Genomic DNA, 56879 nt, shown 5'->3' with positions numbered 1-56879 from the left:
GACCAGCCGACCGACGCCTCCGACGCGGGCGTCGACCTGCCCGCTCCCCCGCCCGACGCCGGCCCGCCGCCCGCGACCCCGCCCACCTCGGGCGCCGGGTCCGACGGCGCCGTGACCACCGTGGCGGCCGGTGCGCCGTACCGACCGCGCCTGCTCACCGTGACGGGCACCGGCGAGGGTGAGGCCGGCAAGCGCTCGCGCGCCATCACCTCCACCGGGCGCCGGATCGGCTCGACCCCGGGCCGCGGCGGCGGCATCGACCTCGTCGGCACCGTGCGTGCGGCCGCTCCGCACCAGCACGGCCGCGGCCGCCGCGAGGGCGCGCTGCGGCTGCGCGGCGACGACCTGCGCAGCGCGATCCGCGAGGGCCGCGAGTCGAATCTCGTGCTGTTCTGCGTCGACGCGTCGGGCTCGATGGCGGCGCGCAAGCGGATGGCCCAGGTCAAGACGGCGATCCTCTCGCTGCTGCTCGACGCCTACCAGCGACGCGACAAGGTCGGGCTCGTGACGTTCCGGGGCCAGGAGGCCACGGTCGCGCTGCCGCCGACGGGCTCGATCGACGTCGCCGCCCGCCGGCTCGAGGAGCTGCCCGCCGGCGGCCGGACCCCGCTGGCCGAGGGCCTGCTCACCGCGGCGGACGTGCTGCGTCGCGAGCGCCTGCGCGACCCCCGCCGCCGCCCGCTGCTCGTCGTCGTGACCGACGGCCGTGCCACCGCCGGCGCCGACCCCGTCGTCCGGTCGCAGCGGGTCGCCGCCTGGCTGGCCGACGAGGGTGTCGAGACCGTGGTCGTCGACTGCGAGAGCGGTCCGTTCCGGCTCGGGCTCGCCGCGCGCCTGGCGACGTCGCTGCGCGCGACGTACCTCTCCGTCGACGAGGTCAACGCCGACGTGCTCACGGCGGCCGTGCGCAGCGCCGTGCCCGTGCAGCCGACCGCCCACCCGCCCAGCCGGACGACCGTCCCGAACGAAGGAGTGGCCTGAGATGCCGAAGGGACAGCCGGTCAGCATCCCCGACGACGGCCTGACCACCGCCCAGCGCCGCAACCTGCCGCTGCTGATGGTCAACACGGGCGACGGCAAGGGGAAGTCGACGGCCGCGTTCGGGCTCGCGATCCGTGCCTGGAACCAGGGCTGGAACGTCGGCGTCTTCCAGTTCGTGAAGTCCGCCAAGTGGCGCATCGGCGAGCAGACGGTGCTGGAGCGCCTCGGCGAGCTGCACGACCAGACGGGCGAGGGCGGCCCGGTCGAGTGGCACAAGATGGGCTCGGGCTGGTCGTGGTCGCGCAAGGCCGGCGAGGCCGAGGACCACGCCCGCGACGCCGCCGAGGGCTGGGCCGAGATCAAGCGTCGGCTGGCCGAGGAGACGCACGACCTCTACGTGCTCGACGAGTTCACCTACCCGATGGAGTGGGGCTGGGTCGACGTCGAGGACGTCGTCGAGACCCTGGCGAACCGTCCCGGGCGGCAGTACGTCGTCGTCACCGGCCGCCGTGCCAACCCCCGGCTCGTCGAGGTCGCCGACCTCGTCACCGAGATGACGAAGGTCAAGCACCAGATGGACCGGGGCCAGAAGGGTCAGCGAGGTATCGAGTGGTGACCGCGCTCCCCCGCTTCGTCGTCGCCGCCCCCGCCTCGGGGCACGGCAAGACGACGGTCGCCACGGGGCTGATGGCGGCACTCGTACGGCGCGGGCTCGCCGTCTCGGGCCACAAGGTCGGCCCGGACTACATCGACCCCGGTTACCACGCGCTGGCCACCGGCCGCCTGGGCCGCAACCTCGACCCGCACCTCGTCGGTGTCGACCGGATCGTGCCGCTCCTGCTCCACGGCGCCCGCACCCCGGAGCCCGCCGACGTCGCCGTGATCGAGGGCGTCATGGGCCTCTTCGACGGCCAGATCGGCGGCGACGGCTTCGCCTCGACCGCGCACGTCGCGGGTCTCACGGGCAGCCCGGTGGTGCTGGTCGTCGACATCTCGTCGGCGTCGCGCTCCGTCGGCGCCCTCGTGCGCGGCATCGCGTCGTACGACCCGTCGGTGCAGGTCGCGGGGGTCATCCTCAACAAGGCGGGCTCGGTGCGGCACGCCGACGAGGTACGCCGCGCGGTCACCGACGACCGCGACGGCCGGGCCGTGCCCGTGCTGGGCGTGCTGGGCCGCGACGACGGCATCGTCGCCCCGTCGCGCCACCTCGGGCTGGTGCCCGCCGCCGAGCGCGACGACGCCGCGGCCGCCCTGGAGCGCCTCGCCGACCAGGTGGCGGAGCGGGTCGACCTCGACGCCGTGCTGGCGATCGCCCACGGGGCCGCGCCGCTCGACGCCGAGCCCTGGGAGCCGGCCGCGCACGTCGCCGCCCCGCCCCCGGACGCGCCCCGCCCCCGGATCGCGGTCGCAGGCGGACGCGCGTTCACGTTCACGTACGCCGAGACCACCGAGCTGCTCACCGCCGCCGGCTGCGAGGTCGTCGTCGTCGACCCGACGCACGACCGTCGGCTGCCCGACGACCTGTCAGGGATCTACCTCGGGGGCGGGTTCCCCGAGATGCACGCGGCCGCCCTCAGCAGCAACGCCGCCCTGCGCGACGACCTGCGGGCCGCGGTCGCCGCCGGCGTGCCGACCGTCGCCGAGTGCGCCGGGCTGCTCTACCTCTGCGACGCCATCGACCACGCCCCGATGGTGGGCGCGCTGCCCGCGACGGCCGCGATGACGGGCCGCCTCACGCTGGCCTACCGCAGCGCGACCAGCACCGCGTCGACCCTGCTGGGCCGACCGGGCGAGACCGTCACCGGGCACGAGTTCCACCGCACCCACGTCACGCCGCCCGCCGGCGAGACGCCCGCGTGGGAGCTCGGAGCCATCGGCGGCCACGCCGCCGCGGACGCCGGATTCGCGGGCCCGCACCTGCACGCCTCCTACCTCCACGTGCACTGGGCGGGCCACCCGCAGCTCGCCGACCGGTTCGTGGCCGCGGCCCGGGCCACGGCGCCGTACGCGACCCCGGCCGACCGCCCGACGGAGGCCGCCGGTCTCGCCGTGCCGCCCGCCGATGACGCCGCGGACCGCCCCCGCGAGCCGCTGCGCCACCACGGTGACACCGAGACCCAGGCCCCCGACGGCAGCCCGCTCGCCGACTTCGCGGTCAACACGTACGACGGCCCGCGGCCGCCGTGGCTCACCGCCGCGCTGCTGGGCTCGCTGGACGACGTGGGCGCCTACCCCGACGCCGGTCGGGTGCGCGCGGCCGAGGCCGCCGTGGCCCGCCGGCACGCCCGGGCGCCCGAGGAGGTGCTGGCCGTCGCCGGCGTCGCCGAGGCGTTCACCCTGCTCGCCCGCGCGCAGGAGTGGCGCCACCCGGTCGTCGTGCACCCCCAGTTCACCGAGCCCGACGTGGCGCTCACTGTCGCCGGCCGCCCGCCGCGGCACGTGCTGCTGCGCGCCGAGGACGGGTTCGCGCTCGACCCCGCCGCGGTGCCCGCCGACGCCGACCTCGTGGTGGTCGGCAACCCGACCAACCCGACGGGCCGCCTGCACACGGCCGCCTCGCTGCGCGCGCTCACCCGTCCCGGCCGGGTCGTGGTGGTCGACGAGGCGTTCATGGACTCGGTGCCCGACGCCCGCCACGCGCTCGCCGACGTGCCCGTGCCCGGGCTGGTCGTGCTGCGGAGCCTGACGAAGCTGTGGTCGATCCCGGGGGTGCGGGCGGGCTACGTGCTCGGCGACCCGGCGTTCCTGGAGCGGATGCGGCGCCTGCAGACTCCCTGGTCCGTCTCGAGCGCGGCGCTCGCGGCCCTGCACGCCTGTGCGGGCGAGGACGCCGTCGCCGAGGCCGCCGCCCGGGTCCGGGCGCTGGCGACCTGGCGCGGCGTGCTGGTGCGCGGGCTCGACGAGCTCGGGGTGCCCCACCTCGGCGGCGTCGCGCCCTTCGCGCTGGCCCGCACCGGGCCGGGCGTCCGGGACGCGCTGCGGGCGCGGGGCTTCGCCGTCCGGCGTGCCGACACGTTCCCGGGCCTCGACGCCTCGTGGGTGCGCATCGCGGTGCGGCCCCCGGCGCGCACCCGCGGCCTGCTCACGGCGCTCGCCGTGGCGCTGCCGGAGGCCCGTGACCGCCGTCACGAGACGACCGGAGACAGCACGCCCTCCATGCCCTAGAGTGCGCGAGCGGGCCCGAGGAAGCCGGTGGGAATCCGGCGCAGTGGCGCTACTGTGACACCCCTCCTCGCGGCGGTCGACGACCGTCGTGACCAGGGGTGGAGTCAGACCCGACGGTCCGCACTTCATCCCCACGACCAGGGACGCACCCATCCCTGAGGAGGACACATGTCGCTCTCTGCACCCCTGCCCGCATCCGCCGCCGTCGAGGTCGAGGCCCCCGCGGTCCCGCTCGGCCAGCTGGCCCCCTGGGCGCTCTTCTTCGGCCTCGTCGCCGTGCTCGCGCTGTTCTTCGTCAGCGCCGACCAGGGCGCCGTGTCGATCCCCGCCGGCACGGCGATCCACGAGTGGGTCCACGACGGACGCCACCTCCTCGGCTTCCCCTGCCACTGAGAGCGGGCTGACATGACCACGATCCACGGGACCAGTGCGCCCGTTTCCGCCCCGCTCCTCTCCGCCCGCGCCCTGCTCGTGCGCGGCCTGGTCGCCGGTCTCGTCGCCGGCCTGCTGGCGTTCGCCGTCGGGTTCCTCGTCGGCGAGCCCGCCATCGACGACGCCATCGCGCTCGAGGAGTCGGCCTCGGCCGCCCCCGCCGCCTCGTCCGAGACCGCGGACCACTCGCACGCCGACGGCACCGCGACCCACAGCCACGACGAGTCGACGGGCGAGGAGGCCGGTGGCCACTCGCACGGCGACGAGGAGGAGGGCGGCATCAGCCGCGCGACCCAGAAGGGCTGGGGCCTGCTGACGGCCACGGTCGTCGTCGGCACGGCGCTGGGCGGCCTCGTCGCGCTCGTCGCCGCCGGCGTGATGGGCCGTCTCGGCCGCGCCGGGCGCCGCATCCGCCCGACCGAGTCGGTCGCGTTCGTCGCCCTCGCGGGCTTCGTCGCGGTCGCGCTCGTGCCGTTCCTGAAGTACCCCGCCGCGCCCCCGGCCGTCGGCAGCGGCGACACCATCGGGTCGCGCACCGGGCTCTACTTCGCCTTCCTGCTCGTCTCGGTCGTCGCCGCGGTGGCCGCGACCTACCTCGGGCAGCGTCTCTGGGCGACCGCCGGTGCGTACGCCGGCGTCGTCGGGGGCGTGCTCGCGTACGTCGTCGTCGTGGGCACCGCCGCTGCGTTGATGCCGGCGGTGAACGAGCTCGGGGACTTCCCGGCCGACGTCCTGTGGTCGTTCCGCCTCGGGTCGGCGCTGACGCTGACGGCGATGTGGGCCGGCATCGGGGTCGTGCTCGCCGGGCTCGTCGGGCGCCTCCACGCCCAGCAGGCGGCGACGCAGGCCCGCCGCGACCTCGCCGCCTCCCTCTGAGGTCGTCGGCTCCGTGACCTCCCGCCGTGCCCGCGCCCTCCGACGTGCCTGCGGGCTCGCCCTCGGGTGCCTGGTCGACCGGATCGCCGGGGACCCGCGCCGCGGGCACCCGGTGGCCGGCTTCGGCCGGGTGGCGGGGGCGCTCGAGCGGCGGCTGTACGACGACAGCCGTGCGCGGGGGGCGTGGTACACGCTCGTGCTCGTCGGCGGCACCGCCGGGCTCGGGGCGCTCGGGGCCCGCGCCGTGCGGGGGCACGCGCTCGGCGAGGTGGTGCTGACGGCGGTGACCACCTGGGCCGTGCTCGGCGGGCGCTCGCTCGACCGGGAGGCCGCGGCGGTGCAGGCGCTCGTCGAGAGCGACGACCTGGCCGGTGCCCGGCAGCGGCTCACCCACCTCGTGGGACGCCGCACCGACGAGCTCTCCGCCGACGAGGTCGCCCGCGCGGTGCTGGAGTCGGTCGCGGAGAACACGTCGGACGCCGTCGTCGCGCCGCTCGTGTGGGGCGCGCTGCTCGGCGTGCCGGGGCTGGCCGGCTACCGCGCCGCCAACACCCTGGACGCGATGGTCGGCCACCGGTCGGCCCGCTACGAGCGGTTCGGGTGGGCCTCCGCCCGGCTCGACGACGTGCTCAACCTGCCGGGCTCCCGGCTGTCGGCCCTCCTGGCGGCCGCCTGCGCCCCCCTGGTCGACGGGCGGCCGTCGGACGCCCTGCGCGCCTGGCGTCGCGACGCCGGCGCCCACCCCAGCCCCAACGCCGGACCCGTCGAGGCCGCCTTCGCGGGCGCGCTGGGGGTGCGGCTCGGCGGTCGCACCGTGTACGGCGCCCCCGGCGCCGAGCGCGTCGAGATGCGGCCGGTGCTCGGTGACGGTCGCGACGTCGAGACCGGCGACATCGCCCGCGCCCGACGCCTGGCGAGCGCCGTCGACCTGGGCGCGGCCCTCGTGGCGGTCGTGCTGGTGGGCCGTCCGTCGGGCGGGACGGTCAGGCGCCGGCGGCGACCGGGGCCTCACGGACGTCGCTGAGCGACGGCAGCAGCAGCACCTTGCCGGCCTCGTCCCGCATGAGGTCGAGGGCGATCGGCAGGCCGCTGAGCGGGAGGCGGTGGGTGACGAGCGAGTCGAGGTCGACCCTGCCCGTCCCGACCAGCGAGGACAACTGGTCCCAGGTCGTCCACAGCGAGCGGCCGAAGCTGCCGCGCAGGGTGAGCCCCCGGGTGATGAGGGTGCGGGTCACCGCCAGCGGGAAGTCGCCGTTGACCAGCCCGACGCTCACCACGGTGGCCTCGTTGCGGACGGCGCCGACGAGACTGCCGAGGCCCGCGCTCGCCCCGGAGCACTCGAACCCGAGGTCGAACCCGCCGCGCACGCCGACCGCCCGGTCGCCGACGTCGAGGGGGTGCACGTCGGTCCCGATCGCCTCGGCGCCGCGCGCCGTGACGAGGTCGCGGCGGCGACCGTTCGGCTCGACCACCACCACCTGACGCGCCCCCAGGGCGGCGACGACCTGGGCGAGCACGAGACCCACGGGGCCTGCTCCCGTGATCAGCACGCTGGCACCGGCGACGGGCGCCGCGGCCCGGATCACGGCGTGCATCGCGCTGCCCGCCGGCTCGAGCAGGGCCGCGGTCTCGAGATCCATGCCGTCGGGCACGGCGAAGCAGCTGGTCGCCGGGACGACGACCCGGTCGGCGAACGCGCCGTCGACGTCGATGCCCAGCAACGACATGGTCCGGCAGTTGTGCCCCGCCCCCGTGCGGCAGAAGAAGCAGTCGCCGCAGCTGAGGTGGGTCTCCACCGCGACGCGGGTGCCGACCGACGGACCAGCGGTGTGCGGACCGACCTCGACGACGGTGCCGGCCACCTCGTGTCCCATGGTCACCGGGAACACGAGACCCAGCTCGCGGGCGGCGGGGGTGGCCCGGTAGATCTCGGCGTCGGTGCCGCACACCGAGGCCGCACCGACCTCGAGCCGCACCTGCCCCGGCCGCAGGCGGGGCTCCGCACGGTCGGTGACGAAGGTGCACCCGACCCCGTCGTCGGCCTTGATGACTGCGCGCATGTCAGCGCTCCTCGGATGGTGCGGCGGGGGCGGCGCTCACCGGAGGCCCTCGACCAGCAGCTCGACAGTGACCGCGACGATGTTCTGATCGGTGAGCAGCCCCGTGTGGACCCGGCCGTGCCGGTCGATCACGATGGCGGGCAGGTGGTGGGTCAGCGCGCCGCCGGCCAGGCGGAGCCGTCCCGACAGCGTGACCTCCGTGGCGGGGCCGTCGACCACGAGCAGTCCCGCGGGACGGGCGAGGGCGGCGCCGACGAGGCTGCCGAGGCTCCCCGAGATCGACGCCTCCGCCATGCCGTGGTCCTCCATGATCGCGGCGCAGACCTCGAGGAGGTTCTCCCCGGCGCACACGCGCACCATCACCGCCGGTCGGGTCTGGGCCCCCGGGGCGCTCGGACCGGACGAGGCGGCCTCGCCCCCGCGGTGCCGGCGCTCGGGGGTGAACACGGGCAGCCCGCTCTCGGGGTCGTCGGCGCTGGTCAGCTCGACGTCGCGCAGGGCGTGCACGACAGCGTGCAGGCCTGCCGGGCCGACGTGGGTCTCCGGCCACAGATGGCCGCCCGCGAGGTCGCCCTCGGCGTCGAACCAGGCCGCGTGGCAGTGGATGAACCGGGCGCCCGCGCGACGGCCGACCGTCGCCGACCCCCCGACGACGCGGACCGGGCCGGTCGCTTCGCGCGCGGGGCAGTACCCGACCAGGGGGCCGCCGGGGCGGCCCTCGCCGGGGAAGCAGTAGCTGACCGTCGCCAGGGTCCCGTCGAGCAGCTCGACCTGGCCCGACGTCGCCCCGGCGGCGGTCACCGCCTCGTCGAGCGCATCGACCAGGCGGGCCCCGGGCCGCAGGAGCGCGTGGTGGACGGCGGAGACCGTCGGCAGCGGGACCACGCGCTCGGCCGAGCGCGGACCGCGGTGGGCGAGAGGTGTGAACGGTCGGGTGAGGGTGGTCATGCCTGCGCCTTCTCGGTGGGAGTGGTCGACCCTCATGGTGGGCTCGGCCAGCCCACTGACCTACCCGCCAGCCGCTGACTTCCCCGACCCTTCTTCCTCTCTGTGTCGCACTCGCCTACTGTCCGCTCCGTGAGCACCCAGGTACAGAAGGTCATCGACGCACTGGCGGAGAAGCTGCAGCGGTCGGTGGTGATCGACGACCCGCAGGTCCGGCTGCTGTTCGCGAGCCCCCACTACGGCGACGAGGACCCGGTGCGCACGCAGGCGATGCTGCAGCGCGATGCGGGCAAGGCCGCGATCGGCTACGTGCTGTCGCAGGGCGTGACGACATGGACCCGCGCGGGCGTGATCCCCCCGAACCCGGAGCTCGCCATGCACGCCCGGGTCTGCATGCCGATCCGGTGGCGCGCGGAGCTGCTGGGCCTGCTTCTCGTGGTCGACGTGGACGGCACCATGACGACCACCGAGCTGGCCCTGATCTCCGAGGTCGGCCACGAGCTGGCGGCCCTGATGGTCGCCGAGCACGAGGCCACCCTCGACCCGGACCTGCGGGACCGTGAGGCCGCCGTCGCCGACCTGTTCCACCGCGAGCCGGCCGTCCGCCGCAGCGCGGTGCGGACCCTGGCCGCCCACATCGACATGGAGGCCGCCACCCACGTGCGGGTCCTCGAGGTGGAAGTGCGCGGCGGCGCGCAGTCCAGCCCCGCCCACGTGGTCGCCGCCCTCCGACGCGCGATCGAGATCCGCGACGCCAGCGTGCCCGGCGACCTCGTGGTCGGCGTGCTCCGGGATCGCTCGGCCTCGGTGCTGCTCGGGGCGCACCACCCGATCTCGAGCGCCGTCGCCGACCGGTACGCCGAGCGCCTCATCACCGAGGTCCGCGACGTGTCTGCCGGACGGTTCGACTGCGTCGTCGGAGTGGGGTCCGAGGTGGACGGCCTGGACCGGGCCTGGAGCGCCGGGCGGCAGGCCGCGCTCGCCTGCCGGGCCGCGGGGGGCCTCGTGGACGCGCGCGTCGTGAACTGGGAGGCGCTCGGGCCCCACGCCATCCTGCTCCGCCTGCCGGCGGCGGAGATGGAGCCCGAGACGCTCCCCGACGAGATGCAGCGGCTCCTGGCTGTCGACCGCGGCGGCCGCCTCGTCACGACGCTGCGGGCCTTCCTCGACCATGCCGGGAACATGCCTGCCACCGCGGAGGCACTGCACATCCACCGGACCACCCTGTACTACCGCCTCGAGCGCATCACCGAGCTCGCCGGCCTCGACCTCGACGATGGGTCCACGCGCCTCGTCCTCCACATGAGCCTCCGGCTGATGGACGCGATGCCGACCCTGGCTCGCCGGGACCGAACGCCCGACTTGCGACATTGAGAGGAAGTCGGGCCGCCCGTTCCCACGATCGGCGGGTAGTGACCGACGCCACACCGCTCCATGCTCCGTGTCAGCCCGATCACACGTCGGGCAGGGGTTCGGGCCCCGTCGACCCCGAGGCCGAAGGAGTACCGCCGTCATGACCGACTTCACCACCCGCGACGGGTGCACGATCGCCTACCGCGACACCGGACGAGGAGACCAGGTCCTGGTCATCCTCCCCGGGTGGTCGCAGACCGCAGCGATGTTCGACCGGGCCATCGCGGCGCTCGGCCCGGACCTGCGGGTCGTCTCGTACGACCACCGCAACCACGGGGAGTCCGGGCGGAGCGAGGGCGGCGCCCGCATCGCGTCGCTCGCCGCCGACCTCGAGGAGCTCCTCGACCACCTGTCCATCGAGAAGGCCCACGTGCTGGGCCACTCGATGGGCTGCTCGGTCCTGTGGTCCTACATCGACCAGCACGGCACAGGCCGCCTGGCGTCGACGATCCTCGTCGACCAGCCCAGCGTCTGCGCCCTCGTGCCGTGGCTGGAGCCGTCCGAGCAGGCCACCGTGGGCGCGATCATGGACTTCGAGGGCGCGGCCGCCTTCGCCAGCAGCCTCCTCGGCCCGGACTCCGACAAGGTGCGTGCTGACTTCCTCACCTCGATGCTCACCGTCGACCTGGGCGAGGACGACCGCGCCTGGATGCTCGCGGAGAACATGAAGCTCGCGATGCCCTTCGGTGCCCGTCTCCTCATCGACCACGTCACCCAGGACTGGCGCGACGTGCTCCCCCGCATCGACGTACCGACCCTCGTCACCGCCGGCACCGTCAGCCACGTGGTCCCGTCGTCGCAGACCTGGATCACCGAGCAGATCCCCGGCGCCGAGCTGCGGATCTTCTCCCGCGAGGAGGGCGGCGCCCACTTCCCGTTCTTCGAGGCGCCCGAGCCCTTCGTGGCCGCGCTGCAGGACTTCCTCTCCCACACCACCTCCCCCCACCAGGACGCGTGACCCCATGACCACTCCCACCACCGCACCGTCCCGTCGGGGCCTCCTCAAGGGGTTCGGCGCCCTCTCGGCGGCAGCCGCGGGCAGCGCCGTCCTGGCCGGCTGCGACTTCGGCGGTGAGCCGGCCGCGGCGCCCGGCGCCGACGTCGCCGCCGCGGCGACCGCCGGCCCCGGCACCGACGGCATCGACCTCGCCACCATCACGACCGGCCGTCGCGTCGGCCTGATCTCGCTCGACAACTCCGCGGCCGCCGTCGCGATCGGCCTGCAGGGGATGTCGGCCATCAAGGAGGAGATCGACTGGGAGGTCGACGTCGTCGACATCAAGGGCGACCCCAGCGCCGTCCCCGGTGCCGTCACCACCCTGCTGCAGCGCGGGGCCGAGGCGATCCTGTGCTACGCGCTGCCGTCCGTCGGGCTCGAGCAAGCCGTCCGGCCCGCGAACGACGCGGGCGTCCCGGTGATCAGCCTCGTCTCCGGACGCTTCCCGGGCGCCGACGCCGTCGCCGACTTCAACGAGTGGGTCTCGTCGTCGCGCACCGCGCTCTACACGATGCAGCGCATGGGGTACGCCGGCGAGATCGCCCTGCTCGACTTCACCGGCCTCGAGGCCACCGCCATCCGCTCCGTCGTGGTGCGCGAGGTCATCGACCGCTACCCCGACGTCACGATCGTCGAGGACATCGTCGTCCGGGTGCCCGGCCAGCTTCAGGACGCCCGCGAGCGCACCGCCGCCCTCCTCGGGCAGCACCCCGACCTCAAGGCCGTCTGGTGCGCGTTCGACGACATCGCGCTCGGGGCCAACACCGCGGTCAAGGAGTCGGGCCGCGACGTCTTCGTGACGTCCATCGACGGGGTGCCGACCGCACTCGAGGCCATCCGCCGCAGCGAGCCGCTCGCCGCCACCTGCTACAACGACCAGCCGCTGCTCATGAAGATCGGCGTCAGCCTCGCCGACAAGCTCATCGCCGGTGACACGGTCCCGGCCGTCACCTACCAGGACAGCCCGCTCGTCACCGCCGACAACGTCCCGTCGGACGGGTCCCTGCCCAACGGCTTCGTCACGCCGTTCTGGTTGGGCTGAGCCGATGAGCACGGGACAGCTCCCCGGGGCGGCCGGTCTCGACCCGACCGCACCGACTCCCTCCGCGACCTCGTCGGCGCCCTCCTCCGCGCCGCCCGCCGGCCGGGCCCCCGGGAACCGGGGACCACGCAGCGGCGACGACCACGAGCCCCGGGCCTCCGGGCGGGCGCTGTTCGAGCGGCTCGGCCAGCGTTACGGCACACTTGTGATCCTGGCGGGGCTGTTCGCCTACTTCACCCTCCGCACCGAGGGCGGCACGTTCGCGACCGTCGACAACCTCTCGTCGATCCTGCAGTCGAGCGCGGTCCTCGCCATCGTCGCGGCGGGCCTCACCCTCGTGCTGGTGATCGGCGCCTTCGACCTCTCGATCGCCGGCACGATGGTGCTCGCGACCCTGCTCTCTGCTCAGGTGGCCGTCGACACCGGCAGCACCGACGCCGGCATCCTCGTCGCCGTCGGGGTGGCCGGCGGCGTCGGTCTGGTCAACGGCATCGTGGTGACCGTCCTGCGGGTGCCCCCGTTCATCGGGACCCTGGCCATGGGGCTCTTCATCCTGGTCGGCTTCCAGCAGAAGATCACCCCCGAGGGCACCGTGAGCCTGGGGCTGCCCGCCAACTTCGGCGAGTGGGGCCAGGGCTCGGTGGGCGGGGTCCGCTACACCGTCCTCATCGCCCTGGGTGTGCTCGTGCTGCTGCACCTCGTGCTGCGGCACACGGTCGTGGGCCGCCACATGTACGCCGTCGGCAGTGGCCCCGAGGCTGCCCGGCTGGCGGGCATCCGGGTCGACCTGGTCCGGGTCGCGGCGTTCACCGTGTGCGGCCTGTGCTGCGGGCTCGCCGGATTCCTCACCGCCTCGACGTTCGGTCTCGGCTCGGCCCAGGCCGGCGGGACGCTGCTGCTGGACGCGTTCACGGCCTGCTTCATCGGCGCCTCGATCCTCGTCATCGGCCGCTTCCACATCCTCGGCACCGCCATCGGCGTCCTCACCCTGGGCATGCTCACCAACGGGCTCACGCTCACCGGGTGGTCGAGCGACGACGTGCCGATCATCAAGGGCATCGTGCTCATCGTCGCGGTCGCCGCCGCCGGCCTGCTCAGGCGACGCTGATGGGCCCGAGCGTGGCGGTCGCCGGGCTGGGCCGCTCCTTCCCCGGAGTGCGCGCCCTCCACGACGTGTCCATCGCGTTCGCGCCGGGCACCGTGCACGGGCTCGTCGGCGAGAACGGCGCCGGCAAGAGCACCCTCATCAAGATCCTGGCGGGCGCCCAGCGTCCCGACGAGGGCTCCGTGCTCGTCGACGGCGCGAAGGTGCGGTTCTCCTCGCCCCTCGAGAGCTCCCGGCGGGGGCTAGCGTTCATCCACCAGGAGCCCAACCTCGTCGACGACCTCACGGTCGCCGAGAACGTGCTGCTGGGCAGCCGGGACGCCCTGCGGCTGCGCTCCCTGGTGGACAGGCCCGCCATGCACCGGCGCTACCGGGAGCTCGTCGCCCCGCTCGGGCTGGAAGTCGACCCGCGCACCCTGGTCTCCGAGCTCGGCATCGCCGACCAGACGCTCGTGGCGGTCGCCCGCGCGCTGCACCGCCAGGCCCACTTCCTGGTGTTCGACGAGCCGACCGCGGCGCTGAGCGATCTCGAGAGCGAGCGCCTGTTCCGGATCATCGGCGAGCTCGCCGACGGCGGGCGCAGCGTCGTCTACGTCTCCCACCGGCTGCACGAGATCTTCCGGCTCACGACGACGGTCTCCGTCCTGCGGGACGGCGAGCTCGTCACGACCCTGCCCACCGCCGACGTCGGCGACCGCCGGTCGCTCGTCGGCCTCATCCTCGGCGGCGCCGAGCGGCCCGCCGTCGACGACCGACGCGCGCCCGTGCCGGTCGCGCCCGGCACCGCTCCCCTACTCGAGACCGTCGGACTCGGTGACGGCGCGAAGGTCCACGACGTGTCGCTCCGGCTACTGCCCGGCCGGATCACGGGCATGGCCGGGCTGGTGGGCGCCGGTCGCACCGAGCTCGCGGCCATGCTGTGCGGGGCGAGCCGTCCCGTCACCGGGGAGGTGCGGCTCGTGGGTTCGCCCATGCGCTTCCGCTCGCCCCGCGCCGCCATCCGGGCCGGCGTCGCCCTCGTGCCGGAGGACCGCCGGCACCTCGGCACCCTCGGTGACCTGGACGTGCGGGAGAACCTGACCATGCCGTTCCTGGGCCGGTTCGCGCTCGCACGCGTCCTGCCGGTGCTGGACCGGCGCCGCGAGCGGAGGTGGGCCGACGGGGCCGTCGACCGGCTGTCCATCAAGATCAGCGGCCTCGACCAGTCCATCCGACTCCTGTCCGGGGGCAACCAGCAGAAGGTGATCGTGTCGCGATGGGTCGGCGCCGGCGCGAGGGTCTTCGTGTTCGACGAGCCCACGCAGGGCGTCGACGTGGGCGCCCGCGCCGAGATCTACGCGGTGATGCGGGAGCTCGCCGCCGACGGGGCAGCGATCCTGATGATCTCCTCGGACGTCGAGGAGGTCGTGGCGCAGTCGGACGAGGTGCTGGTCATGCGGGAGGGCCGGTTGGTCGCGCACCTGCACGACCCGACGGAGGCCGCGGTGCTGGACGCCTTCTACGACCACGACGAGCCCGTTCAGGCCCGGCCCGCCCCGGCCCGGCCCAGCCCGGCCCAGCCCTCGGGCAGCTGACGGCACGGCGGCCCTCACCCCCGCGCGGCGACCCACGCCACGGCGCCCGCGACGCTCCGCACGACCTCCGGGGCGGCGACCCCCGAGGCCTCGACGGCGCGTCGCACGACGTCGCTGGGGCGTCGTACGACGACCACCGGCAGATCGAGCGACGTGGCCGCGTCGAGCTTGGCCCGGGTGAGGTCGCCGCCGGAGTCCTTGGTGACGAGCACGTCGACACCGTGCCCGGTCATCAGGGCCCGCTCGCCGTCGGGCTCGTAGGGCCCGCGCTCGAGCAGGACCGTCCAGGTCGGCGGCACCTCGACCTCCGGCGGGTCCACGACCCGCACCAGGGCGGCGCAGCCGGCCAACGGCCCTGTGAAGCGTCCCAGCGACTGGCGCCCGATGGTGAGGAAGGGCCGCTCCCCGAGGGCGACGGTGGCCGCCGCGGCCTCGTCGTGGTCGTCGACCCACGTCCAGCCGTCGGCGCCCGGCAGCCCGGCCCAGCCGGGTCGCTCGAGCCGCAGCAGGGGTACGGCGGCCCGCGCGCACGCCGTGACCGCGTTGCCCGAGATGCCGGCCGCGAACGGGTGGGTCGCGTCGACCACCGCCCGCACGCCGTGCTCCCCCAGCCACGTCACCAGCCCGTCGACCCCGCCGAAGCCGCCCACCCGCAGGTCGCCCACCGGCAGTCGCGGACGCGCCACCCGGCCCGCCAGCGACGACGTCACCGGCACCCCCGCGGCGTCGAGCTCGGCCGCCAGCGACCGGGCCTCGCCGGTGCCGCCCAGCAGCAGGATCACCGCTCGCTCCCCGGGGGCAGCATCCGCAGGTCGGCGGGCGCACCCGACGCGACGAGCCCGAGCAGCGCGTCGACGTCGAGGTGCTCCTCGACCAGGTCCCCCAGCACGTCGAAGCGGGCCTCGCGCGCCGCCGCGAAGCTCACCGTGGAGGGCGTGTACGACGCCCCGGCCGCCGCGGCGACCTCGACCAGGAACGCCTTGCGGAATGCATCGTGCTCCAGGGAGCCGTGCCACATCGTGCCGAACACGGCCCCGCGCCGGGCGCCGCCGAGGAACTCCTCGTCGTCGCCGCGCGTGATGCGGCCGTGGTGGATCTCGTAGCCCCCGGCCGGGGCGCCCAGCGCCGTGCCGACCGGGAGGCGCAGCACCTTGTCGGCCGCGAACCGCGTGACGACGTCGAGCAGGCCGAGGCCCTCGGCGGAGGCACCGGCCGCCCCCTCGGCGCCGTCGGGATCCTCGACGAGGCGCCCCAGCATCTGGAAGCCGCCGCAGATGCCGAGCACCGGCCGCCCGGCCGCGGCGTGCTCGGCGATCGCCCGGTCGAGGCCCCGGGAGCGGAGCCAGGCCAGGTCGGCGAGCGTCGCGCGCGTGCCGGGCAGCACGACCAGGTCGGCGTCGGCGAGCGCCGCCGGGGTCGCGGCGAAGACCACGTCGACCCCCGGCTCGAGGCCGAGCGCGTCGACGTCGGTGAAGTTGCTGACCCGCGGCAGGCGGACGACCGCGACCCGCAGCGCGGCGGCCCCCGGCGTCGTACGACGCCCCGCGAGGTCGAGGGCGTCCTCGGAGTCGAGCCACACCTCCGGGTGCCACGGCAGCACGCCGTACACGGGGCGGCCCGTGAGGGCCGAGAGCTCGCGCAGGCCGGGCTCCAGGAGCACCGGGTCACCGCGGAACTTGTTGACCACGAAGCCGGCCACGAGGGCCTGGTCGGCCGCCTCCAGCAGCGCGACCGTGCCGTGGAACGCGGCGAACACGCCGCCGCGGTCGATGTCGCCGACCACCACGACCGGGGCGCCGGCGTGCCGCGCGAGGCCCATGTTGACGTAGTCGCCGCCGCGCAGGTTGATCTCGGTGGGGCTGCCCGCACCCTCGGCGACCACGACGTCGTACCGGTCGGCGAGGTCGTCGTACGCCGCGTGCGCGGCCTCGGCGAGGTGGCGCCGTCCGGTCTCCCAGTCGGCCGACGAGACCGACCCGCCGGGGCGGCCCATCACGACGACGTGGCTGCGCCGGTCGCTGCCCGGCTTGAGCAGCACCGGGTTCATCGCCGGCTCGGGCACGGCGCGGGCCGCGAGGGCCTGCGTCCACTGCGCGCGCCCGATCTCCGCGGTGCCGGCGCCGGGGTCCGCCGGGTCGAGCGCGCACACCATGGAGTTGTTCGACATGTTCTGCGCCTTGTACGGCGCCACCCGCAGACCTCGGCGCGCGAACGCGCGGCAGAGCCCGGTGGTGACGACCGACTTGCCGGCGTCCGACGTGGTCCCGGCGACCAGCAGCGTTCCGCGCACGCGGCGAGGCTACCCAGACCGGGCCGGTCGCCCGGCCCGGGCCCGGGCCACGGCCCTCAGACCCCCAGCACCCGGCGGCCGCCCGCGACGAGCGCCGAGTCCTCCTGCGGCGGGTGCACGCGCACGCACAGGACGTCGCGCAGGTGTCGCTCGAGGGGGTGGTGGCGCGAGAGCGCGGGGTTGCCGAGCGCGGCCACGGCGGCCTGGACCGCGGCGACCACCGAGCGCGCGACCTGCACCTTCACCAGGGCGAGCGACGCCCCCAGGTCCTCGCCCGCCTCGATGCGCAGCAGCGCCCCGTGCAGCAGCGTCTCGGCCTGCACGACCTGCGCCTCGATCTCGCCGGCGACCGCCTGGATGCGCTCGGTGGTCGCGATCGGGCGGCCGAGCGCGGCCGGCACCCGGGAGCGGGCGAAGTCGGCGAACGCGGTGCGCGCGGCCCGCGCCACGCCGACGTACAGGGCCGCGTGGCCCAGGCTGCCAGGGCCCGGCAGCGCCGCCGGGTCGCGGTAGACGCCGTCGACCCGCGGGATCTCGACCCACGCGTCGGCCGGCACCAGGACCTCGTCGTAGTGCACGTCGTGGGTGTTCGAGGCGCGCAGCCCCAGGTGGTCCCACGTGTGCTCCCACGTGATGCCGGGGGCGTCGCCCCGCACGAGGAAGTGGCCCACGCGGGGCTCCGGGTCGTCGGTGACGGCCCAGACGACGTGGTAGGCCAGCGCCTCCCCGCCGGTGGCCCAGGCCTTGTGGCCGCTGATCGTCCACCCGGCGTCGGTACGACGCGCGACCGTCGACGGCAGGCCGCCGCGGGCCGGGGCGCCGAGCTCCGGCTCGGCCCGCACGGCGTTGACGAGCGTCGGCCCGTCCAGCGAGCGGCGCAGCACGTCGTCGTAGAGGGCCTCGGGCCAGTGCGGCCGGAGCGCCTGGCCGGCGTGGGTGTTCAGGAGGTTGGCCGCGAGCAGCGCGACCGACGCGTCGCCCTCGCCGAGCGCCGTGAGGATGCGCGCGGCGTCGCGGTGACCGACGCCCGGGCCGCCGAACTGCCGGCCGACGGTGGCCGTCAGCAGGCCGGCGCGGTGCGCGACCTCGAGCCCGGCCCGCGGCACGTCGCCGCTGCGGTCGTACGTCGCGGCGGTCGCCGCCACCTCGGCCGTGACCCGGGCGAGCGCCTCGACCGACAGGTCGGGGACGGGCAGCTCGACGTACGGGCCCGTGCGGGGGGCGTGGGTCTCGAGGGTGGTCATCGTGGGGCTCCGATCGGGTGGGGAAGGCGGACCTCGTCGACGTGGCGCGTGCCGGGGGCCTCGCCCGCGGCGGCGGACGCCCCGAGCACGGCCTGGACGGCCTCGTTCACGGGGGCGGTGCGGCCGGCGAGCCGTGCGGTCAGCACGATCTCGCCGTTGAGGTAGTCGACCTCGCTCGTCGCCCCGCGGGCGAAGCTCTGCCAGGTGGACTGACGCCCGGGCTGGTGCCCGGAGCCCGGCCCGATCGCGGCGAGCGAGCGGTCGTAGGTGAGCTCGGTGTCGGGGTCGGCGAAGGTGTGGCCGGCGGCAGCGAGCACCTCGCGGGCCTCGGCGGCCACGGCCGTACGCAGCGCCTCGACCTGCTCGGCGGTGCCGTCGAACAGCTCGGTGGCGTTGGTGACGTTGTGCAGCAGCTTCCAGGCCTTCCAGCGCGGCAGGTCGTCGACGGCCTGCGAGAGCCAGCCGGCGGCGACGAGGTCCTCGGCGGTACGGCGGGCGACGGCCGCGGCGTACGGCGTCGGCGTCGCGGCGCCGACGATCACCTGACCGGTGCGCGGAGCGTTGGCCACGTGCACCTCCCCCGGCACCGTGTGGCGGGCGGCGACGAGGGTGACGCCGCCGACGACGGTCGCGAAGAAGCGAGCGGCGAGCCGCTCGGTCTCCAGCCCGTTCTGCAGGGTCACGAGCGGCAGGGTCGACGCGGCCGGGAGCGGGCCGGCGTCGGTGGCGACCGGGCGCCACGCCCAGGCGTCGAGGGTCGCGGCGACGTCCTGCGTCTTGGTGGCGAGCACGAGCACGTCGCGCTCGCCGAGGTCGACCGCGGCCGGGCCGTCGACCACGGTGAGGTCGAGCCGGCGGCTGCCCGAGGGCCGGGAGTAGACCAGACCGTTCGTGCGGACGGCGTCGTACGTCGCCCCGCGGGCCACGAGGACGACGTCGTACCCCGCGTCGTCCAGCCCGGCCGCGAGGGCCACCCCGACCGCTCCGGCGCCGATCACGACGTACCGGTTGCGCCTCTCCTCGACCATGCGACCAGCGTAGGAACGGGGCCCCGCCGGGGTCCAAGAGTCTTCCCGGATGCGAACCGATCGCCGCGGGCGATGGGTGTCGGACGGGCTCCCTGCCGGCGTCAGGCGCCCGTGGCCACCGGCAGGTCGTGGTTGCTCCACTGCGACCACGAGCCCGGGAACAGGCTCGCGTCGACCCCGGCCACGGCGAGCGCCGCGACCTGGTGGGCCGCCGTGACCCCGGACCCGCAGTAGACCGCCACCGCCGCGTCCCCGGTCGCGCCGAGACCGGCGAACCGCTCCCGCAGCGCCGAGGCCGGGAGGAACCGTCCGTCGGGCGCCAGGTTGTCGCCGGTCGGGGCGCTCACCGCACCGGGGACGTGGCCGGCCTTCGGGTCGACGGGCTCGACCTCGCCCCGGAAGCGCTCGGCCGCGCGGGCGTCGAGCAGCACCCCGTCGGCCGCGAAGGCGGCCACGTCGTCGAGCGCGAGCGTCGGCAGCGCGCCACCGGAGAGCACCACGTCCCCGACCTCCGGCACGACGTCCTCCGTGCTGAGGGCCCCGCCCGCCGCCCGCCACGCCGGCAGCGCTCCGTCGAGGAGGAGCACGTCGTCCAGGCCGGCCCAGCGCAGCAGCCACCAGGCACGGGCAGCGGCGAGGTTGCCGCCGCCGTCGTACGCCACCACCGTCGACCCGCGGCGGACACCCCAGCGGCGCGCGGCGGACTGCAGGGCCCCGACGTCGGGCAGCGGGTGCCGACCGTCGGTGGGCGCCCCGTGCGCGGCGAGCTCGGTGTCGAGGTCGACGTAGACGGCGCCGGGCAGGTGGCCCTCGAGGTAGGTGGTGCGGCCCGGCGGACCGCCGAGGCTCCAGCGCACGTCGAGGAGCACGATGTCGTCGCCCGCCACGAGGCGGGCGGCGAGGTCGTCGGGCTGGACGAGGACGGCGTCGGCGCTCACGTCGCTCACCCTGCCACGCTCAGCGCGGGCGCGGTCGAGCGCGCGAAGAAGGCCTCGCCGGCCTCGACCGCGGTGAGCTCGACGTCAGGATCGAGGCCCCGGCGGGCGACGAGGTTGAGGCCGGCCGACCCCACGTGCGGCAGGTCGTCGCGCACGACGAGCCCGCTCGGCACGCCGCCCGTGCTCGGCAGCAGCGCGAGGCCCAGCCCGGCGCGCACGCCGGCCAGCACCCCCTCGAGCGTGGTCGACTGCGCCGCCACGGTGACGCGGTGGCCCTCGCCGCCGAGGGCGGCGAGCGCCCGCTCCCGCAGGGCGCAGGGCTCCTCGAACGCGACGAGCTGCAGCGCGTCGTCACCCTCCGGCGCGGTCCAGCCCGGGGCGGCGTACCAACGCAGCGGCAGGCGGCCGACCTCCCGGCCCGGCTCGTTGCCCCGCGAGGCCAGCACGAAGGCGACGTCGAGCACGCCCTTGGCGACGTTCTCCTCGAGCTGCGTGGAGCGGCCGATCTGGAAGCGCGTGGTGACGGCGGGGAACGCCTGGTCGAGCGCCCGGATGAGCTCGGGCAGCATCTGCTGCGCCGAGTGCTCCGTCGACCCGACCGTGACGATGCGCTCCTGCGTGGCCTGCAGCCGCTCGAGCGCCTGGTCGTGCACGGCGAGGATCTGGCGTGCCTCGGTGAGCAGGTCGTCGCCGGCGGGTGTGAACTTCATGCCGCGCCCGTCCTTCTCGAACAGCTTGCGCTTGAGGCCCCGCTCGAGCACGCGCACGTGCTGGCTCAGGGCGGGCTGGCTGATGTGGCGGGCCGAGGCGGCACGGCTGAAGCCGCCGCACTCGGCGATGGCCACGATCGTGCGCAGGTGCTCGAGATCGAGGGAGTAGGTCATGCGAGAACCGTAGATGTCAAAGTCGAGTCAATTACTCCATCTTGAATACCGGACGGGCGTCCCACGCCTCAGACACGGCCCGGACCCGTCGTGACCCATCGGCATCCGTCATCGATCCGGATCACCGATCGGTCTTGGACGACCACCCTCCCCGCACCAGAGGCTGCTCCCATGACCGCCACCGCCCTCCCCACCGCTGCCCCCACCACGGCGTACGACGAGCCCGCGGGCGTCGCGCCCCGCGGCACCGTCGTCGTGCTCACCGGCCGGGGCGAGTCCCCTGCGGCCTACGCCCGGCTCGGGCGCCGCCTCGCCGCCGACGCCTACCGCGTGCGCGTCGTCGCCACCGACCTCGACGACCTCGCCGGCACCGAGGCGTCCGTGCTCGACGTGCTCGCCGACGAGACGACCGTCGCCCCGCGGGTGCTGCTGGGCTCCGACGCGGGGGCGACGTACGGCGCGCACCTCGCCCACGGGCTGACCGACCGCCTCGACGCCGTCGTGCTCGCCGGCCTCGTCGTGCCGGGCGCCTCCGACCCCGCGACCGCGACCCGAGCCGGGGACGGTCTCGAGGCCGAGCTCGAGTCGCGCTCCGCCTGCCCGGCGTACCGACGCGTGCTCGGCGAGGACGACGCGTTCCGCCCCGGCGGCCTCGACGCCGCTCTCCCCGCGGCGCTCGACGACGCCACCCTCCGCCCGATCGACCTGCCCACGCTCGTCGTGCACGGCGCCGCGGACACCGTGACCCCGCCGGCCGCCGCGCTCGCGCCGTACGCCGGAGCGCCCGCGACCCGCACCCTCGTCGTCGCCGACGGTCGCCACGACGTGCTCAACGACGTGACCCACCGCTCGGTCGCCGCGCACGTCGTGCTGTTCCTCGAGAGCCTGCGGCTCGGCGCCGACCTCCCGGCGATCGTCACGCCGTACGCCGGCGCGTGACCGCCTCTCCCGAGCTGCGGGCCGACCTGCGGGCCGAGGCGCTCGCCCGGTGGGCGGAGGCCTCGGCGTCGCCGGACGAGCTGGCCCGGGGGCGCACCGACCGCTCCGGCGACCTCGGCACCGCCGAGCCGCTGGCCGTCGTGCGCGCGCGCGACGTGCCCCAGGTGCAGGACGTGCTCGCCTGGGCCGATGCCCGCGGGGTGCCGGTGGTGCCGCGGGGCGCCGGGTCCGGGCTGGCCGGCGGCGCTGTCGCCAACGGCGCCCTCGTGCTCGACGTCGCGGGGCTCGACCGCATCGTCTCGATCGACCCGGTCGACGAGGTCGCGGTGGTCGAGCCGGGAGTGGTCACGGCGGACCTCGACGCCGCGGCGGCGGAGCACGGACTGCTCTACGCCCCGGACCCCGCCAGCGCCGGCTTCTCCACGATCGGCGGCAACATCGCGACGAACGCCGGCGGCATGCGCTGCGTGAAGTACGGCGTCACCCGCGACGCCGTGCTCGGCCTCGACGTCGTGCTGGCCGACGGCCGCCTGGTGCGCACGGGCCGGGCGACCCTCAAGGGCGTGGTGGGCTACGACCTCACCGGCCTGTTCGTGGGCTCCGAGGGCACGCTCGGCGTGGTCGTCGGTGCCACCCTGCGGCTGCGGCCGCGCCCCGTCGGCCAGGCCACCGCGCTCGCGACGTACGTCGACGTCGAGGCCGCCGCCCGGGCCTGTGCCGCCCTCGGCGCGGCCCGCCTGCGGCCCAGCCTGCTCGAGCTGCTCGACCGCGCGACCCTCGAGGCCGTCGACGCCTTCACCGGCTCCGACCTCGGCGGCGACGCCGGCGCCGTCGTCATCGCCCAGACCGACGGTCCGGAGGCCGACGACGAGATCGCCCGTATCGAGAAGGTCCTCGCGGACGACGCCGTGAGCGTCGAGCACACGAGCGACCCCGACCGCACCGACGCGCTCCTCGCGGCCCGCCGTCTCGCGCTCCCCGCCATCGAGGCCCGGGCGACCGCGCTCATCGAGGACATCTGCGTGCCCCGCTCCCGGCTCGCCGAGGCCGTGCGGGGCGTCGAGCGGATCGCCGCCGAGACCGGGGTGCGCATCTACTCCTTCGCCCACGCGGGCGACGGCAACCTCCACCCGATCGTCACGTGGGAGAAGGGCGTCGCCGTCCGGCCGCCCGAGGTCGACGCAGCCGCCGCCCGGGTCTTCGCCCTGGCCCTCGAGCTCGGCGGCACCCTCTCGGGCGAGCACGGCGTCGGCACCCTCAAGCGGGCGTTCCTGGGCGACGAGCTCGGCGCCGACGTGCTCGGGCTGCACCACGGCATCAAGGCCGCCCTCGACCCGCGGGGCACGCTCAACCCGGGTAAGGCGATCTGACCGGCCCGGCGGGTCTCAGCCCTCGCGCGCGACCTTCATCTCGCGGTCGCCGAAGCGCACGGTGTCGCCGTCGACCAGCGTCGCCGCCCGGCCGGCGCTCAGCTCGCGCGGCACGCCCTGGCGGTTGATGAACGACCCGTTGGTCGAGCCGCGGTCCATGACGACGAGCGCCCCCTCGGCCGAGAGGTGGAACTGGGCGTGGGTCTTCGACAGCGACATGTCGCTCGACGGCAGCGGGACGAGGTGCTCGACCCGCTCCCCCGCCCGGGGCTCGGGCTTGCGACCCACGAGGGCGAGCCCCGTGACGACGAAGCTCTCACCCGTGTCGAACGTGACCCGCCACAGCGCCCGGACCGGAGCAGCGCCGCCGGCCGACGTGGGCCGGTCGGTGCCGGGTGCCGGACGCGGCGGCACGCTGGCGCGCGGCGGAGCCGGCGGGGTCGAGCGGTGGGCCGGCTGCTGGGGGGCGGGCCGCTGCGGCGGCTGGGGCTGCTGCGGCTGCTGCTGCGGCGCCACCCGCTGCGCCGGGGCCGACTGCGGGGCCGACTGCGGTGCCGGGGCCGGCGCGGACGCCGAGGGCGCCGGCCACGAGGCGGCCGGGGCCTGGGCCGGTCGCTGGACGGGCTGCTGCGGGGCCGGCTGCTGCGGGGCCGGGACGCCGGGCCACGACTGCGGGGCCGACTGCTGCGGGGCCGACTGCTGCGGGGCCGACTGCTGCGGGGCCGACTGCTGCGGGGCCGACTGCTGCGGGGCCGACTGCTGGGGAGAGGGCTGCTGCGCCGGCGGCTGCGGCTGGGGGGTCGACTGCTGCGGGGGCGTCGGGGCGCCGTACGCGGGGGTGGCCGCCTGCCCGCTGGGTGCGCTCTCCATCGCGGGGGCCGGTCGCAGGCGCATCGCGGTGAGGTTGACGACGTGGCGGGGCCCGTCGTCCGCGTCGGGCTCCTGGGCCAGGGCACGCGGACGGACGTCGAGCACGACCGAGCTGGCGATCTGGTCGTGGAAGCCGCGGCGCTGGCGTCCCGGGTCCGTCACGACGGTCCAGGCGAGGGTGACGAGACCGAACCCCAGCGGGATCGTCGCGAGCGCCACGATGATCGAGCGGATGATCGCGGAGCCGACTCCGATCGGCGTGCCCGTGCCGTGGTTCACGACGCGGAGCCCGAGCAGCGCCTTGCCCGGCGTGAGGCCGAGCGTGCCCGTGAGCACGGCGAAGACGAGGCCGACCAGCAGCACCCCGCCGACCAGGGCACCCCATCCGGCGGCCGTCTGGCCCTCGTCGATGAGGTAGCGCCACGCGACGTACCCGATGCCCGCCATCGCTCCCCAGCCGATGACGCGGTCGACGACCAGCGCGAGGAAGCGACGGTCGACCTCGGCGGCCGGGACCGAGGGGGCCTCGGTGGCGGTCACGGACATCGGAGCACCTTCGGTTCAGCGCGGCGGGCACCGCGGGGAGGGACGGGCGGGAGGGACGGGCGGGAGGGACGGGAGCGGGTCGGCGACGACCCCGACGATCAGGGGTTGGCGACCTGGATGGTCACGCTGTCACCGAGGTCGATGATCGCGCCCGGGATGAGCTGGACGGCGATGCCGGGCTGCAGCTCCTCCGGCGGGAGGCCGGGCTGCACCAGCACGGTGCCGTTCGTCGAGCCCATGTCGGTCACGATCGCGGACCCGTGGTCGACGCCGGAGCCGGGCCGCACCTCGAGGTGCGTCGAGGAGATCTCCTGCTGCGGGCTCGGCACCGTGACGAGGCGGGGCTGCTCCGTCGAGGTGAACCGGCGGGCCTCCGGCGCACGGCCGACCAGGATCGCGCGGTCGACGTCGACCGTCTCGCCGCTGGAGAAGACCAGCTTCGCGACCGGACGCGCCGTCACGCTCGGCGCGGGCGGCTGGCCGGGGATGCCGGGGTGCGGGCGGGCGAACTGGCTCGGGTCCCAGCCTCCGGCGCGGGTCATGCCGTCGTGGTCGATGTCGCCGTCGACCTCCGGCTCCGCGACCGGGGTCTCGGCCACGTCGCCGTACGGCGCGGGCTGGCCCCAGCTCGGCGGGGGCGGCGGCGGGGGCGCGTCGAACCCGGGCGGCGGGGGCGCGTCGAACGCGGGGGTCCCGGGCGGCGGGGGCGGGGGCGGCGCGTCGAAGGACGGCGCGGGCGGGGGTGCGTCGTACGACGGCGCGGCCGGCGGTGCGGCGGCCCACGGGGGCGGCGGCGGGTACGACGACTCGTCGGACGACCCACCGGCGGCCGGCGTCACGTCGGTCGTCGCCTCGTCGACGTCGGAGCCGTCCGACGGGTAGCCGGTGGACTCCTCGGTGGAGGCGGCGGGGAACGCGTCGGTGTCGGGCACGTCGTCCTGCGGCGCGTCGTTGCCGGGGTAGGCCGGTGCCGACGGGAAGGGCGGGGGCAGCGGCGGGAGCGGCGGCATGCCGTCGTGCTCCGCGGCGGGCGGCGTCGCAGCGGCGGGCTCCACCTCCGGCTGGAGCTCCGGCATGGCCTCCGTGGCGAGCTCGGGCCCGGGCTCGGGCTCGGGCTCCGGCTCGGGCTCCGCCTTCGCGAACGACCAGGCCGGCGCCTCGGCGGGCTGCTCGGCGGGCGCGTCGAACGTGGCGGGCTCCTCGGCCATCGCCGGAGCGGCCGGGGTCTCGACCTCGGGCTCTTCGACCGGCTCCTCGACGACGGGCTCCTCGTCGGTGACGGCGACCAGCACGGGCGCGGCCGTCCCCGGCTCGACGGGCTCGTCGTCGGCCGAGGCCTCGTCGGGCTGCTCGGTGGCGGGCTCGGACGACTCGTCCTCCGCAGCGCCTCCGGGCACGACGACCGGCACGACCGCGAGGCCGGCGGCGCCGCCCTCCGCGTCGTCGGCGGGGTCCGTGGTCTCGGCCGCGTCGACCGCGGCCGGGGCGGCGACGGCGGGCGCGTCGACCCGGGCGACGCGGACGAGGCCCGCGCCGATCGGGAGGTCGGTGGTCTCGCCGGTCTCCTCCAGCATCAGCCGACTCGACGAGACGCCCTCGAGGGTGCGCTCGACCCAGGTGGCGGCGCGGCTGCCGCTGACCTCGACCTCGTCGCCGTCGGCGGTGAAGACGGCGGTGGCGGTGCCACGGACGACCACGCGCACGGCGCCGCCCTCGGCCGCGCTCAGCAGCACGAAGGCGGGTAGGTCACGCAGACCGGAGGCGATGAGCGCGTCGAGCACCTCGTCGAAGCCCGCACCCTCGTCGACCAGCTCCCAGAGGGCGGCGACGCGACGCTTCTCGCTCGGCGGCAGCACGACGGTGACGTCGGCACCGAAGACCGCGAACCACCCGCCCGGGCGGTAGGACCGAGCGACCACACCGTCAGCGGTCGGGGTGGTGCCGCTCTCGTGCTCTGTCATGGAAGTGCTCCCAGCTTGTCCTCGAGGCTCATCCGTTGCTGTTCGGAGTCGTAGGAGGCTCCGGACCGGGCCAATCCCACCACATCGACGACCACGGCGGTGGCGTTGTCCCGCCCGCCCGCCTCGACCGCGGCGGCCACGACCCGCTCCGCGGCGTCGCGGGGGTCGGGGCTGTCGGCGAGGATGCGGCCGATCTCGTCGTCGTCGATCATCCCGCTGACGCCGTCGCTGCAGAGCACGAGCCGCTCGGCCGAGGCGAGCGGCAGCAGGAAGAAGTCGGGGTGGTCGAACGCCGGACCGCCCAGCGAGCGCGTGACGACGTTGCGGCGGGGGTGGGTGTGCATGTCGGCGGCGGTGATCTCGCCGGCGTCGAAGAGCTCCTGGACCACCGAGTGGTCGACGCTCACCTGGTCGAGCTCGCCGTCGGTCATCTTGTAGAGGCGCGAGTCGCCGAGGTTGGCGAGCAGCCACTTCGGCACGCCCTCGTCCTCGACGACCAGGGCGACCACGGCCGTCGTGCCCGCGAACCAGTTCTCGTGGCCGTCGGCGCGCTTGTGCTCGCGGTGCTCCATGAGGCGGTCGTGGCAGGCCTGCAGGGTGGCGATCACCAGCTCGGCGCCGCGGGTGGAGTCGCAGCCGGCGTCGGTGAGACGCCCGAACTCCTCGACGACGAACCGGCTCGCGACCTCGCCGTCGTCGTGCCCGCCCATGCCGTCGGCGACGACGAACACGGGAGGCTGGGCCAGGAACGCGTCCTGGTTCATCTCCCGCACCCGACCCACGTCGGTGGCTGACCCGTAGTGGAGCTCGACCTCGCTCACGTCACACATCCGTCCGCTCGTCGGACGCCGTGCGTCCTGCCCAGTAGCGTGGCCACGATGCCAGCCGAGCCCGCCACGCCACCGGCGTACCGCACCCTCGCCGACCAGCTCCGCAGCTGGCCGGACGACAGGCTCGCCCGACTGCTCCACGACCGTCCTGACCTCGCCACTCCCGCTCCCCACGACTCCGGCCAACTGGCGTCCCGAGCGACCACCCGCGCATCGGTCCTGCGTGCCCTCGACCGGCTGGACCGGTGGGAGCTGCTGGTCCTGCATTCCCTCGCGCTCGCGGGCCAAACCCGCGAGTGGTCACCGTACGACGTGCTGGGCGCGCGGACGCGCCCGGAGCGCGCCGCCGTCGACGCCGCCGTCGCCCGGCTGGTCGACCTCGCGGTCGTCTGGCAGGCCCCGGAGGGCCCGCGGCCGCTCACGACCGTGCCCGACGCCCTCGTGGTCGGGCCCCCCGGCGCCGCCCTGCCGATGGTCGCCCTCGCTCCCGACGCCCCCGACCGTGCGACCGTCGAGGCCCGCCTCGCCGAGGTCTCCGACGCCGCCCGCGCCCTCCTCGCCCACGTGCACGAGCACGGCGGCCGGGGCACGACGCGCGAGAGCCTGAAGGGGCTCGACGCCACGACCGCCCGCACCCCCGTCACCGAGCTGGTCGTGCGCGGCCTGCTGGTGCCGCGCGGGCAGGGCGAGCTCCGGGTGCCGGGCGAGGTCACGGTCGTGCTCGGCACCGGTGTGGGGCCCGACGACGCCGTCGCCCCCGCCCTCCTCACCTCGGCGCGCGACGCGGCGATGGTCGACCGGTCCGCGGCCGGCGCGGCGTTCGAGCTCGTGCGCCGTACCGAGCTGCTCCTCGACTCGTGGGGCACCCGGCCCCCGGGCGTGCTGCGCGGCGGGGGCCTCGCGGTCCGCGACCTGCGCGGGGTCGCCGAGGCCCTCCACCTCGCGGAGGGCGAGGCCGCGCTCGTGGTCGAGACGGCGTACGCCGCCGGGCTGGTCGCCGAGGGCGTCGACGGCGACGGCGAGCCGGTCTGGGTGCCCACCGACACCTACGACGCGTGGTCGACCCGCTCCACGGCCGCCCGCTGGGTGGCGCTGGCCGACGCCTGGCTCACGACCTCGCGGCTGCCCGGCCTGGTCGGGCGACGGGACGAGAAGAGCCGCAAGGCGACCAACGCGCTCGCCCCCGAGACCTCCCACCCCCTGGCGGCGGAGACGCGTCGTACGACGCTCGCGGCCCTCGCCACCCTGCCGCCCGGCGAGGTGCTCGCCACCGGCACCGGCGCGGCCTCCCTCGCCGACCACGTGCGTTGGCTGCGGCCCCGTCGCCCGGCGCTGCGCGACGAGATCGTGGCGTGGGCGCTCACCGAGGCGGCGGCCCTGGGCCTGCTCGCGCTCGGCGGCGTGCCGGCCGCGACCCGGGCGCTGCTCGAGGGCGACGCCGCCGCGGTGGAGGCCGGGCTCGCGGACCTGCTGCCCACGCCCGTCGACCACGTGATGCTGCAGGCCGACCTCACGGCCGTCGCGCCCGGCCCGCTGGAGTCGGCCCTGGCCCGCCGGCTCCAGCTGGTCGCCGACCTCGAGTCGCAGGGCGGCGCGGGCGTCTACCGCTTCAGCGCGTCGTCGGTGCGGCGCGCGCTCGACGTCGGCTGGTCGGCGGCCGACGTGCACGACTTCGTCGCCGAGATCTCCTCCACCCCGGTGCCGCAGCCGCTCACCTACCTCGTCGACGACGTGGCCCGCACCTTCGGCACGCTGCGCGTCGGGTACGCCGAGTCGTTCGTGCGCACCGACGACGAGACCGCGCTGGCGGGCCTGCTGCACGACCCGCGCGCCGCGTCGCTCGGCCTGCGCCGCATCGCGCCGACGGTGGTCATCAGCACCGTGCCGATCGAGGTACTCCTCCCCCGGCTCCGCGACCTCGGCACCTCCCCGGTGGTCGAGGCGCCCGACGGCACCGTCCGGATCGCCCGCCCCGACGTGCTGCGCGCCCGGGTGCCGCGCTCGCGCCGCACGCCCCTGGGCACCGCCGCCGCCCAGTCGGCCCGCGACACGGCCCACGCGGCCGCGGTGGTCACGGCCGTCCGCGCCGGCGACCGGATGGCCGACGCCCGCCCCCACCCCCGCGAGACGCCCCGCGCCCCCACCTCGTCGCCCGCGGCGACCCGGCCGCCGACCAGCCCCGCGCAGGCGCTCACCCTGCTGCGGGAGGCGACCGAGACCCGTTCCACGGTGCGCATCTCGTACGTCGACAACCACGGCTCGTTCCTCGACCGCGTCGTCGAGCCGCTGCGCGTCGAGGGCGGCCAGCTGACGGCGTACGACCACCGCAGCGACGCCGAGCGCACGTTCGCCGTGCACCGCATCACCACCGTCGTCCCGCTCTGATCCCGAGCCGGGGGACGAGCCCGGGCCGCCCCCTTCGTGACCGCCGTAGGCTTGTCCGGTGAACGACGGCCCCCTCATCGTCCAGTCGGACAAGACGCTCCTGCTCGAGGTCGACCACGAACGCGCGGCCGACGCACGCAAGGCGATCGCCCCCTTCGCCGAGCTCGAGCGCAGCCCCGAGCACATGCACACCTACCGCCTCACCCCGCTCGGGCTCTGGAACGCGCGCGCCGCCGGCCACGACGCCGAGCAGGTGATCGACACGCTGCTGACCTACAGCCGCTACGCCGTGCCCCACGCCCTGCTCGTCGACATCGCCGAGACCATGGCGCGCTACGGCCGCCTGCGCCTCGAGAAGCACCCGGTGCACGGCCTCGTGCTCGCCTCCACCGACCGGCCCGTGCTGGAGGAGGTGCTGCGCGCCAAGAAGGTCGCCGGCATGATCGGCGACCGCGTCGACGCCGACACCGTCGCCGTGCACCCCAGCGAGCGCGGCAACCTCAAGCAGGTCCTGCTCAAGCTCGGGTGGCCGGCGGAGGACTTCGCCGGGTACGTCGACGGCGAGGCCCACGCGATCGACCTCCTCGAGGGCGAGTGGCAGCTGCGCCCCTACCAGCGCGAGGCGGCCGAGTCGTTCTGGCACGGCGGCTCCGGCGTCGTGGTGCTGCCCTGCGGGGCGGGCAAGACGCTCGTCGGCGCCGCCTCCATGGCCCACGCGCGGGCCACCACGCTCATCCTCGTCACCAACACCGTCAGCGCGCGGCAGTGGAAGGACGAGCTGGTCAAGCGCACCTCGCTCACGGATGACGAGATCGGCGAGTACTCGGGCGCCGTCAAGGAGGTGCGACCGGTGACGATCGCGACCTACCAGGTGCTGACGACGAAGCGGAAGGGCGTCTTCCCCCACCTCGAGCTGCTCGACGCCCGCGACTGGGGCCTCATCGTGTACGACGAGGTCCACCTGCTGCCCGCGCCGATCTTCCGGATGACCGCCAACCTCCAGGCCCGCCGCCGCATCGGCCTCACCGCCACCCTCGTGCGCGAGGACGGCCGCGAGGGCGACGTGTTCTCGCTGATCGGCCCGAAGCGGTACGACGCGCCCTGGAAGGACATCGAGTCGCAGGGCTGGATCGCCCCGGCCGACTGCGTCGAGGTGCGGGTGACGCTGCCCGACGGCGAGCGGATGACCTACGCGACCGCCGAGCCCGAGGAGCGCTACCGCCTCGCGGCGTGCACCTCCCGCAAGACCGACGTCGTGCGCGAGCTCGTCGCCAAGCACGCCGGCCAGCCGACCCTGGTCATCGGGCAGTACATCGAGCAGCTCGACGAGCTCGCCGCCGCCCTCGACGCCCCGGTCATCAAGGGCGAGACGAGCGTGAAGGAGCGGCAGCGGCTCTTCGAGGCGTTCCGCACCGGTGAGATCGGCCTCCTCGTCGTCAGCAAGGTCGCCAACTTCTCGATCGACCTGCCGAGCGCCGAGGTGGCGGTGCAGGTCTCGGGCTCGTTCGGCTCGCGGCAGGAGGAGGCCCAGCGCCTCGGTCGTCTCCTGCGCCCCGGCGACCCCGGCCCGAACGGCGAGGCGAAGGTCGCGCGCTTCTACACCGTCGTCTCGCGCGACACCGTCGACGCCGACTTCGCGCAGAACCGTCAGCGCTTCCTCGCCGAGCAGGGCTACGCCTACCGGATCGTCGACGCGGAGGACGTCGGCGCTTGAGGCGACCGGTGGCCTAGGCTCCCGCGAGACCGTCGGCGACCGAGAGGACCCCCGTGCCCGACCCCCAGCCGCCGATCGGCCCCCAGCTGCAGATCGGCGAGGTCGCCGCCCGCACCGGGCTGAGCCTGCGCACGATCCGCTGGTACGGCGAGGTCGGCCTCGTCGAGCCGTCGGCCCGCTCCGCCGGCGGCTTCCGGCTCTACACCGACGCCGACGTGGCCCGTCTCCTGCTGATCATGCAGATGAAGCCGCTGGGCTTCTCGCTCGAGGAGATGGGCGACCTGCTCGGGCTGGTCGACGACCTCGGCCGGGTGGAGGGCGCCGACGAGCGCGCGGCCCTGGTCGAGCGGCTCTCGACGTACCACCGCGAGGCGGTCGACCGCGTGGCGTCCGTGCGCCGCCAGCTCGACATCGCCGAGCGGTTCGCGACCGACATCGGTACGACGCTCGAGAGCGCCGCCGGCACGTCCTCACCGGCCTGAGCCCCCTCCGGGGATGACGCAGGTCACTCCCCGCGAGGTCAACCCTCACGTTACGTGAGGTTAGGGTGCTCCGCGTGATCTCGAGCCCCTCCCCCGCCCCCACCCCGGCGCACGACGCCCCCGCCCGCGACGTGCACACCGTCGCGGCCGCCCTGCGGTCGCCCGCGGCGCTGCGCCGGGAGGTCGTCGCCGGCCTGGTCGTCGCGCTCGCCCTCATCCCCGAGGCGATCTCGTTCTCGATCATCGCGGGCGTCGACCCCCGCCTGGGGCTGTTCGCGTCGTTCACGATGGCCGTGAGCATCGCGTTCCTCGGCGGTCGGCCCGCCATGATCTCCGCGGCCACGGGGGCCATCGCCCTCGTCATCGCGCCGGTGGCGCGCGAGCACGGGGTCGACTACCTCATCGCCACCGTGATCCTCGGCGGCCTCGTCCAGGTGGCCCTCGCGCTGACGGGCGTCGCCCGGCTCATGCGCTTCGTGCCCCGCTCGGTGATGCTCGGGTTCGTCAACGCCCTCGCGATCCTCATCTTCCTGGCGCAGCTGCCCTACCTGGTGGACGTCCCGGTGCTCGTCTACCCGCTCGTCGTGGCCGGCATCGCCATCCTCGTGCTGCTCCCCCGGCTCACCACCGTCGTCCCCGCGCCCCTCGTGGTGATCGTGGCCCTCACCGCGCTCACGCTCGCGGCCGGCTGGGCGCTGCCCGACGTGGGCGACGAGGGCGCGCTGCCCGAGAGCCTGCCCTCGCTGGTCGTGCCCGACGTGCCGTTCGACCTCGAGACGCTGCGCATCATCGCGCCGTACGCGCTCGGGATGGCCGTCGTCGGCCTGCTCGAGTCGCTCTTGACGGCGAAGCTCGTCGACGACCTCACCGACACCGGCTCCGACAAGACCCGCGAGTCGTGGGGCCAGGGCGCCGCCAACGTGATCACCGGCTTCTTCGGCGGCATGGGCGGCTGCGCGATGATCGGCCAGACCATGATCAACGTGAAGGCGTCCGGCGCCCGCACGCGCATCTCGACCTTCTGCGCCGGCCTCTTCCTGCTGGTGCTCGTCGTCGGCTTCGGCGAGCTCGTCGCGACGATCCCGATGGCCGCGCTCGTCGCCGTGATGGTGATGGTCTCCGTCGGCACGTTCGACTGGCACAGCGTGCGGCCGAGCACCCTGCGTCGCATGCCGCGCAGCGAGACGACCGTGATGGTCGTGACCGTCGTGGTCGTCGTCGCCACCCACAACCTCGCCATCGGCGTCGTCGCCGGGGTGCTCGTCGCCACGACCCTCTTCGCCCGGCGCGTGGCCCACCTCGCGCAGGTCCACCGCACGGTCGAGGTCGACGCCGACGGCGCCGACGTCGCCCGCTACACCGTCACCGGCGAGCTGTTCTTCGCGTCGAGCAACGACCTCTACAGCCAGTTCGACTACGCCGGCGACCCCGACCACGTCGTGGTGGACCTCGCCGACTCCCACGTCTGGGACGCCTCGACCGTCGCGGCGCTCGACGCCGTCACGCAGAAGTACGCCCGCACGGGCAAGCAGGTGCGGATCACGGGCCTCAACGCGGCGAGCGCGGCCATGCACGAGCGCCTCAGCGGCCGCCTGGGCGACCACTGAGCGCCCCTCCCGAGCGATCGGGGGACCGGGCGTCATGACGTGCGGCGGGCACGACGCCCCCGACATCGATGACGCCAAACCGGTCGGATCGGGCTACCGTGGTCGGATGGTCGCGAAGAACAAGATCCCCGAGCTGGCAGTCCGCGCTGAGCGCGTCCTGATCGATCGAGCCGAGGAGACGGTCGACCCGATCAGCTACGTCGACCTCGGCACCGCCATCCGCGTGGAGGGCGAGCCCGCCATCCCGCAGCGCGGCATGATCACCGTGCTCCAGCACATGAGCTCCTACGGCAAGAAGTCCTGGTCGCGCCAGCTCACCGCGTGGGCCGTCGACCCCACCACCGGCGAGCCCGTCGAGGGCTTCACGTTCGACGACTCCGCCAGCGCCGCGGAGGTCCGCGAGGTCATCCACCGCCGCCTGGTCACCGGGGTCCTCAGCAGCGTCTGAGCCCCCGCCGGTCCCCCGACACAGCCGAGGACCCGCGCCGCCGACACCTTCCGGTGCCCGGCAGCGCGGGTCCTCGTGCGTCCGGGGGTCGCCCGCCGTACGGCGTCAGGCCCCGAGCTTCTCCGCCGCGGCGAGCAGCACGCAGGTCGCCACCGCGTCCATCGCGGCGGTGACCTCCTCGACGGGCGGCAGCGTCGGGGCGAGCCGGATGTTGCGGTCGCGGGGGTCGTCGCCGTAGGGGAACGACGCGCCGGCCGGGGTGAGCGCGATGCCCGCCTCCTTCGCCAGCTCGACCACGCGGCTCGCGGTGCCGTCGAGCACGTCGAGGCTGACGAAGTAGCCGCCGGCCGGGTCGTTCCACTCGGCGACGTCGTGCCCGCCAAGCCGCTCGGCCAGCACGCGCTGGACCTCGGCGAACTTCGGCGCGATCAGCTCGCGGTGCTTGCGCATGTGGGCCCGGACGCCGTCGGCGTCGCCGAAGAACTCGACGTGGCGCAGGTGGTTGACCTTGTCGGGGCCGATCGAGGAGAACGCCAGGCCCTTGAGGAACCAGGCGACGGTCGCCTCGGACCCGGCGAGGAACGCGACGCCGGCGCCGGCGAACGTGATCTTCGAGGTCGACGCGAAGACGACGACCCGGTCCGGGTTGCCGGCCTCGGCGCAGAGGCTGAGGATGTCGGCGGTCGGGGTCTCGACCTCGGTGAGGTGGTGCACGGCGTACGCGTTGTCCCACAGGATCGTGAAGTCCGGGGCCGCGGTCGGCATGCTCGCCAGGGCGCGGGCGACCCGCTCCGAGCACACCGAGCCCGAGGGGTTCGCGTAGGTCGGCACGAGCCACATGCCCTTGATCGACGGGTCGTCGGCGACGAGCGCCGCGACGGCCTCGACGTCCGGGCCCTCGTCGGTCATCGGCACGGTCACCATCTCGATGCCCAGGCGGTCGGTGAGGGCGAAGTGGCGGTCGTAGCCGGGCACGGGGCAGATGAACCGCACCTCCTCCTCGACGCCCCACGGGTCGACGCTGCCGGGCCGGCCGTAGAGGAGGGACTGGACGAGCGTGTCGTGCATCAGCGTGAGGCTCGAGTTGCCCTGGGCCACCACGTTCGCGGGCGACGTGCCGAGCAGGTCGGCGAAGATCGCGCGCAGCTCGGGCAGGCCGGTGAGGCCGCCGTAGTTGCGGACGTCGGTGCCGTCGGCCGCGGTGTGGCCGGTCGGGAGCCGCAGCAGGCCCTCGGAGAGGTCGAGCTGGGCGCTCGACGGCTTGCCCCGCGTGAGGTCGAGCTTCAGCCCCTTCGCCGTCAGCTCGTCGTACGCCGCACGCTGGGTGTCGGCGAAGGCGGCGAGGTCGGCGGGCTGGAGGTCGGACAGGGCCATCGGGGGCTCACTCTCGTAGCGTCGGTGCAGGGCCGTGCCCGATTGTGGCAGGCCCGGCGGACGGTCGTCAGGTCGGCGCGACCACGCGGGCGTCGGCACCCACCACGATGAGCGCGTCGCAGGCCTCCTGGGCGCTGTGGCGCGAGAGCCCGGTCGAGAGGATCACCGACCCGCTGGCGGCGACGTCGGCGACGGCCTGCTGCGCGAGGGGCTGCGACCAGCCCGTGATGCGACGGATCTGGTGCAGCACGTAGACCTCCTTGTCGCCCACGTCGACGAGCTCGACCGAGAGGTGGCCGGGCTCGGCGAACTCGGCGGGGAGGGTGGACCCCGGCCGGGCCTGGACGCCGGGCGGCGTCGGCCGCCGGCCGGTGCGCACGTAGTCCCACCAGGCGCGGTGGCGCCCGAGGAGCACGACGTAGGCGATCGCGGCGTAGCCGGCCAGCGCCCCGAAGTTCACGCCGTTGTGGGAGCCGCTCGTCGCGATGACGAGCAGCGCGAGCACCACCAGGCCGACCCGCGGCGCGGCGCGCGTCGCCATCCTCGTCAGGGGCTGGCGCCCGGTCGTCGATGCCACCCGGCCATGCTGCCACCTGGCCCGGCGAGCGTCAGCCCCAGCACGGCGCAAATGCGTCGTGCAACGGATTTCGTCGCGCCTACCGTCGGGGCATGGAGCACCTCACCCCGACCCTCGTGAACTGGGCGTCGATCCTCGAGGACGGCACGCGCGAGCAGGCGGTCACGACGGCGACCATGCCGTTCGTCCACCCGCACGTCGCCCTCATGCCCGACGCCCACCTGGGCCTCGGCGCGACCGTCGGCTCGGTCATCCCGACCCTCGGCGCGATCATGCCGGCCGCCGTCGGCGTCGACATCGGCTGCGGCATGATCGCCGTGCGCACGCCGTACACCCGCGACCAGCTGCCCCGCGAGCGGCGCCCGCTGCGCGAGGCCATCGAGCGCGCGGTGCCGCTCTCCGCCGGCGCCGCGAACCGCGACGTGACCCGGGAGCACACCCGGGCGCGGCTCGAGGAGCTCACCCGGCTGGCCGACGGGGCCGGCTTCTCCCCGGGCACCTACGCGCAGCGGTGGGAGCTGCAGCTCGGCACGCTCGGCTCGGGCAACCACTTCATCGAGGTGACCGTCGACGAGCAGGGGCGCGTCTGGCTGTTCCTGCACTCCGGCTCGCGGGGCGTCGGCAACCGGATCGCCCAGCACCACATCGAGGTGGCCCGGGCGCAGTGCGCGAAGTGGTACGTCGACCTGCCCCACCGCGACCTCGCCTACCTGGTGGAGGGCACGCCGGAGCTCGACGCCTACGTCGCGCAGATGCGGTGGGCGCAGCACTACGCGCTGCTCAACCGCGAGGAGATGATGGACCGCGTCGTGGCCGAGTTCGCCGCGTGGGTGGGTCTCGGTGGGGCGGACGACCTCGAGCGGCTCGAGGAGATCAACTGCCACCACAACTACACCGAGAGCGAGCGCCACTACGGCAAGGTCGTGTGGCTCTCCCGCAAGGGCGCCATCAACGCCGAGGAGGGCCGCCCCGGCCTCATCCCCGGCTCGATGGGCACGGCGTCGTACGTCGTGGTCGGCAAGGGCAACCGCGTCGCGCTCAACTCGGCGCCCCACGGGGCCGGGCGGGAGTACTCGCGGACCCGGGCGCGGAAGACCTTCACCCGCGACCAGCTGCGGGAGGCGATGGTCGGCATCGAGTACCGCGACACCGACGCGTTCGTCGACGAGATCCCGGCGGCCTACAAACCGATCGACCGGGTGATGGCCGACGCGGCCGACCTCGTCGAGGTGCGGCACGTGCTGCACCAGATCGTGAACGTGAAGGGCGACTGAGGCGTCGCCGGGCCGGCCCCGTCCCCGGGCCGGCCCGGCAGGCGGCTTGGCGGGCGGCTTGGCGGGCGGCTTGGCGGGGCGAGCGACCATGGGGGCATGGCCCTCCCGTTGATCGACCGCACGCTCGACGGCGCGCGGGCCCAGCTCGGCGAGGCGCTGTTCTCCCGCGTGGCCGGCCCGGACGGCGCCCGCATGCGTGACCGCATCCACGGCACTCCCGGACCCCGCCGCTTCTCCGCCGACGACCCGATCGCCCGGGTGCACGGCGACGCCTCGATGTTCATCGGCGGCATGCGGGCGCTCATGCTGCAGGCGCTCCACCCGGTCGCGATGACGGCCGTGTCCGAGCACTCCGGCTACCGCGGCGACATGTGGGGGCGGCTCAACCGCACCGCCACGTTCCTCGCCGCCACCACCTTCGCGACCGACGAGCACGCCGACCAGGCCGTCGCCGCGGTGCGGCGGATCCACGAGCGCATCACCGGCACGATGCCGGACGGCACCCCCTACACGGCCGCCGACCCGCACCTCCTGCGGTGGGTGCACGTCGCCGAGATCGACAGCTTCCTGCTGGCGCACCAGACGTACGGCGCGCACCCGCTCTCGGCCGACGACGCCGACCTCTACGTGCACCAGGCCGCCCACACCGCGGAGGCGCTCGGCGCGACCGACGTGCCGCACACCGTCGCCGAGCTGGCTGCCGCGCTGGCGTCGTACCGCCCCGAGCTGCGCGGCACCGACCACGCGCGCGAGGCCGTGCGCTACCTGCTCTGGAAGCCGCCGCTGCCGCTGGCCGCGCGCCCGCCGTACGGCGTGCTGGGCGCCGCCGCGGTCGGGCTCATGCCCGCGTGGACCCGGCTGCCCCTGCGCCTGCCCTGGCTCCCCGTCACCGAGCGGACCGCCGTGCGCGTGCTCGGCGGGCTCTCGACCTCGACCATCCGGTGGGCGATGTCGGTCGACCGCGGTGCCGCCGACCAGCTGCGGGCTTCTGCTGCCGCGCCGGGGGCCGACGCGGCAGACTGACGGGGTGCATCCCCCGCCGTACCAGCCGCCCACGCCGCAGCAGCCGCCGCCGTACGGGCAGCAGCCCCCGCCGTACCCGCAGCCGCAGCCGCAGCCGCCGTACGGGCAGCACGCCTACCACCAGGCGCCGCAGCACCAGGCGTGGCTGCGGCTCCACGTCGCGGGGAGTCGCTTCACCTCGGCGATGAACGGTCCGAGGGCGCTGGTCAACGGCGTGCCGGTGCCGGTCTCGTTCGGCGAAACCGTCCTGCCCATCCCCGCGGGGCCAGTGCAGGTCGACTGCTACCTGCACTGGATCTTCAAGCAGGGCACGGCGTCGATCCGCTTCCACGCCCGCCCGGGCGACGTGGTGCCGGTCTTCTACGCGCCGACCTTCTTCGTCTGGTCCCGGAGCCGGATCGCGCACACGCCGCAGAAGCGGCCGGGGCTGGCGTGGTTCGTCGCACTGATGGTGTTCCTCGTGCTGGTGATGTCGTGGAACATCGCGACGATCCTCAGGTAGGTCGGAGCCGCTTCCGGGCCCTCTCCTGAGCCCTCTTTGTGGCGTTCTTGATGCCGGGCACCACCTGCGCGCCCTACGCTGAGGCGTCCCCGGCACTCGAACCGGGACATCACCCTCCCGGAGCCTTCCTGATGCCCTCGTCGCCCGCCCCCGCCGTCCCGACCCCGTCGTTCTCCGCCGGTCTGCGCCACGCCCTCGCGGCCCTGTTCGCCATGGTGGTGCTCGTCGCCGGCATCGCGCTCGTCACGACCACCGACGCGACCCCCCGCGCCGATGCGGCCACCTCGTCGTCGGCGGCTGCCGCCGGCAAGGGCATCCTGCGCGGCACCATCCGGCAGAGCAACGGCCAGATCTACAACCGGCCCGTGAAGGTCACGCTCTTCACGCAGGACTGGACCTACATCGGGGCCACGACCGTGACGACCGGCTACAAGTTCACGGTCACCGAGGGGCTCTACCGCATCCAGGTCACCGACACGCGGCCCACCTACGACACCAACCGGTTCGCGCCGACCGACGTGAGCACCGGTGTCGAGGCCGGCAACACCCGCGTCCGTGACGCCGTCATGCGGCGTGGGGCGAGCATCACGGGCACCGTCACCACCGGCCGGGTCACCGGGTCGAACGCCCGCGTGGTGGCCTCGAACCAGTACGGCCAGTCCTACGAGACCCGGGCCAACAGCGCCGGCCAGTTCGCCATCGGCGGCCTGCCCACGGCGAACTACTCGCTCTTCACCTACGACGCCCGTGGCCAGTGGGCCGACACCAGCATGTGGCTGCCCAACCGCAAGATCGGCAGCAACACGAACGTCGCCGTCGTGCTGCGACGCGCTGCGGGGGCGCTCACCATCGACCTGTACGGCGGCAACTCGCCGCTCGCCGGCAGCGCCACCCTGACGGCCACCAACCGGACGACGGGCCAGTGGTACACGGCCAAGGCCTCCGGCGGCTCCGTGACGTTCGCCGGCATCATGCCCGGGCCGTACACGCTCTCCGTGCCCGACATGGGCAACTACCTCGGCCGCTCCGGCCCCGTCGCCAGCGGCCGCCACGTCCCCACCGGCGACATCCTCTACACGTCGTTCCAGCTGACCCAGCGCGGCGGCAGCGTCACCGGCTTCGCCGTCGACGACCGCGTCTCCAACCGTCGCCTGCCCAGCGTGCAGGTCAAGCTCTACGACAAGTACGGCACCCTCAAGGGCTCCACGTGGACCTCCCCCAGCGGGCTCTTCACCATCAACGGCGCCCTGCGCAGCGACTCGGGCTACGTGCTGATCCTCCAGAAGCCCGACGGCGGCTACGTGAAGTGGGGTCCGGGCGGCAACGACACCTGCAGCTACTCGATGCGGCGCGCCGGCACGTTCTCGATCCGCCAGGGCACGGTCGTGAACGTCGGGGGCATCGGCATGAGGGCCGTGGCACCGGAGAACAACCCGAACTGCGTGCCGGCCGCGCCGACCACGCCTCCGACCACGACGCCGCCGACCACACCGCCGACGAGCACGCCGACGACGCCTCCGGCCACGAGCAGCCCAAGCGCCAGCCCGAGCACGGCGCCGACGACGCCCGCGCCGACGAGCTCGCCCAGCGCCTCGCCGAGCTCGTCGCCGACGGCCACCGTGACCGTCACGGTCACCGCCACCCCCTGACGCCGGCTGCGTCGGACGCTCAGGAGGGGTCCGTCCCGGCCTCGGATCCGGGTGCACCGCTCGTCCGGCCCCTCGTCCGGCCCCTCGTTCGGGTCGTGACGAGGCCGGCGAGGAGCAGGGCGCCCCAGACGAGGAACAGCGGGTCCCAGAGGAAGGCGTGCCCGACCATCGCCGCGCGGTCGTAGCCCCCGTCGGGTCGGATCGCACCGGCCAGCACGAGGCACGAGACGACGGTGTTCAGCCCGCCGTACAGCACCAGCACGACCGATCCCGGCCACGCCAGCCCGCGCCACAGCCGCGGCCAGGGCGCCCGACCCCGGGTCGCGAGCCACGGGAGGACGGCACCGGCGGCCTTCGCGAGCGCGACCGCCGTGAGGGCCGCCCCGGCGGCCAGTGGCTCGGTGCGCTGCAGGTCGACCGCCCACGCGCCGACGGTGTCGAGCAACCACCCGCCGCCGAGCGCCCAGTAGAGGCTGAAGCCGGCGTGCACGAGCCCGGCGAGGGCGGCGGCGAGGAGCAGACGGTGCCCGACCACGGTCATGGGCAGCGAGTCTGGCACGGCTCCGGCCCTCCCCCTCGAGCCGTCCTTGGGCCCCGGCGGAGAATGGTGCGCATGGTCGACGACGTGCTGCTCTCCGCCCGTGCCCTGGTGCTCGCCGACCTCGGGGCCCGGGGCTACGCCGACGCCGGTGGCGTCTCGCTGCTGGAGGCCGCGATGGGCGAGCGCCGCTGGTGGGTCGAGCAGTGGCCCGACGGCCAGCCGTTCGTCGCCGGCCTCGTCGCCACGGACGTGCAGGACGCCCTCTTCGACCAGGGCATCCGCTGGCCGGAGTGCACGACCTGCGCGTCGCTCGAGCAGCACGCCCTGCGCATCGACCCCGAGCTGGGCGGCCCGGATCCCGTGTGGGTGTGCGAGACCTCCGGCGAGGCGATCGCCCGGCTCGGTGGGCTGACCGCGGGCTGACCGCCACCTGACCCGCGGCCGAGGTCGGGCTGACGGACTGACGGGCACCCGGGCCGCGGCTGCTTCCGGCCGGCGTCGACTCCCGCACGTCTTCCGGGCGTGCCCGTAGCCCCGGGCACGGGTGTGCGCGGGGCCACGGCGGGTCGAGCTGGTGCGGTCAGTTGGTGAGGCCGGTCGGGCGTCACTGCTGGGCGTGAGTCAGCCCCGTGGTTCCCGTAGACCGGGTGGTTCTGGTGGGTCGAGGGCGTGGGTGCCGTGGTGGTCGCGCATCCAGTGGTGGCCGTGGGGGCTGGTCCAGGTGTAGGTGCCGGGGGTGATCGGCGTGTAGGTCCAGCCGGTGTGGGTCTTGAGTCGGTGGTGGCGTCGGCAGAGCGGGGCGAGGTTGCAGGTGCAGGTGGCGCCGCCGGGACTCGCGCCGCCGGGGCTGCCGGGTGCAGCCGTTGGGCATGGTGGGTTGCCGGGGTCGTAGGCGGTGATGTGGTCGCAGTCGGTGGCGTGCTGGTCGGGGGTGAGCCTGCGGGCGGGGCGGGTGCAGTGGGGGAAAACGCAGTGGTGGTCGCGCAGGGCGACGCGCTCGACGATGCGGTCGGGGATCTCGTAGGCGTCGACGTGGACGTGCTCGGCCAGGTCGATGACCGGCACTACCCGGAGGTCGACGGTGGGGCGTGCGCACCAGTCGCGGATCAGCTCGGCGGGCACCGGTCCCCGGAGGTGCTCGGCCCGACCGATCCCGGCTCCACTCGGGTGGCCGGTGGCGCCGACGCTCGTCGCACGGACGGTCATGGACTGCAGCTGCTCGAGGGTGAGGTGGAGGTAGAGATTCACCCCACGGCGACCCGACGCCCGGCGGGTGAGGGCGCCGACCGACTCCACGACAGCACCGGCACCGGCCGCGGTCGTGTCGTCGGCACCGGCCCCTGCATCCTCCGCGGCATCGGTCATGAGGTCGAGGGTGAGGTCGGCGCGGGCCAGGTCCCCGAGTGCCGCGGCCCGTCGCGCGCCGAGCGCGGCGGTGGATCCGAGCGCCTTGTAGGTGGCGGCCCGGCGGGTGAGGGCGTCGTCGAGGTCGTAGGCGTCGAGCATGTCGACCTCGGCGCGGATCTCGACCGTGCCGGAGTAGGTGACCTGGTCGCGGTCGATGCTCACGTGGCGTCGTTCGTCGAGCTCGTGCTCGGCGTCGTGGGCGATCCGTTCCGCGGTGTCGGGGTCGGTGCGCCAGATCGCCTCCTCCACCAGCGCGTCCAGGCGGGCGACCCCGATCGTGCCGGCGACGGGGGTGACGTGACGGTCCACGAACCCCGCCACCTCGACCGTGTGCGCCATCGTGGTCTCTGCGACCCGACGGGCCCGCCACACCGGCACCCTCCCGGCGATCACCGCGGCGTACAGGCGTGGGAGGCGGTAGCGCAGCTCGACCGCGGCCGCGACGTGCGCCCGACCGGCAGCAGGCGACATGCCCAGCACCGCGACGAGCTCGTCGATGGCGAGGTCCTCCACCAGCGGCGCACCCGCCCCGGCGACCGGCACCACCGGACGGAACCGCCCCGGTCGGGCCACATGGCCCGCGGAGTGCATCGCGACCCACTCCAGGGTCGACTCCAGCAACCGGACCTGCGCGGTCTCGGCGTCACGCTGCGCGGCCCGCGCCGCCCGCAGCACCGCACCCGACGAGCCCTGCGCCGTACCTCTTGAAGCGCCCGCGCCGGCACCGTCGAGCACCGCGGAAGCGGTGTCGAGGAGGCTGGTCTGGTGGCTGCGGGACATGCCCCTATCTTACCTCGGATTCGAACACGTGTGCGAGTAATCCACAGGGCAGTTTCTGATAGTTGACGGCATTCCGACCCGGCCACCGAGTCCTCGACCACGGGGTACCGCGCCGTGGTTTCGAGACGCTCGCTGGCGCTCGCTCCTCAACCACCGTTGACGCGGCTCGCTGCACCCACGGCTGCTCGACCACGGGGCATCGCGCGTGGTTTCGAGACACTCGCTGGCGCTCGCTCCTCAACCACCGTTGACGCGGCTCGCTGCACCCACAGTTCCCCAACCACCGAAGCGTGCAGCTCCTCGACCACCGGAGGCGGACCGTGGTTTCGAGACGCTCGCTGACGCTCGCTCCTCAACCACCGGTGACGCGGCTCGCTACGCCCACGGCTCCTCGACCACCGAGGATGCCGCGTGGTTTCGAGACGCTCGCTGGCGCTCGCTCCTCAACCACCGTGGACGCGGCTCGCTGCGCTCACGGCTCCTCGACCACCGAGGCGCTCGCTCCTCAACCACCGGTGACGCGGGTCCTCCACCACCGGAGGCCAGTCACGCCTCAGCCCGCAGCGATCTCCAGCTCCTCGCGGAGGAAGGCGATCGTGGTGGCCATGGAGTCCTCGAACTGCGGGCCGAAGGCGTGGCCCTCGCCGTCGTACGTGATCAGCTCGCTGTCGACGCCCGCCGCGACGAAGGCGGCCTGGGTCTGCTCCGACCAGATCGGCGGGCAGGTGTCGTCGGCGGTGCCGTGGTGGATGAGGACCGGCTCGGTGATGCGGTCGGCGTACGTGCGTGCGGAGAGGCCGGCCCACCGCTCGGGCTCCTCCTCCGGGCTCCCGAAGGACTCGACGAGACGGGAGGCGACGCCGGAGCGACCCGGCACGGTGAACTGCTCGTAGTTCTCGACGAAGAGCGAGCTCACCGGGGCGAAGACCACGGCGGCGTCGACGAGACCCGGCTGGGCGACGAGCGCGTTGTAGGTGACGGCACCGCCCATCGAGCGGCCGAGCATGGCGATGCGCTCCGGGTCGACGTACTCCTCGCGCTCCAGCGAGCGCACCGCGTTGATCGCGTCGCGGGTGTAGCCGAGCCGCGACTCGCGGTCGAAGTCGCTGGTGTCGTCGGAGGCCGCGTGGCCCCGGTAGTCGACGTGCAGCACGACGAACCCGGCGCGCACGAGGCGGTCGCGCTCGCGGGTGAGGCCCTGGCCGGTGACGTAGACCGAGGGCTCGATGTAGCCGTGGTTGAGCACGACCGCCGGGAACGGTCCCGCGCCCTCGGGCACGGCCAGCACCCCCGACACCCGCACCCCGGAGCTGTCGAACGCCACCGCGAGCTCGCGGTAGGGACCCGGTGCATCCCGCACGCCCAGCTGCTCGATCGGACCGCCGACGAACTCCTCCGCCATCAGCGTGGGCAGCGACAGCTCGTGGGGCGCCGGCGGCAGCGCCGGTGCGGTCTCGGCGGGCGTGGTCGGCTCGGTAGGGGCGCTGTCCCCCGGCCCGTCCGTCCCCTCCGACGACGGAGCGGACGCGGACGACGAGGCCGACCCCGAGGCCGGCGGCGAGTCCTGCGGCGCCGCGTCGGGCTCCCCCTCCCCCGCGCAGCCGGCGAGCACGAGCGCCAGGAACGCGCCGCCCACCCCCGTCACACGAGCCCGACCCCGCACCCGGGCCCCCACCCGAGCCGCTGCGGGCCGCCGCTCCGGCGTCGTACGACGTGTGCTCACTGCGGTGCCTCCACCCGGTCGTCGATGACGTGGATCCGCCCGTCGCGCGCCGCGAGCGGCTCCCCCGACCCGCCCCAGCGCCGGGCGATGATCTCGGCCGCGATCGACACGGCGGTCTCCTCGGGAGTCCGGGCGCCGAGGTCGAGCCCGATCGGGCTCGAGAGCCGGTCGAGCTCGGCCGCGGTCAGCCCGGCCTCGCGCAGCCGGTCGAGGCGGGCGTCGTGGGTGCGGCGCGAGCCCATCGCCCCGACGTACGCCACCCGCGGCAGCCGGAGCGCGACCTCGAGCAGCGGCACGTCGAACTTGGGGTCGTGGGTGAGCACGCAGAGCACGGTGCGCTCGTCGATGCGGTCGGCCGCGGCCTCGGCCGCGAGGTAGCGGTGGGGCCAGTCGACGACGACCTCGTCGGCGTCGGGGAAGCGGGTGCTGGTCGCGAAGACGGGGCGGGCGTCGCAGACGGTGACGTGGTAGCCGAGGAACCCCCCGACCCGGGCCACGGCGGCGGCGAAGTCGATCGCGCCGAACACCACCATCCGGGGCGCCGGGGCGAACGACCAGCAGAAGACCTCGAGGCCCTCGCCGCGGCGCTCGCCGTCGGGGCCGTAGTGGAGCGTGGCGCTGCGCCCGCCGGCCAGCAGACCGCGTACGTCGTCCGCGACGGCCGCGTCGGCCCGGGGGCTGCCGAGCGTGCCGTCCACCCCGTCGGGCCGCACCACGAGCCGTCGTCCCACCCACGCCGGGTCCGGGTGGGCGACGACGCTCGCCACGGCCACCGGCGCGCCGGCGCGCACGTCGGCGGCCACGTCGCCGAGCTGGGGGAAGGAGCGGCGGTCGACGCGCTCGACGTACACGTCGAGGATGCCGCCGCAGGTCAGCCCGACCGCGAACGCGTCGTCGTCGGAGACGCCGTAGCGCTGCAGCACCGGTGTCCCGGACGCCACGACCTCGTCGGCCAGCTCGTAGACCGCGCCCTCGACGCAGCCACCGCTGACCGAGCCGACGGCCTGGCCGCCGGGGCCGACCAGCATCGAGGCGCCCGCGGGCCGGGGGGCGGAGGCGAAGGTGGCGACGACCGTGGCCATGCCCACCGTCTCGCCGGCCTCCCACCACCCCACGAGCTCGTCCAGGACGTCACGCACGCGCCACCACCTCACAGACCTCGGCGAACGTGGCGAGCGTGTGCCCGGCCACGAAGTCGTCCACGTGCGGCAGGGCCGCCACGATGCCCGACTGCACGGGCGCGTAGCCGTCCTTGCCGCGGTGCGGGTTCACCCACACGACGCGGTGGGCGAGGCGCCCGAGCCGGGCCATCTCGCGACCGAGGTCGGCGGCGGTGCCCCGCTCCCAGCCGTCGGAGAGCACCACGACGACGGCACGGCGGGCCGTGCCACGACCGCCCCACCGGTCGAGGAACGCCCCGAGGCTCTCGCCCAGGCGCGTGCCGCCAGCCCAGTCCGGCACCGCCCGCCCGGCCGCGACGAGCGCCGCCTCCGGGTCGCGGGTGCGCAGGGCGGGGGTGACGCGCGTGAGGCGCGAGCCGGCGGTGAAGACCTCGGTGGCGACGCCGGCCCGCACCATCCGGTGGGCCAGGCGCAGCAGGGCGTCGGCGTACGCGCTCATCGAGCCCGACACGTCGACCAGCAGCACGACGGGGCGGTCCCGGGTGCCGCGCCGCCGGCGGGCCACGGGCGTGGGCTCGCCGTAGCCACGCAGCGAGGCACGCAACGTCCGGCGCAGGTCCACCTCGCCGGAGCGCGACGGGGTACGGCGCACCGCCCGGCGTCGGGGCGCGTGCGGCGTCAGCTCGGCGTAGAGCCGGTGCACCCGGGCCCGGTCGGCCGGGTCGAGCAGCGCGACGTCGCGGTGGCGGAGCACGTCGGCGCCGCTGGCCCGCGCGGCCACGAGTGCGGTCTCGGACTCCCCCGCGCCGGCGTCGTCGGCGTCGCCCACGGACGCCCGCGCGACCTCGTCGGCGTCACCCCGAGCGGTCTCCGGCGCGTCCTTGGCCCCGAACCACGTGCGGCGCCAGGCCTCGAACACCCGGTCGTGGACGGCGAGGTCGTCGGGGCCCGCGCACAGCGTGGCGCGCCCGGCCCGCCGTACCGCGTCCGCGTCACCGACCCCGAGCCGCGCGCAGGCCGCCGCGAAGACCAGCGTGCGGTCGGCGCTGACGGCCACCCCGGCCGCCCGCAGCGCGCGGGGCAGCCCGACGACCACGGGGAGGGACGGGTCGGCGCTCATCCGAGCAGCCTGCCGAGAGAGGCGCGCACGAGCTCGCCGTCCTCGCGGTACTTGACCAGGGCGCCCAGCGTCGCCGACGCCGTCGCCGCGTCGAGGCCCCCGCCGATGCGGTCCAGCGCCCGCGCCCAGTCGAGCGTCTCGGCCACCCCGGGCGGCTTGACGAGCCCGCCGTCGGTGCGGATCCGCTGCACGACGGTCACCACCTGCGCGGCCAGCGCGTCGGCCACCTCGGGCGCGCGCTCGCGCACGATCGCGACCTCGCGCTCGTGGGTGGGGTGATCGATCCAGTGGTAGAGGCAGCGGCGCTTCAGCGCGTCGTGCAGCTCGCGCGTGCGGTTCGACGTCAGCACCACGACGGGCGGCGTCACGGCCTCGACGGTGCCCAGCTCGGGCACCGAGAGCCGGTACGTCGCGAGCACCTCCAGGAGGTTCGCCTCGAACTCGTCGTCGGCGCGGTCGACCTCGTCGACGAGCAGCACCGCCGGGCTCTCGCGCAGCGCCCGCAGCACGGGGCGCGCCAGCAGGAAGCGCTCGTCGTACAACCCCTGCTCGAGCCGCTCGACCCCCGCCGGGTCGGTCGCGGCCCGAGCCGCGCCGGTGGCCTCGAGCGTGCGCAGGTGCAGGATCTGGCGCGGGAAGTCCCAGTCGTAGAGCGCCTGCGCGGCGTCGATGCCCTCGTAGCACTGCAGCCGCACGAGCGGTACGGCGAGCGCGGCGGCCAGCGCCTCCGCCAGGGCGGTCTTGCCGGTGCCCGGCTCCCCCTCGAGCAGCAGGGGGCGCGGCAGGTCGAGCGCGAGGTAGGTGACGGTCGCGAGGTCGTCGTCGGCGAGGTAGCCCACCCCGGCGAGCGCGGCCACCACGTCGGCGGGGGACGTCGGACCAGCCACCGGTGCCACCATGACGTGAGCCTACTGGCGGCCGGGAACGTCCACGTCGCGGCCGTCCGCCAGGTCACCGCAGGGCACCAGCGCGACGGCGTGGCCCGCGAGGTAGGTCCGGGCCCCGCGGTCCCCGGTGGCCGCGGCGACCACCCCGGCGACGTGGTCGGCGCCGATCAGCACCGGGTGGCCGGGCCCGTCGTCGTACGACGCCCGCGCCAGCACCGCGGGCCCCGTCGCGGCGGCGACCACGCGCCGCACGACCTCGGGCCCCACGTCGGGCAGGTCGACCAGGTGCACGAGCACGGCGTCGACGTCCGCCGGCAGGGCGGTCAGGCCGGCGCGCAGCGAGGCGCCCATGCCCTCGGCCCAGTCGGGGGCGACCACGACGTCGTACGGCGGGAGGCCGGCGCCCGTGGCGGCCTCGGCCAGCAGCGTGCGGGCCTCGTCGGCGGACGCGCCGAGCACGACGGTCAGGCCGGAGCAGCCGCCGTCGGCGAGCACCCGGAGCGAGCGGACGAGCCAGTCGTCGACGAGCGCCTTGGGCCGACCCATGCGGCGCCCCGCGCCGGCGGCGAGGAGCAGGCCGTGGACCGGGACGGGGCGGGGGCCGGCGGGCGAGGCGGGCAGGTCAGTCGTCGCTGAGCTGGACGTAGAGCGTGAAGCGGTCGGCGCGGTAGACGGAGCGCGACACCTCCACCACCTTGTCGCCCGCGACGGCACGGCGCGAGACCCGCAGCACGGGCGTGCCGGGCGCGATCTCGAGCGCCTGGGCCTCCTCGTGCGTCGGCAGGTCGGCCGTCACGGAGTCCTCGGCCCACGTCGGGCGCATGCCCCGCATGGCGAGGGAGTGGTAGAGGCTCGTCGGCATGCCGCTCTGCAGGAAGCCCGGCAGGAGCACCTCGTTGAGGTAGGCGTCCTCGACGCACATCGGGCTGCCGTCGGCGCGACGCAGGCGCTTCCAGTGGATGACGGCGTCGCCCTCGGTGAGGTCGAGCGCACGGGCGACGCCCGGGCCGGCCTGCTCGCGACGGGCGAGGATGGTCTGCGACTCGGCGAGCAGCCCACGGCGCTGCATCTCCGCGGTGTAGCTGAGGAGGCGGCCGACCTGGTTGCGGGGCTTGGCCACGAACGTGCCCCGCCCGGGGATCCGCTCGAGCAGCCCCTCCGCCACGAGGGCGTCCATGGCCTGGCGGACCGTCATGCGGGCGACACCGAACTTCTGCACGAGCTCGCGCTCGGAGGGGGCCGGGGTGCCCGGCGTGCTGTCCCCCAGCAGGTCGCGGACGTACTCCCGCACCTGCACGTGCTTGAGCGGCTCGCGCTCGACGACAGCGTTGTCCACGACAGTCACGGTATTCACCTTCGCACATCTTGTCTCGTGAATCAGTGAGGCTTTTCCCTATCCAATGTCGAACTTTGCCCGTCCACAATCATCCGTTCGGACATTCTCACTCCGCGGAGACCGCGGCGAGCACGTCGAGCCGGGCGGCGCGCCGGGCCGGGAGCACCGCCGCGAGCACCCCGATCACGAGCGAGAGCCCCAGGAAGAGGGCGAGCTGGCCGACGGGCACGCTGATCACCTCGAGGCCCTCGTCGCGCAACGACCTCAGGAGCGCGACCCCGAAGACGAGGCCCAGGAGCAGGCCGAGCACCGCGCCGAGCACCGCGATCACCACCGACTCGAGGGTGATCATCACCCGCAGCTGGCCCCGGCCGAGGCCGACGGCCCGCAGCAGGCCCACCTCGCGGGTCCGCTCGATGATCGACAGCGCCAGCGTGTTGACGATGCCGAGCACCGCGATCACCAGGGCGAGGCCCAGCAGCGCGAAGATGATGAGGATGAGCTGGTCGATGGGCTCGCGCTGCTCGTCGGCGTAGGCCGCCTGGTCCTTCACCGTGACGAGCGGGTTGTCGCCGACCACCGCGTCGAGGCGGTCCTCGACCCCGGCCAACCCACCCGGGCTCGCCGCGTCGGCGTCGATCACCAGCGTGTTGTCGACGTCGAGGTAGCCGGCCTCGAGCAGCGTCGGCACCGTCGTGAGCAGCGCGAACCCGATGACGGGGTTGGGCTCGTAGACCGCCACGACCTCGTAGTCGACCTCGCCGCCGACCGTGCCGATCGTGAGGCCGTCGCCGACGGTCACGTCGTTGTCCTCCGCGTAGTCCGCGTCGACCATCACCGTGCCGTCGACCAGGTCGGCCGCCTCGCCCTCCACGACGTCCACCTCGACGACCCGGTCGACCTCGGCGAGGTCGGCCGCGGCGAGGCCGCGCGGGTCGCCGTCGACCTCCACGATGCCGTAGCGCAGGGCGGCCAGCGCGCTCACGCCGTCGACCTCGCGCATCCGGTCGGCGATGCCGGTGGAGAACCCCTGGCCGATCTGGTTGCTGACGAGGAAGTCGCCGGGGAAGCTCTCGTCGATCGTCTGGTCGACCGAGGCCTTCGCCGAGTCGCCGAGGATGGCCATCGTGCTCGCCAGGGCGAGGCCGATCATGAGGGCCGAGGCCGTGGCCGTCGTACGACGCGGGTTGCGCAGCGCGTTGAGGCCGGCGAGGTTGCCGACCGTGCCGAACAGCCGGCGGAAGAGCGCGTGGGCGCCGGCCAGGAACGGCCGGGCGATCACCGGGGCGGCCGCGGCGACGCCGAGCAGCACCGCGAGCACGCCGAGACCGACCCACCAGGCGATGCGCGGCGGGGTCGCGAGCAGCCCGTAGGCCATCGCCCCGGCTCCGACGGCGATGAGCCCGACCCCGGCGAGCAGCCGGCGCCGGATCGTCGTCTCGGGCAGGGCCACGTCGTCGCGCAGCGCCTGGACGGGGGCGATGCGCGACGTCCGTCGGGCGGGCCCCCAGGCGGCGGCCATCGTCACGAGCACGCCCACGCCGTACGCGGCGAGCACCGTGCGCGGTTCCAGCACCAGCGACTGGCCGCCCAGGTCGAGACCGAAGTTCGCGAACAGGGCCCGGATGCCCATCGCGAGCAGCACCCCCAGGCCCAGCCCGAGGGTCGAGCCGAGCAGGCCGAGCACCAGGGCCTCGAACTGCACCGAGCGGACCACCTGGCGCTGGGAGGCGCCCAGGGCCCGGAGCAGCGCCAGCTCGCGGCTGCGCTGCGCCACCAGGATCGAGAAGGTGTTGACGATGAGGAACCCGCCGACCACCAGGGCGATGCCCGCGAAGATGAGGAGGAACGTGGTGAGGAACGAGATGGCCTCGAGCAGGAGCGACGCCCCCTCCTCCGCCGCGTCGTCGCCGGTCACGGCCTCGACCCCGTCGGGCAGCAGCGGGGCCACGGCGTCGCGCAGCTCGGCCTGGGAAACCCCCGGCTCCGCGCTCACCCAGATGTCGGTGAACGCGTCCGTGCCCCCGAGGAAGACGCTCTGCGCGGTGGCCATGTCGAAGACGGTGATGGTCGCCCCGTTGAGGGACGCGCCGCCGGCGAAGGCGGAGACGCCCACCAGCCGCTGCGTCAGCTCGCCCTCGGCGACCGGGCTGACCAGGGTGACCTCGTCGCCGACCTCGTAGCCGGCGCGCTCCGCGGTCGCCTCGTCGAGGGCGATCTCGCCGGCCCGCGTCGGCGGGCTCCCCTCCACCACGCGCAGGCCCTCGCCCCCGCCGGCGATGGGCGCCTCGTCGTAGCCGAGCGCGAGGCCGGGCGCGCCCTGGCCGCCCACGACCTTGCCGTCGGTGTCGACGACGAAGACGCCGGGCGCCGACACCTTGCCGTCGACCCGTGCGACCCCGTCGACCTCGGCGATCTCGTCGACCAGCGACGCGGGCACCGACCGCGTCGACCCGTCGACGGCGCCGAACGACGTGCCGCTCGTCGGCCGGACGACGACGTCGCCCACCGTCGAGGAGAACAGCGCCGTGAACGAGCGCTGGAGGGTGTCGGAGAACATGAGGGAGCCGGCGACGAAGGCGACGCCGAGCACGATCGCGAACGTGCTCATCAGGAGCCGGAGCTTGCGCCCCAGCAGGCTCTTCCACGCGGCGCGGAACATCAGGCGCCCTGGGCCTCGGCGGCGCCCGGCGCCACGTGGGCGGACGCGGCGCTCGTGCGCGCCATGATCTCGAGCACCTGGTCGCGGTCGGGGTCCCGCAGGTCGTCCGTCACCTTGCCGTCGGTGAGGAACACGACGCGGTCGGTGTACGCCGCCGCGACCGGGTCGTGCGTGACCATCACGATCGTCTGGCCGTCGTCGGCGCTGCGGCGCAGCAGCGACAGCACCTCGGCGCCGGACTGGGAGTCGAGGTTGCCCGTCGGCTCGTCGGCGAACACGATCTCGGGGCGGCTCACGAGCGCCCGGGCGACCGCGACCCGCTGCTGCTGGCCGCCGGAGAGCTCGCTCGGCTTGTGGCCCAGGCGGGGCGCGAGCCCCACGGTCTCGATCACGCGGTCGTAGAGCTCGGGGTCGGGCCTGCGGCCCGCGATGGCGAGCGGCAGCAGGATGTTCTCCCCCGCCGTCAGCGTCGGCACGAGGTTGAACGACTGGAAGACGAACCCGATCCGGTCGCGGCGCAGCCGGGTCAGCGCCTTGTCCTTCAGCGTCGAGAGCTCGGTCTCGCCGACGAGCACCGACCCCGAGTCGGCCGTGTCGAGCCCGGCGCAGCAGTGCATGAGGGTCGACTTGCCCGAGCCGCTGGGCCCCATCACGGCCGTGAACTCCCCCGCCGCCAGGTCGACCGAGACGCCGTCGAGGGCGCGCACCCGCGCCTGGCCCGTGCCGTAGGTCTTCACGAGATCGCGGACGCGGGCGGCGGGACGCGCCGGGGCGGTGGTCATGCGCCTACTCTCCGCCCTCGCCCTGAGGCCCCGCTACCGGGAATGTCCCCGATCCTCGCCCGGGGTGCCCCGACACACCCGAGCAGATCGAACGCGTGTTCGACCACCGGCGTATGCTCGCCCGCATGGACTTCCAGGCCACGCTGTTCGCCGAGGACCCGACGGACACCGCCCCCGGCGCCCCGGGCCCGCTCGACGGCCACGTCGAGCGCACCGACCTCGGTCGCGGGGCCTGGCTCGACGTACGACGTGACTGGCTCGCCGGCGTGGCCGACGGGGTCTTCGACGCGCTCGTGCACGACGTGCCGTGGCGGGCCGAGCGGCGACAGATGTACGACCGGGTGGTCGCCGTGCCGCGGCTGCTCCACACGTACGGCGCCGGCGAGCCGCTGCCGCACCCGGGCCTGACGGCGGCGCGCGAGGCGCTCTCCGCCCACTACGCCGACGAGCTGGGCGAGCCCTTCACGACGGCCGGGTGCTGCTACTACCGCGACGGCAACGACTCGGTGGCGTGGCACGGCGACACCATCGGGCGCGGCGCGCGGCAGGACACGATGGTCGCGATCGTGTCGTTCGGCGACCCCCGGCGCCTGGCGCTGCGACCGCGGGGCGGCGGGCCGTCGACGGCGGTGGTCATGGGCCACGGCGACCTCGTGGTCATGGGCGGCAGCTGTCAGCGCACGTGGGAGCACGCCGTGCCGAAGGTCGCCCACGCCGGTCCGCGGCTCTCGGTGCAGTTCCGGCCGGCCGGCGTCTTCTGAGCCGCTCCCGGGGAAAACCGGAGGCGTCGACCGGCGCGGCGACCCTAGGCTCCCCGCCCATGACCGATCTCGATGCCGGCACCTCCGTCCGCCTGGAGGAGGACGACGAGCGCGGTGGCACCTTCGAGGGTCACAGCGCGTTCGCCCGTCACTCCCCCCACTACCTGGAGGAGGACACCCCGGACCGCCACGACCGCCGCCACGACGCCGTCGTGCGCACCGCCCCCGCCCAGTTCGACCGCACCAACGCCGACGACGTCGACCGCGTCCAGCACGAGCTGATGCTCCAGCTCGCCGGCGCCGTCGACGACCACTGCCTGCGCGCGCTGCTCGGCGCCGCCCCCGCGGCGGGCGCGCCCGTCGACGACGTGGCGGCCGACGACCTCGACGCCTGGTTCGCCGACGCCGCGGCCGCGGTCAGCACCGACACCCGCACCGCCTGCGACGTCGAGGCCGTCGTGGACGTCGAGCTCGACGCGTTCCTGGACCAGCAGCGCGACCGCTGCTGCTCGCCGTACGTCGACCTGGGCTGGCTCCGGTGCGCCACCGCCCCCATGGCCCGGGCCGGCTCCCTCGACGAGGGGTTCCACGTGGTCGTCTCGACCGAGCACCTCGTCGGCCTCTCGAGCCGGGCCGCGCTCTTCTACTCCTCGCACGTGCTCGGTGACGAGGAGTACCTGAGCGCCCGGTGCGAGCTCGCGTACGCCCCGCGGCTGCGGTTCCACCCCGGTGCCGTCCGCGTGGCCCGGGTGCGGTTCGACGACCACGCGCACTGGCGCCGGCTGGTGATGGAGCGTCGCGCTCAGTCGAGCAGCAGGGCCGCCGAGTCGAGGAACCGGCGCCCTAGCCTCTCCGCCCCGAACCCGAGCACGTAGAGCCCGGTCGAGACCCGCTCGAGGTAGCCCCACTCCCAGACCGCCCGCCGGTCCTGCCCCGTGCGGTCGGCCAGCAGGGTCGCCCAGCCCTCCGCCCGCGACCGGGCGCCCGGGCCCGTGAGCTCGCCCGTCCACTCGCGCAGGGCGACACCGAGGTCGTACGCCGGGTCGGCCGCCACCCCGTCGGGATCCACGAACACCCAGCCCGTGTCCTCCGCGCCGCGTCCCCGTCCGTCGTCCAGCGCCCGCAGCAGGTTGGCCGGGTGCGCGTCGCCGTGCGCGACCACGCAGGCGCCCGGGTCGTAGGCCTCCGCCCGCCGCTCGGCGCACTCGAGCGCCTGCTCGAGCACCGCGTCGAACCTCGGCCCCAGGTCGTGGGCCTCCAGGCGGCGGGCGTGGTCGACCACGAACCCGTGCAGGAAGGACGCCCGGTCCTCGCCCCGCGGGGGCGGCGCGACCGCCGGCACGTCGACGGTCCAGGCGAGCCGCAGCGTGTCCGCCAGCACGACGAGCTGCTCGGTGACCGGCAGCGCGGAGCGCTCCAGCGAACGGCCGCAGGACTCCAGCAGCAGGGCGTGGCGCTCGTCGTCGTACGCGTGCAGACGCGCGTAGCCGCGCCCGTCGGCGGCCCGCAGCACCGCTGCCTCGGCCGCGATGCCCGGCAGGAGCGCGGGGTCGGGCAGCGCCACCTTGACCACGCGCTCGGCGCCCTCGCGGGTGCGGGCGGCCACGACGTACGACGCGCTGCCGCCCGGCAGCGCCGTGCCGAGGGTGAGCCCCCACGTCGCGGCGAGCCCGTCGAGCATGGCGGGGAGCGCGGCCTCCCAGGCCTCACCGGCGGCCCCGAGGGACGCCACCTTCGCGCGCGCGAGGGGCTGGAGGCGGACGTCGGGCATGGCGTCATCCTGCCTTGACCAGGCGCCGTCCTGACGCCGGCGTGCCCGGTCTCGTCAGCCCGTGACCTGGCAGAACCGCAACGTGTTGGAGAACGGGTCGACGACCTCCATCGTCGGCCCGCCCGGGGCGTCCACGTCGACCCCGGGCCGCATCCCGGCGAACGGCTTCGCGTGCAGCTCGGCGTGGAAGGCCCGCAGGTCGTCGAGCGCGAGCCAGACCGCCACGCCGGGCGAGCCGTCGCCGTGGTGCTCGGAGAGGTCCAGCACGACGTCGTCGCGCCGCACCCGCACGTACGCCGGCAGCCCCGGCTCGAACCGGTGCGTCCACTCCTCGGTGAACCCGAGGAAGTCGAGGTAGAAGGCGCGGGCGCGGGCCTCGTCGAAGATGCGCAGGATCGGGACGGCGACACGCAGACCGATGCTCATGGCCACCACCCTGGCACCGTCGCCGCGTCACGTCACGGGGTGCCCCGCGGCATGCTGGTGGGGTGGCTCCCCCGACCGACGTACCCGACCCCGACCTCGACCGCCGCATCGAGGCGGCCGTCTCCGACCTGCTCGACGCCCGTGCCGCCGACGCCACCATCTGTCCGTCGGAGGCGGCGCGCCGGGTCGCGGGCGACGACGGCGACTGGCGGGCCCTCATGGACCCCGTCCGTGCGGTCGTGGGCGCGCTCGTCACCCGCGGCGAGGTCGAGGTGACGCAGGGCGGCGAGGTCGTCGACCTCGCCTCGGCGCGGGGTCCGATCCGCGTACGACGCGCCCGCTGACGGCACGAGGCCCCCGCTCCCCGAGGGGAGCGAGGGCCTCGCTGGTGGATCTGGTGGAGCTGGTGGAGCTGGTGGAGCAGGGACTCAGAAGTCCATGCCGCCCATGCCGCCGGTCGGGTCGCCACCACCGGCAGCGCCGGCCTTCTCGGGCTTGTCGGCGACGACAGCCTCCGTGGTGAGGAACAGAGCGGCGATCGACGCGGCGTTCTGGAGCGCGGAACGCGTCACCTTGGCCGGGTCGATGATGCCCGCGGCGACGAGGTCGACGTACTCGCCCGTGGCCGCGTTGAGGCCGTGGCCCGGGGTCAGGTTGCGCACCTTCTCCGCCACGACGCCGCCCTCGAGGCCGGCGTTGATCGCGATCTGCTTGAGCGGGGCCTCGATGGCGAGCCGCACGATGTTCGCGCCGGTCGCCTCGTCACCCTCGAGCTCGAGCTTGTCGAACGCGACGGCACCGGCCTGCACGAGAGCGACGCCACCACCGGCGACGATGCCCTCCTCGACGGCAGCCTTCGCGTTGCGAACGGCGTCCTCGATGCGGTGCTTGCGCTCCTTGAGCTCGACCTCCGTGGCCGCGCCGACCTTGATGACCGCGACGCCGCCGGCCAGCTTGGCCAGGCGCTCCTGCAGCTTCTCGCGGTCGTAGTCCGAGTCGCTGTTCTCGATCTCGGCACGGATCTGGTTGACGCGACC

The 56879-nt window shown here is 75.1% G+C and carries 52 protein-coding genes (1 of these 52 running past the window's edge); 26 read left to right on the top strand and 26 right to left on the bottom strand.

Annotation, left to right across the window (positions count from 1 at the left end):
* Positions 1–414: 414 nt before the first annotated feature.
* The 6 genes from K329_RS32070 (at position 415) to K329_RS0108820 (ending at position 6478) form a co-directional block, all read left to right on the top strand.
* A complete protein-coding gene (locus K329_RS32070; protein WP_425411475.1) occupies positions 415–981 on the top strand; it encodes a vWA domain-containing protein in 567 nt (188 codons plus the stop codon).
* A 1-nt stretch (position 982) separates the two neighbouring features.
* Positions 983–1597, top strand: coding sequence for a cob(I)yrinic acid a,c-diamide adenosyltransferase (cobO, locus tag K329_RS0108840; protein ID WP_028472745.1), 615 nt, complete (start codon positions 983–985; stop codon positions 1595–1597).
* Positions 1594–4146 (top strand): bifunctional hydrogenobyrinic acid a,c-diamide synthase/histidinol phosphate aminotransferase CobBC, encoded by a 2553-nt coding sequence (gene cobBC, locus K329_RS25715; RefSeq protein WP_052336637.1) that lies wholly within the window; start codon positions 1594–1596, stop codon positions 4144–4146. The genes cobO and cobBC overlap by 4 nt, the downstream gene beginning before the upstream one ends.
* A 168-nt stretch (positions 4147–4314) precedes the next feature.
* Complete coding sequence (locus tag K329_RS0108830) at positions 4315–4539, top strand: CbtB domain-containing protein (protein WP_028472744.1); 225 nt, start codon at positions 4315–4317, stop codon at positions 4537–4539.
* A 12-nt stretch (positions 4540–4551) separates the two neighbouring features.
* Entirely contained in the window at positions 4552–5454 is a 903-nt protein-coding gene (locus K329_RS0108825; RefSeq protein ID WP_052336579.1) for a CbtA family protein, read from the top strand.
* A gap of 13 nt (positions 5455–5467) precedes the next feature.
* The gene (locus tag K329_RS0108820) at positions 5468–6478 is read left to right on the top strand and encodes a cobalamin biosynthesis protein (RefSeq protein ID WP_028472742.1); all 1011 of its coding nucleotides are present in this window, start codon (positions 5468–5470) and stop codon (positions 6476–6478) included.
* Here K329_RS0108820 and K329_RS25710 read toward each other — a convergent pair.
* Positions 6438–7514 carry a zinc-dependent alcohol dehydrogenase gene (locus K329_RS25710; RefSeq protein WP_052336578.1) on the bottom strand — a complete coding sequence of 359 codons (1077 nt, stop codon included), beginning with the start codon at positions 7512–7514 and terminating at the stop codon, positions 6438–6440. The genes K329_RS0108820 and K329_RS25710 overlap by 41 nt on opposite strands.
* A gap of 36 nt (positions 7515–7550) precedes the next feature.
* Positions 7551–8462, bottom strand: coding sequence for a PCC domain-containing protein (locus tag K329_RS0108810; protein WP_028472741.1), 912 nt, complete (start codon positions 8460–8462; stop codon positions 7551–7553).
* 129 nt (positions 8463–8591) lie between these two features.
* Between K329_RS0108810 and K329_RS25705 the strand changes: the two genes are divergently transcribed.
* The 5 genes from K329_RS25705 to K329_RS25695 all read left to right on the top strand — a co-directional run bounded on the left by K329_RS25705 (position 8592) and on the right by K329_RS25695 (position 14590).
* Positions 8592–9833, top strand: coding sequence for a PucR family transcriptional regulator (locus K329_RS25705; protein WP_052336577.1), 1242 nt, complete (start codon positions 8592–8594; stop codon positions 9831–9833).
* Between the two features lie 139 nt (positions 9834–9972).
* A complete protein-coding gene (locus K329_RS25700) occupies positions 9973–10830 on the top strand; it encodes an alpha/beta fold hydrolase (protein WP_043642577.1) in 858 nt (285 codons plus the stop codon).
* 4 nt (positions 10831–10834) lie between these two features.
* A complete protein-coding gene (locus tag K329_RS0108795) occupies positions 10835–11911 on the top strand; it encodes a sugar ABC transporter substrate-binding protein (protein ID WP_028472740.1) in 1077 nt (358 codons plus the stop codon).
* A 4-nt stretch (positions 11912–11915) separates the two neighbouring features.
* Positions 11916–13019 carry an ABC transporter permease gene (locus tag K329_RS0108790; protein ID WP_084541125.1) on the top strand — a complete coding sequence of 368 codons (1104 nt, stop codon included), beginning with the start codon at positions 11916–11918 and terminating at the stop codon, positions 13017–13019.
* Positions 13019–14590: a sugar ABC transporter ATP-binding protein gene (locus tag K329_RS25695; RefSeq protein WP_052336576.1), complete on the top strand. Its 1572-nt coding sequence runs from the start codon at positions 13019–13021 to the stop codon at positions 14588–14590. Before K329_RS0108790 ends, K329_RS25695 begins: the two co-directional genes overlap by 1 nt.
* A gap of 14 nt (positions 14591–14604) precedes the next feature.
* Here K329_RS25695 and K329_RS25690 read toward each other — a convergent pair whose 3' ends face one another.
* From K329_RS25690 to K329_RS0108755, 6 genes are all read right to left on the bottom strand, one after another.
* Positions 14605–15372 (bottom strand): cobalt-precorrin-6A reductase, encoded by a 768-nt coding sequence (locus K329_RS25690; RefSeq protein WP_043642576.1) that lies wholly within the window; start codon positions 15370–15372, stop codon positions 14605–14607.
* Complete coding sequence (locus tag K329_RS0108775) at positions 15369–16880, bottom strand: cobyric acid synthase (protein ID WP_028472738.1); 1512 nt, start codon at positions 16878–16880, stop codon at positions 15369–15371. Before K329_RS0108775 ends, K329_RS25690 begins: the two co-directional genes overlap by 4 nt.
* A gap of 56 nt (positions 16881–16936) precedes the next feature.
* Positions 16937–18124, bottom strand: coding sequence for an acyl-CoA dehydrogenase family protein (locus K329_RS0108770; RefSeq protein ID WP_028472737.1), 1188 nt, complete (start codon positions 18122–18124; stop codon positions 16937–16939).
* Positions 18121–19152 carry a ketopantoate reductase family protein gene (locus K329_RS25685; RefSeq protein WP_043642575.1) on the bottom strand — a complete coding sequence of 344 codons (1032 nt, stop codon included), beginning with the start codon at positions 19150–19152 and terminating at the stop codon, positions 18121–18123. Before K329_RS25685 ends, K329_RS0108770 begins: the two co-directional genes overlap by 4 nt.
* Positions 19153–19253: 101 nt before the next feature.
* Complete coding sequence (locus K329_RS0108760; RefSeq protein ID WP_028472736.1) at positions 19254–20099, bottom strand: rhodanese-like domain-containing protein; 846 nt, start codon at positions 20097–20099, stop codon at positions 19254–19256.
* On the bottom strand, positions 20096–20974 hold the full coding sequence (locus tag K329_RS0108755; protein WP_028472735.1) for a LysR family transcriptional regulator: 879 nt from the start codon (positions 20972–20974) through the stop codon (positions 20096–20098). Before K329_RS0108755 ends, K329_RS0108760 begins: the two co-directional genes overlap by 4 nt.
* Before the next feature lie 171 nt (positions 20975–21145).
* Between K329_RS0108755 and K329_RS25680 the strand changes: the two genes are divergently transcribed.
* Together K329_RS25680 and K329_RS0108745 are read left to right on the top strand one after the other, a co-directional pair.
* The gene (locus K329_RS25680) at positions 21146–21913 is read left to right on the top strand and encodes an alpha/beta hydrolase (RefSeq protein ID WP_043642574.1); all 768 of its coding nucleotides are present in this window, start codon (positions 21146–21148) and stop codon (positions 21911–21913) included.
* A complete protein-coding gene (locus K329_RS0108745) occupies positions 21910–23283 on the top strand; it encodes an FAD-binding oxidoreductase (RefSeq protein WP_028472734.1) in 1374 nt (457 codons plus the stop codon). The genes K329_RS25680 and K329_RS0108745 overlap by 4 nt, the downstream gene beginning before the upstream one ends.
* A 15-nt stretch (positions 23284–23298) precedes the next feature.
* Here K329_RS0108745 and K329_RS0108740 read toward each other — a convergent pair whose 3' ends face one another.
* The 3 genes from K329_RS0108740 to K329_RS0108730 all read right to left on the bottom strand — a co-directional run bounded on the left by K329_RS0108740 (position 23299) and on the right by K329_RS0108730 (position 27490).
* The gene (locus K329_RS0108740; RefSeq protein WP_028472733.1) at positions 23299–24699 is read right to left on the bottom strand and encodes an RDD family protein; all 1401 of its coding nucleotides are present in this window, start codon (positions 24697–24699) and stop codon (positions 23299–23301) included.
* Between the two features lie 98 nt (positions 24700–24797).
* Positions 24798–26660: an FHA domain-containing protein gene (locus K329_RS0108735; protein ID WP_028472732.1), complete on the bottom strand. Its 1863-nt coding sequence runs from the start codon at positions 26658–26660 to the stop codon at positions 24798–24800.
* Positions 26657–27490, bottom strand: coding sequence for a PP2C family protein-serine/threonine phosphatase (locus K329_RS0108730; protein ID WP_028472731.1), 834 nt, complete (start codon positions 27488–27490; stop codon positions 26657–26659). Before K329_RS0108730 ends, K329_RS0108735 begins: the two co-directional genes overlap by 4 nt.
* A 48-nt stretch (positions 27491–27538) precedes the next feature.
* On the opposite strand from K329_RS0108730, the gene K329_RS31900 reads away from it, so the two are divergent.
* The 5 genes from K329_RS31900 to K329_RS0108705 all read left to right on the top strand — a co-directional run bounded on the left by K329_RS31900 (position 27539) and on the right by K329_RS0108705 (position 34126).
* Positions 27539–29875 carry a helicase C-terminal domain-containing protein gene (locus K329_RS31900; protein WP_028472730.1) on the top strand — a complete coding sequence of 779 codons (2337 nt, stop codon included), beginning with the start codon at positions 27539–27541 and terminating at the stop codon, positions 29873–29875.
* Positions 29876–29933: 58 nt separating this feature from the next.
* On the top strand, positions 29934–31589 hold the full coding sequence (locus K329_RS0108720) for a DNA repair helicase XPB (RefSeq protein ID WP_028472729.1): 1656 nt from the start codon (positions 29934–29936) through the stop codon (positions 31587–31589).
* Between the two features lie 53 nt (positions 31590–31642).
* Positions 31643–32071, top strand: a complete 429-nt coding sequence (locus K329_RS25675; protein ID WP_211225783.1) for a MerR family transcriptional regulator — start codon at positions 31643–31645, stop codon at positions 32069–32071.
* Between the two features lie 74 nt (positions 32072–32145).
* Complete coding sequence (locus K329_RS0108710; RefSeq protein ID WP_245596491.1) at positions 32146–33678, top strand: SulP family inorganic anion transporter; 1533 nt, start codon at positions 32146–32148, stop codon at positions 33676–33678.
* A gap of 106 nt (positions 33679–33784) precedes the next feature.
* On the top strand, positions 33785–34126 hold the full coding sequence (locus K329_RS0108705; protein ID WP_028472727.1) for a hypothetical protein: 342 nt from the start codon (positions 33785–33787) through the stop codon (positions 34124–34126).
* Positions 34127–34231: 105 nt separating this feature from the next.
* On the opposite strand, the gene K329_RS0108700 is transcribed toward K329_RS0108705, so the two are convergent.
* Positions 34232–35500, bottom strand: a complete 1269-nt coding sequence (locus K329_RS0108700; protein WP_028472726.1) for an aspartate aminotransferase type Ic — start codon at positions 35498–35500, stop codon at positions 34232–34234.
* Between the two features lie 67 nt (positions 35501–35567).
* The gene (locus K329_RS0108695; RefSeq protein ID WP_157571636.1) at positions 35568–36077 is read right to left on the bottom strand and encodes a hypothetical protein; all 510 of its coding nucleotides are present in this window, start codon (positions 36075–36077) and stop codon (positions 35568–35570) included.
* Positions 36078–36169: 92 nt separating this feature from the next.
* Here K329_RS0108695 and K329_RS0108690 point away from each other — a divergent pair, with 92 nt between their 5' ends.
* The 4 genes from K329_RS0108690 (at position 36170) to K329_RS30795 (ending at position 40525) form a co-directional block, all read left to right on the top strand.
* Positions 36170–37351, top strand: a complete 1182-nt coding sequence (locus K329_RS0108690; protein WP_028472724.1) for an RtcB family protein — start codon at positions 36170–36172, stop codon at positions 37349–37351.
* Positions 37352–37447: 96 nt separating this feature from the next.
* Positions 37448–38374 (top strand): oxygenase MpaB family protein, encoded by a 927-nt coding sequence (locus K329_RS25670; RefSeq protein WP_052336575.1) that lies wholly within the window; start codon positions 37448–37450, stop codon positions 38372–38374.
* Positions 38375–38378: 4 nt separating this feature from the next.
* Entirely contained in the window at positions 38379–38876 is a 498-nt protein-coding gene (locus K329_RS0108680; protein WP_157571635.1) for a hypothetical protein, read from the top strand.
* Positions 38877–39007: 131 nt separating this feature from the next.
* Positions 39008–40525 carry a hypothetical protein gene (locus K329_RS30795; RefSeq protein WP_028472722.1) on the top strand — a complete coding sequence of 506 codons (1518 nt, stop codon included), beginning with the start codon at positions 39008–39010 and terminating at the stop codon, positions 40523–40525.
* Between the two features lie 19 nt (positions 40526–40544).
* Here the strand turns inward: K329_RS30795 and K329_RS25665 are convergent, their stop codons facing one another.
* A complete protein-coding gene (locus K329_RS25665; RefSeq protein ID WP_084541124.1) occupies positions 40545–41066 on the bottom strand; it encodes a DUF3995 domain-containing protein in 522 nt (173 codons plus the stop codon).
* A 72-nt stretch (positions 41067–41138) separates the two neighbouring features.
* Here K329_RS25665 and K329_RS0108665 point away from each other — a divergent pair, with 72 nt between their 5' ends.
* A complete protein-coding gene (locus K329_RS0108665; protein ID WP_211225782.1) occupies positions 41139–41489 on the top strand; it encodes a hypothetical protein in 351 nt (116 codons plus the stop codon).
* 198 nt (positions 41490–41687) lie between these two features.
* Here K329_RS0108665 and K329_RS0108660 read toward each other — a convergent pair whose 3' ends face one another.
* The 9 genes from K329_RS0108660 to K329_RS25655 all read right to left on the bottom strand — a co-directional run bounded on the left by K329_RS0108660 (position 41688) and on the right by K329_RS25655 (position 52884).
* The gene (locus K329_RS0108660; RefSeq protein WP_157571634.1) at positions 41688–43253 is read right to left on the bottom strand and encodes a hypothetical protein; all 1566 of its coding nucleotides are present in this window, start codon (positions 43251–43253) and stop codon (positions 41688–41690) included.
* Positions 43254–43806: 553 nt separating this feature from the next.
* Entirely contained in the window at positions 43807–44889 is a 1083-nt protein-coding gene (locus K329_RS25660; RefSeq protein WP_211225781.1) for an alpha/beta hydrolase family protein, read from the bottom strand.
* A gap of 83 nt (positions 44890–44972) precedes the next feature.
* Positions 44973–46115: an XdhC family protein gene (locus tag K329_RS0108650; protein WP_028472718.1), complete on the bottom strand. Its 1143-nt coding sequence runs from the start codon at positions 46113–46115 to the stop codon at positions 44973–44975.
* The gene (locus K329_RS0108645; protein ID WP_028472717.1) at positions 46108–47217 is read right to left on the bottom strand and encodes a vWA domain-containing protein; all 1110 of its coding nucleotides are present in this window, start codon (positions 47215–47217) and stop codon (positions 46108–46110) included. Before K329_RS0108645 ends, K329_RS0108650 begins: the two co-directional genes overlap by 8 nt.
* On the bottom strand, positions 47214–48116 hold the full coding sequence (locus K329_RS0108640) for an AAA family ATPase (protein WP_028472716.1): 903 nt from the start codon (positions 48114–48116) through the stop codon (positions 47214–47216). The genes K329_RS0108645 and K329_RS0108640 overlap by 4 nt, the downstream gene beginning before the upstream one ends.
* 9 nt (positions 48117–48125) lie before the next feature.
* A complete protein-coding gene (locus tag K329_RS0108635) occupies positions 48126–48680 on the bottom strand; it encodes a nucleotidyltransferase family protein (protein WP_028472715.1) in 555 nt (184 codons plus the stop codon).
* Between the two features lie 46 nt (positions 48681–48726).
* Positions 48727–49440, bottom strand: a complete 714-nt coding sequence (locus tag K329_RS0108630; RefSeq protein ID WP_028472714.1) for a GntR family transcriptional regulator — start codon at positions 49438–49440, stop codon at positions 48727–48729.
* 106 nt (positions 49441–49546) lie between these two features.
* The gene (locus tag K329_RS31895; protein ID WP_028472713.1) at positions 49547–52102 is read right to left on the bottom strand and encodes an ABC transporter permease; all 2556 of its coding nucleotides are present in this window, start codon (positions 52100–52102) and stop codon (positions 49547–49549) included.
* Positions 52102–52884, bottom strand: coding sequence for an ABC transporter ATP-binding protein (locus K329_RS25655; protein WP_052336573.1), 783 nt, complete (start codon positions 52882–52884; stop codon positions 52102–52104). Before K329_RS25655 ends, K329_RS31895 begins: the two co-directional genes overlap by 1 nt.
* A 125-nt stretch (positions 52885–53009) precedes the next feature.
* Between K329_RS25655 and K329_RS0108615 the strand changes: the two genes are divergently transcribed.
* Both K329_RS0108615 and K329_RS0108610 read left to right on the top strand, forming a co-directional pair.
* Positions 53010–53645 carry an alpha-ketoglutarate-dependent dioxygenase AlkB gene (locus K329_RS0108615; protein ID WP_028472712.1) on the top strand — a complete coding sequence of 212 codons (636 nt, stop codon included), beginning with the start codon at positions 53010–53012 and terminating at the stop codon, positions 53643–53645.
* 59 nt (positions 53646–53704) lie between these two features.
* Positions 53705–54520 (top strand): hypothetical protein, encoded by an 816-nt coding sequence (locus K329_RS0108610; protein WP_028472711.1) that lies wholly within the window; start codon positions 53705–53707, stop codon positions 54518–54520.
* Here K329_RS0108610 and K329_RS0108605 read toward each other — a convergent pair.
* Complete coding sequence (locus K329_RS0108605; protein WP_028472710.1) at positions 54448–55416, bottom strand: phosphotransferase; 969 nt, start codon at positions 55414–55416, stop codon at positions 54448–54450. The genes K329_RS0108610 and K329_RS0108605 overlap by 73 nt on opposite strands.
* A gap of 54 nt (positions 55417–55470) precedes the next feature.
* Positions 55471–55842 (bottom strand): glyoxalase superfamily protein, encoded by a 372-nt coding sequence (locus K329_RS25650; RefSeq protein ID WP_043642571.1) that lies wholly within the window; start codon positions 55840–55842, stop codon positions 55471–55473.
* 62 nt (positions 55843–55904) lie between these two features.
* On the opposite strand from K329_RS25650, the gene K329_RS0108595 reads away from it, so the two are divergent.
* Positions 55905–56186 (top strand): DUF3253 domain-containing protein, encoded by a 282-nt coding sequence (locus K329_RS0108595; protein ID WP_052336572.1) that lies wholly within the window; start codon positions 55905–55907, stop codon positions 56184–56186.
* A gap of 84 nt (positions 56187–56270) precedes the next feature.
* Here the strand turns inward: K329_RS0108595 and groL are convergent, their stop codons facing one another.
* Positions 56271–56879, bottom strand: partial view of a chaperonin GroEL gene (groL, locus tag K329_RS0108590; protein WP_028472708.1) — the final stretch only. Its footprint extends 1023 nt past the window's final position; the window shows 609 of its 1632 coding nt (coding positions 1024–1632); its start codon lies off the right edge, out of view; its stop codon occupies positions 56271–56273.

Origin of the sequence: Nocardioides alkalitolerans DSM 16699, assembly GCF_000426525.1 — a bacterium.
Lineage (GTDB): Bacteria > Actinomycetota > Actinomycetes > Propionibacteriales > Nocardioidaceae > Nocardioides > Nocardioides alkalitolerans.
Note: the sequence above shows the minus strand (reverse complement) of the source record. Positions and strands in the feature narration are given on the sequence as shown.

What these genes read in the sequence shown, in the direction of transcription:
- K329_RS31895 (WP_028472713.1), bottom strand. Translation starts at nt 52,102, where the DNA reads ATGTTCCGCGCCGCGTGGAAGAGCCTGCTGGGGCGCAAGCTCCGGCTC.
- K329_RS25695 (WP_052336576.1), top strand. Translation starts at nt 13,019, where the DNA reads ATGGGCCCGAGCGTGGCGGTCGCCGGGCTGGGCCGCTCCTTCCCCGGA.
- K329_RS0108790 (WP_084541125.1), top strand. Translation starts at nt 11,916, where the DNA reads ATGAGCACGGGACAGCTCCCCGGGGCGGCCGGTCTCGACCCGACCGCA.
- K329_RS0108660 (WP_157571634.1), bottom strand. Translation starts at nt 43,253, where the DNA reads ATGTCCCGCAGCCACCAGACCAGCCTCCTCGACACCGCTTCCGCGGTG.
- K329_RS31900 (WP_028472730.1), top strand. Translation starts at nt 27,539, where the DNA reads ATGCCAGCCGAGCCCGCCACGCCACCGGCGTACCGCACCCTCGCCGAC.
- K329_RS25700 (WP_043642577.1), top strand. Translation starts at nt 9,973, where the DNA reads ATGACCGACTTCACCACCCGCGACGGGTGCACGATCGCCTACCGCGAC.
- K329_RS0108810 (WP_028472741.1), bottom strand. Translation starts at nt 8,462, where the DNA reads ATGACCACCCTCACCCGACCGTTCACACCTCTCGCCCACCGCGGTCCG.
- K329_RS25650 (WP_043642571.1), bottom strand. Translation starts at nt 55,842, where the DNA reads ATGAGCATCGGTCTGCGTGTCGCCGTCCCGATCCTGCGCATCTTCGAC.
- K329_RS0108755 (WP_028472735.1), bottom strand. Translation starts at nt 20,974, where the DNA reads ATGACCTACTCCCTCGATCTCGAGCACCTGCGCACGATCGTGGCCATC.
- K329_RS32070 (WP_425411475.1), top strand. Translation starts at nt 415, where the DNA reads ATGGCGGCGCGCAAGCGGATGGCCCAGGTCAAGACGGCGATCCTCTCG.
- K329_RS0108700 (WP_028472726.1), bottom strand. Translation starts at nt 35,500, where the DNA reads ATGGCCCTGTCCGACCTCCAGCCCGCCGACCTCGCCGCCTTCGCCGAC.
- K329_RS0108605 (WP_028472710.1), bottom strand. Translation starts at nt 55,416, where the DNA reads ATGCCCGACGTCCGCCTCCAGCCCCTCGCGCGCGCGAAGGTGGCGTCC.
- K329_RS25685 (WP_043642575.1), bottom strand. Translation starts at nt 19,152, where the DNA reads ATGGTCGAGGAGAGGCGCAACCGGTACGTCGTGATCGGCGCCGGAGCG.
- K329_RS0108645 (WP_028472717.1), bottom strand. Translation starts at nt 47,217, where the DNA reads ATGAGCGCCGACCCGTCCCTCCCCGTGGTCGTCGGGCTGCCCCGCGCG.
- K329_RS0108735 (WP_028472732.1), bottom strand. Translation starts at nt 26,660, where the DNA reads ATGACAGAGCACGAGAGCGGCACCACCCCGACCGCTGACGGTGTGGTC.
- K329_RS25665 (WP_084541124.1), bottom strand. Translation starts at nt 41,066, where the DNA reads ATGACCGTGGTCGGGCACCGTCTGCTCCTCGCCGCCGCCCTCGCCGGG.
- K329_RS0108730 (WP_028472731.1), bottom strand. Translation starts at nt 27,490, where the DNA reads ATGTGTGACGTGAGCGAGGTCGAGCTCCACTACGGGTCAGCCACCGAC.
- K329_RS0108770 (WP_028472737.1), bottom strand. Translation starts at nt 18,124, where the DNA reads ATGACCACCCTCGAGACCCACGCCCCCCGCACGGGCCCGTACGTCGAG.
- K329_RS0108610 (WP_028472711.1), top strand. Translation starts at nt 53,705, where the DNA reads ATGACCGATCTCGATGCCGGCACCTCCGTCCGCCTGGAGGAGGACGAC.
- K329_RS25710 (WP_052336578.1), bottom strand. Translation starts at nt 7,514, where the DNA reads ATGCGCGCAGTCATCAAGGCCGACGACGGGGTCGGGTGCACCTTCGTC.
- K329_RS0108825 (WP_052336579.1), top strand. Translation starts at nt 4,552, where the DNA reads ATGACCACGATCCACGGGACCAGTGCGCCCGTTTCCGCCCCGCTCCTC.
- K329_RS0108740 (WP_028472733.1), bottom strand. Translation starts at nt 24,699, where the DNA reads ATGTCCGTGACCGCCACCGAGGCCCCCTCGGTCCCGGCCGCCGAGGTC.
- K329_RS0108705 (WP_028472727.1), top strand. Translation starts at nt 33,785, where the DNA reads ATGGTCGCGAAGAACAAGATCCCCGAGCTGGCAGTCCGCGCTGAGCGC.
- K329_RS0108640 (WP_028472716.1), bottom strand. Translation starts at nt 48,116, where the DNA reads ATGGTGGCACCGGTGGCTGGTCCGACGTCCCCCGCCGACGTGGTGGCC.
- K329_RS25680 (WP_043642574.1), top strand. Translation starts at nt 21,146, where the DNA reads ATGACCGCCACCGCCCTCCCCACCGCTGCCCCCACCACGGCGTACGAC.
- K329_RS0108615 (WP_028472712.1), top strand. Translation starts at nt 53,010, where the DNA reads ATGGACTTCCAGGCCACGCTGTTCGCCGAGGACCCGACGGACACCGCC.
- K329_RS25670 (WP_052336575.1), top strand. Translation starts at nt 37,448, where the DNA reads ATGGCCCTCCCGTTGATCGACCGCACGCTCGACGGCGCGCGGGCCCAG.
- K329_RS0108830 (WP_028472744.1), top strand. Translation starts at nt 4,315, where the DNA reads ATGTCGCTCTCTGCACCCCTGCCCGCATCCGCCGCCGTCGAGGTCGAG.
- K329_RS25655 (WP_052336573.1), bottom strand. Translation starts at nt 52,884, where the DNA reads ATGACCACCGCCCCGGCGCGTCCCGCCGCCCGCGTCCGCGATCTCGTG.
- K329_RS0108795 (WP_028472740.1), top strand. Translation starts at nt 10,835, where the DNA reads ATGACCACTCCCACCACCGCACCGTCCCGTCGGGGCCTCCTCAAGGGG.
- cobO (WP_028472745.1), top strand. Translation starts at nt 983, where the DNA reads ATGCCGAAGGGACAGCCGGTCAGCATCCCCGACGACGGCCTGACCACC.
- K329_RS30795 (WP_028472722.1), top strand. Translation starts at nt 39,008, where the DNA reads ATGCCCTCGTCGCCCGCCCCCGCCGTCCCGACCCCGTCGTTCTCCGCC.
- K329_RS0108690 (WP_028472724.1), top strand. Translation starts at nt 36,170, where the DNA reads ATGGAGCACCTCACCCCGACCCTCGTGAACTGGGCGTCGATCCTCGAG.
- K329_RS0108665 (WP_211225782.1), top strand. Translation starts at nt 41,139, where the DNA reads ATGGTCGACGACGTGCTGCTCTCCGCCCGTGCCCTGGTGCTCGCCGAC.